The organism is Streptomyces sp. NPDC042346 (genome assembly GCF_055581845.1).
The window spans coordinates 56,522-114,192 of the sequence record NZ_JBVJEH010000009.1; the positions used below are offsets into that span (position 1 = coordinate 56,522).

General features: G+C 72.0%; 49 protein-coding genes (2 of these 49 running past the window's edge). 31 read left to right on the forward strand and 18 right to left on the reverse strand.

The genetic code is table 11. The annotated features are described in order from the left end of the window. On the forward strand, positions 1-200 hold the 3' portion of the coding sequence (locus tag ACZ6K0_RS30160; RefSeq protein ID WP_469228332.1) for a hypothetical protein. The gene continues 712 nt to the left of window position 1, outside the view; 200 of the gene's 912 nt are visible here — the last part of the coding sequence; its start codon lies beyond the left edge, outside the window; it ends in the stop codon at positions 198-200. 33 nt (positions 201-233) lie between these two features. On the opposite strand, the gene ACZ6K0_RS30165 is transcribed toward ACZ6K0_RS30160, so the two are convergent. The 5 genes from ACZ6K0_RS30165 to ACZ6K0_RS30185 form a co-directional block, all read right to left on the reverse strand. Next, positions 234-1,712: a phytoene desaturase family protein gene (locus tag ACZ6K0_RS30165; protein ID WP_469228330.1), complete on the reverse strand. Its 1,479-nt coding sequence runs from the start codon at positions 1,710-1,712 to the stop codon at positions 234-236. A 33-nt stretch (positions 1,713-1,745) separates the two neighbouring features. Then, the gene (locus ACZ6K0_RS30170; RefSeq protein ID WP_376395429.1) at positions 1,746-2,390 is read right to left on the reverse strand and encodes a DUF4126 domain-containing protein; all 645 of its coding nucleotides are present in this window, start codon (positions 2,388-2,390) and stop codon (positions 1,746-1,748) included. A 325-nt stretch (positions 2,391-2,715) separates the two neighbouring features. After that, positions 2,716-3,324 (reverse strand): TetR/AcrR family transcriptional regulator, encoded by a 609-nt coding sequence (locus tag ACZ6K0_RS30175; protein ID WP_189506061.1) that lies wholly within the window; start codon positions 3,322-3,324, stop codon positions 2,716-2,718. Between the two features lie 43 nt (positions 3,325-3,367). After that, positions 3,368-5,455, reverse strand: a complete 2,088-nt coding sequence (locus tag ACZ6K0_RS30180; RefSeq protein WP_376395425.1) for a YhgE/Pip family protein — start codon at positions 5,453-5,455, stop codon at positions 3,368-3,370. Further along, entirely contained in the window at positions 5,427-6,374 is a 948-nt protein-coding gene (locus ACZ6K0_RS30185; protein ID WP_469228327.1) for an ATP-binding cassette domain-containing protein, read from the reverse strand. Before ACZ6K0_RS30185 ends, ACZ6K0_RS30180 begins: the two co-directional genes overlap by 29 nt. A 163-nt stretch (positions 6,375-6,537) precedes the next feature. Here ACZ6K0_RS30185 and ACZ6K0_RS30190 point away from each other — a divergent pair, with 163 nt between their 5' ends. From ACZ6K0_RS30190 to ACZ6K0_RS30200, 3 genes are all read left to right on the forward strand, one after another. Next, a complete protein-coding gene (locus ACZ6K0_RS30190; protein ID WP_469228325.1) occupies positions 6,538-7,068 on the forward strand; it encodes an SAV_6107 family HEPN domain-containing protein in 531 nt (176 codons plus the stop codon). 67 nt (positions 7,069-7,135) lie between these two features. Next, positions 7,136-7,924, forward strand: a complete 789-nt coding sequence (locus tag ACZ6K0_RS30195; RefSeq protein WP_376395416.1) for a methyltransferase — start codon at positions 7,136-7,138, stop codon at positions 7,922-7,924. A 272-nt stretch (positions 7,925-8,196) separates the two neighbouring features. Further along, on the forward strand, positions 8,197-8,601 hold the full coding sequence (locus ACZ6K0_RS30200; protein WP_056645593.1) for a DUF3040 domain-containing protein: 405 nt from the start codon (positions 8,197-8,199) through the stop codon (positions 8,599-8,601). A 168-nt stretch (positions 8,602-8,769) separates the two neighbouring features. Here ACZ6K0_RS30200 and ACZ6K0_RS30205 read toward each other — a convergent pair whose 3' ends face one another. From ACZ6K0_RS30205 to ACZ6K0_RS30220, 4 genes are all read right to left on the reverse strand, one after another. Continuing rightward, the gene (locus ACZ6K0_RS30205) at positions 8,770-11,196 is read right to left on the reverse strand and encodes a transglutaminase TgpA family protein (protein ID WP_469228323.1); all 2,427 of its coding nucleotides are present in this window, start codon (positions 11,194-11,196) and stop codon (positions 8,770-8,772) included. Continuing rightward, positions 11,193-12,542 carry a DUF58 domain-containing protein gene (locus tag ACZ6K0_RS30210; RefSeq protein WP_376395409.1) on the reverse strand — a complete coding sequence of 450 codons (1,350 nt, stop codon included), beginning with the start codon at positions 12,540-12,542 and terminating at the stop codon, positions 11,193-11,195. The genes ACZ6K0_RS30205 and ACZ6K0_RS30210 overlap by 4 nt, the downstream gene beginning before the upstream one ends. Further along, the gene (locus ACZ6K0_RS30215; RefSeq protein WP_376395406.1) at positions 12,542-13,561 is read right to left on the reverse strand and encodes an AAA family ATPase; all 1,020 of its coding nucleotides are present in this window, start codon (positions 13,559-13,561) and stop codon (positions 12,542-12,544) included. Before ACZ6K0_RS30215 ends, ACZ6K0_RS30210 begins: the two co-directional genes overlap by 1 nt. Positions 13,562-13,763: 202 nt before the next feature. Continuing rightward, a complete protein-coding gene (locus ACZ6K0_RS30220; protein WP_376395404.1) occupies positions 13,764-14,303 on the reverse strand; it encodes a beta-class carbonic anhydrase in 540 nt (179 codons plus the stop codon). 373 nt (positions 14,304-14,676) lie between these two features. Here ACZ6K0_RS30220 and rsmH point away from each other — a divergent pair, with 373 nt between their 5' ends. The 16 genes from rsmH (at position 14,677) to ACZ6K0_RS30300 (ending at position 32,443) form a co-directional block, all read left to right on the forward strand. After that, complete coding sequence (gene rsmH, locus ACZ6K0_RS30225) at positions 14,677-15,633, forward strand: 16S rRNA (cytosine(1402)-N(4))-methyltransferase RsmH (protein ID WP_376395402.1); 957 nt, start codon at positions 14,677-14,679, stop codon at positions 15,631-15,633. Beyond that, positions 15,630-16,226, forward strand: coding sequence for a cell division protein FtsL (ftsL, locus tag ACZ6K0_RS30230; protein WP_469228321.1), 597 nt, complete (start codon positions 15,630-15,632; stop codon positions 16,224-16,226). The genes rsmH and ftsL overlap by 4 nt, the downstream gene beginning before the upstream one ends. Before the next feature lie 7 nt (positions 16,227-16,233). Continuing rightward, positions 16,234-18,225 (forward strand): peptidoglycan D,D-transpeptidase FtsI family protein, encoded by a 1,992-nt coding sequence (locus tag ACZ6K0_RS30235; protein WP_469228319.1) that lies wholly within the window; start codon positions 16,234-16,236, stop codon positions 18,223-18,225. A gap of 16 nt (positions 18,226-18,241) precedes the next feature. After that, the gene (locus ACZ6K0_RS30240; protein ID WP_469228317.1) at positions 18,242-19,939 is read left to right on the forward strand and encodes a UDP-N-acetylmuramoyl-L-alanyl-D-glutamate--2,6-diaminopimelate ligase; all 1,698 of its coding nucleotides are present in this window, start codon (positions 18,242-18,244) and stop codon (positions 19,937-19,939) included. Positions 19,940-19,943: 4 nt separating this feature from the next. After that, positions 19,944-21,368: a UDP-N-acetylmuramoyl-tripeptide--D-alanyl-D-alanine ligase gene (locus ACZ6K0_RS30245; RefSeq protein WP_376395391.1), complete on the forward strand. Its 1,425-nt coding sequence runs from the start codon at positions 19,944-19,946 to the stop codon at positions 21,366-21,368. Beyond that, positions 21,365-22,435: a phospho-N-acetylmuramoyl-pentapeptide-transferase gene (mraY, locus tag ACZ6K0_RS30250; RefSeq protein WP_376395388.1), complete on the forward strand. Its 1,071-nt coding sequence runs from the start codon at positions 21,365-21,367 to the stop codon at positions 22,433-22,435. Before ACZ6K0_RS30245 ends, mraY begins: the two co-directional genes overlap by 4 nt. Further along, positions 22,417-23,856, forward strand: a complete 1,440-nt coding sequence (gene murD / locus ACZ6K0_RS30255) for a UDP-N-acetylmuramoyl-L-alanine--D-glutamate ligase (protein WP_376395385.1) — start codon at positions 22,417-22,419, stop codon at positions 23,854-23,856. Before mraY ends, murD begins: the two co-directional genes overlap by 19 nt. A gap of 55 nt (positions 23,857-23,911) precedes the next feature. Further along, positions 23,912-25,252, forward strand: coding sequence for a putative lipid II flippase FtsW (gene ftsW / locus ACZ6K0_RS30260; protein ID WP_024757247.1), 1,341 nt, complete (start codon positions 23,912-23,914; stop codon positions 25,250-25,252). A 6-nt stretch (positions 25,253-25,258) separates the two neighbouring features. Further along, positions 25,259-26,353: an undecaprenyldiphospho-muramoylpentapeptide beta-N-acetylglucosaminyltransferase gene (gene murG, locus ACZ6K0_RS30265; protein ID WP_024757246.1), complete on the forward strand. Its 1,095-nt coding sequence runs from the start codon at positions 25,259-25,261 to the stop codon at positions 26,351-26,353. A gap of 20 nt (positions 26,354-26,373) precedes the next feature. Next, complete coding sequence (locus ACZ6K0_RS30270; RefSeq protein ID WP_469228314.1) at positions 26,374-27,177, forward strand: cell division protein FtsQ/DivIB; 804 nt, start codon at positions 26,374-26,376, stop codon at positions 27,175-27,177. 281 nt (positions 27,178-27,458) lie between these two features. Then, positions 27,459-28,673 (forward strand): cell division protein FtsZ, encoded by a 1,215-nt coding sequence (ftsZ, locus tag ACZ6K0_RS30275; RefSeq protein ID WP_376395378.1) that lies wholly within the window; start codon positions 27,459-27,461, stop codon positions 28,671-28,673. Further along, positions 28,670-29,410 carry a peptidoglycan editing factor PgeF gene (gene pgeF, locus ACZ6K0_RS30280; protein ID WP_469228312.1) on the forward strand — a complete coding sequence of 247 codons (741 nt, stop codon included), beginning with the start codon at positions 28,670-28,672 and terminating at the stop codon, positions 29,408-29,410. Before ftsZ ends, pgeF begins: the two co-directional genes overlap by 4 nt. Beyond that, positions 29,407-30,126 carry a YggS family pyridoxal phosphate-dependent enzyme gene (locus tag ACZ6K0_RS30285; protein WP_469228309.1) on the forward strand — a complete coding sequence of 240 codons (720 nt, stop codon included), beginning with the start codon at positions 29,407-29,409 and terminating at the stop codon, positions 30,124-30,126. The genes pgeF and ACZ6K0_RS30285 overlap by 4 nt, the downstream gene beginning before the upstream one ends. Before the next feature lie 139 nt (positions 30,127-30,265). Continuing rightward, complete coding sequence (locus tag ACZ6K0_RS30290) at positions 30,266-30,886, forward strand: cell division protein SepF (RefSeq protein WP_024757241.1); 621 nt, start codon at positions 30,266-30,268, stop codon at positions 30,884-30,886. 80 nt (positions 30,887-30,966) lie between these two features. Continuing rightward, on the forward strand, positions 30,967-31,257 hold the full coding sequence (locus ACZ6K0_RS30295; protein WP_190102598.1) for a YggT family protein: 291 nt from the start codon (positions 30,967-30,969) through the stop codon (positions 31,255-31,257). A gap of 67 nt (positions 31,258-31,324) precedes the next feature. Beyond that, positions 31,325-32,443, forward strand: coding sequence for a DivIVA domain-containing protein (locus ACZ6K0_RS30300; protein ID WP_469228307.1), 1,119 nt, complete (start codon positions 31,325-31,327; stop codon positions 32,441-32,443). Between the two features lie 573 nt (positions 32,444-33,016). Here ACZ6K0_RS30300 and ileS read toward each other — a convergent pair. Further along, positions 33,017-36,160, reverse strand: coding sequence for an isoleucine--tRNA ligase (gene ileS, locus ACZ6K0_RS30305; protein WP_376395367.1), 3,144 nt, complete (start codon positions 36,158-36,160; stop codon positions 33,017-33,019). Positions 36,161-36,713: 553 nt separating this feature from the next. On the opposite strand from ileS, the gene ACZ6K0_RS30310 reads away from it, so the two are divergent. The 6 genes from ACZ6K0_RS30310 to ACZ6K0_RS30335 all read left to right on the forward strand — a co-directional run bounded on the left by ACZ6K0_RS30310 (position 36,714) and on the right by ACZ6K0_RS30335 (position 42,041). After that, positions 36,714-37,568 (forward strand): TraR/DksA family transcriptional regulator, encoded by an 855-nt coding sequence (locus tag ACZ6K0_RS30310; RefSeq protein ID WP_469228305.1) that lies wholly within the window; start codon positions 36,714-36,716, stop codon positions 37,566-37,568. Positions 37,569-37,635: 67 nt separating this feature from the next. Then, on the forward strand, positions 37,636-38,223 hold the full coding sequence (lspA, locus tag ACZ6K0_RS30315; RefSeq protein WP_376395360.1) for a signal peptidase II: 588 nt from the start codon (positions 37,636-37,638) through the stop codon (positions 38,221-38,223). Positions 38,224-38,339: 116 nt separating this feature from the next. Next, complete coding sequence (locus ACZ6K0_RS30320; protein WP_329624007.1) at positions 38,340-39,281, forward strand: RluA family pseudouridine synthase; 942 nt, start codon at positions 38,340-38,342, stop codon at positions 39,279-39,281. Further along, the gene (locus ACZ6K0_RS30325; RefSeq protein ID WP_376395356.1) at positions 39,278-39,745 is read left to right on the forward strand and encodes a GNAT family N-acetyltransferase; all 468 of its coding nucleotides are present in this window, start codon (positions 39,278-39,280) and stop codon (positions 39,743-39,745) included. The genes ACZ6K0_RS30320 and ACZ6K0_RS30325 overlap by 4 nt, the downstream gene beginning before the upstream one ends. A 109-nt stretch (positions 39,746-39,854) precedes the next feature. Continuing rightward, positions 39,855-41,441, forward strand: coding sequence for a Na+/H+ antiporter (locus tag ACZ6K0_RS30330; RefSeq protein ID WP_376395353.1), 1,587 nt, complete (start codon positions 39,855-39,857; stop codon positions 41,439-41,441). 30 nt (positions 41,442-41,471) lie between these two features. After that, complete coding sequence (locus ACZ6K0_RS30335; protein ID WP_376395350.1) at positions 41,472-42,041, forward strand: dienelactone hydrolase family protein; 570 nt, start codon at positions 41,472-41,474, stop codon at positions 42,039-42,041. A gap of 108 nt (positions 42,042-42,149) precedes the next feature. On the opposite strand, the gene ACZ6K0_RS30340 is transcribed toward ACZ6K0_RS30335, so the two are convergent. The 5 genes from ACZ6K0_RS30340 to ACZ6K0_RS30360 all read right to left on the reverse strand — a co-directional run bounded on the left by ACZ6K0_RS30340 (position 42,150) and on the right by ACZ6K0_RS30360 (position 48,328). Continuing rightward, positions 42,150-43,094, reverse strand: a complete 945-nt coding sequence (locus ACZ6K0_RS30340; RefSeq protein ID WP_469228302.1) for a zinc metalloprotease — start codon at positions 43,092-43,094, stop codon at positions 42,150-42,152. Between the two features lie 355 nt (positions 43,095-43,449). Then, positions 43,450-45,099: an alkaline phosphatase D family protein gene (locus tag ACZ6K0_RS30345; RefSeq protein WP_469228300.1), complete on the reverse strand. Its 1,650-nt coding sequence runs from the start codon at positions 45,097-45,099 to the stop codon at positions 43,450-43,452. A gap of 212 nt (positions 45,100-45,311) precedes the next feature. After that, positions 45,312-46,127 (reverse strand): DsbA family protein, encoded by an 816-nt coding sequence (locus ACZ6K0_RS30350; protein WP_469228298.1) that lies wholly within the window; start codon positions 46,125-46,127, stop codon positions 45,312-45,314. A 59-nt stretch (positions 46,128-46,186) separates the two neighbouring features. Then, positions 46,187-46,873: a hypothetical protein gene (locus ACZ6K0_RS30355; protein ID WP_469228296.1), complete on the reverse strand. Its 687-nt coding sequence runs from the start codon at positions 46,871-46,873 to the stop codon at positions 46,187-46,189. Between the two features lie 105 nt (positions 46,874-46,978). After that, positions 46,979-48,328, reverse strand: a complete 1,350-nt coding sequence (locus ACZ6K0_RS30360) for a DUF2252 domain-containing protein (RefSeq protein WP_376395335.1) — start codon at positions 48,326-48,328, stop codon at positions 46,979-46,981. A 191-nt stretch (positions 48,329-48,519) separates the two neighbouring features. On the opposite strand from ACZ6K0_RS30360, the gene dnaE reads away from it, so the two are divergent. After that, positions 48,520-52,059 (forward strand): DNA polymerase III subunit alpha, encoded by a 3,540-nt coding sequence (dnaE, locus tag ACZ6K0_RS30365; protein ID WP_376395332.1) that lies wholly within the window; start codon positions 48,520-48,522, stop codon positions 52,057-52,059. Positions 52,060-52,133: 74 nt separating this feature from the next. Here the strand turns inward: dnaE and ACZ6K0_RS30370 are convergent, their stop codons facing one another. Then, the gene (locus ACZ6K0_RS30370) at positions 52,134-52,307 is read right to left on the reverse strand and encodes a hypothetical protein (RefSeq protein WP_376395329.1); all 174 of its coding nucleotides are present in this window, start codon (positions 52,305-52,307) and stop codon (positions 52,134-52,136) included. 250 nt (positions 52,308-52,557) lie between these two features. Here ACZ6K0_RS30370 and ACZ6K0_RS30375 point away from each other — a divergent pair, with 250 nt between their 5' ends. From ACZ6K0_RS30375 to ACZ6K0_RS30390, 4 genes are all read left to right on the forward strand, one after another. Beyond that, positions 52,558-53,844 (forward strand): NYN domain-containing protein, encoded by a 1,287-nt coding sequence (locus tag ACZ6K0_RS30375; protein WP_469228293.1) that lies wholly within the window; start codon positions 52,558-52,560, stop codon positions 53,842-53,844. Between the two features lie 20 nt (positions 53,845-53,864). After that, on the forward strand, positions 53,865-54,836 hold the full coding sequence (locus ACZ6K0_RS30380; RefSeq protein WP_469228827.1) for an ABC transporter ATP-binding protein: 972 nt from the start codon (positions 53,865-53,867) through the stop codon (positions 54,834-54,836). A gap of 178 nt (positions 54,837-55,014) precedes the next feature. Further along, positions 55,015-55,842, forward strand: coding sequence for an ABC transporter permease (locus ACZ6K0_RS30385; protein WP_469228291.1), 828 nt, complete (start codon positions 55,015-55,017; stop codon positions 55,840-55,842). Positions 55,843-55,876: 34 nt separating this feature from the next. Further along, complete coding sequence (locus ACZ6K0_RS30390; protein WP_376395320.1) at positions 55,877-56,512, forward strand: DUF2567 domain-containing protein; 636 nt, start codon at positions 55,877-55,879, stop codon at positions 56,510-56,512. 48 nt (positions 56,513-56,560) lie between these two features. On the opposite strand, the gene ybaK is transcribed toward ACZ6K0_RS30390, so the two are convergent. Together ybaK and ACZ6K0_RS30400 are read right to left on the reverse strand one after the other, a co-directional pair. Further along, positions 56,561-57,058 carry a Cys-tRNA(Pro) deacylase gene (ybaK, locus tag ACZ6K0_RS30395; RefSeq protein ID WP_469228289.1) on the reverse strand — a complete coding sequence of 166 codons (498 nt, stop codon included), beginning with the start codon at positions 57,056-57,058 and terminating at the stop codon, positions 56,561-56,563. Between the two features lie 33 nt (positions 57,059-57,091). After that, positions 57,092-57,671, reverse strand: the 3' portion of a protein-coding gene (locus tag ACZ6K0_RS30400; protein ID WP_376395314.1) for an LON peptidase substrate-binding domain-containing protein. Its footprint extends 158 nt past the window's final position; only the last 580 of its 738 coding nucleotides appear in the window; the start codon falls outside the window, past its right edge; its stop codon occupies positions 57,092-57,094.

The window sequence follows — 57,671 nt, forward strand, 5'->3', positions numbered from 1 at the left end:
CGGGCACGGACGGCCAGCAGTACGGCTCGTACTACGGCGACTCCTACGCCCCCTCGTACACCTACGACACCCCGCCCGGCGGCGTCTGGGTCCCGCAGCAGCGCGACACCGAACAGCCCCCGCAGCAGGCGGCGCCGCAGCCGCAGAGCCCGTACGGCTACGAGCAGTACCCGGACGAGCAGCAGCAGTACCGCTACTGAGCGGGGACGGGCGCGGACGGCCCCGCGGGGCCGCTACTGCGAGCCGCGGAAGTCCGCGCCCTCCACGATCAGCCCCGCCACCAGCGCGCCGGACATGCCCGCGTGGGCGAGCCCGCCGCCCGGGTGGGACCAGCCGCCCGCGAACCAGAGCCCCGGCAGCGGGGAGCGGTTCGCGGCCGGGAGCAGCCGCCCGCGCCCGCCGGCGAGCGCGGGCCCCGGAACCTCAACGGACCCGGTGTCCCGTCGTACGTCCTCCGGGGTGCGGACGTGCCGCCACAGCAGCCGCTCCCGCAGCCCCGGCACCGCCTCGGCGGCCGCCTCGACCATCCGGTCGGCGAAGGCCTCCCAGTCCCGCCCGTCGTGCCCGTCCTGACCGTCGTGCCCGTCCTGCCCGTCCCGCTCCGGGGACGTGCGGACGGTCGCCGTGACCGTCACCGACTCGTGCTCCGCGTCGGGCCGCAGCGCCGGGTCGTCCGGCCGCAGCACCGTCACGGTCGGCCGCTCGCCGGCCGCGTGCACGACCGTGCGGTGGACCGCCGCCGGCTCCCGGGGCCCGCGCAGGGCCAGACAGACCGTCACCCGGCTCGTCCAGGTCGTCTGGTAGTGCGGCCAGTCGTCGCCGTCGCCCCACTCCACGACGTGCTCGTGGTAGAGCGCGGGCACCGGGGCCCCGGAGACCACGTGGTCCGCCTCGACCGTCTCGCCCCCGGCCAGCCGGACGCCGACCGCCCGGCCGTCCTTCTCCAGGACGTCCTCGACGGGCGTGTCGAAGACGAACTCCACGCGCCGCTTCCGGCACCGCTCGTGGACCGCGTCGGCGAGCGCCCGCAGGCCCCCGCCCACGTACCAACTGCCGAAGGTCTGCTCCATGTACGGCAGGACGGCGGCCGCGGCCGGGGCGGTCGCCGGGTCGAAGCCGTACGACCACGCGTACGCGTCGAGGAGGGCGGCGAGCCGGGGATCGCCCAGCTCCCGCGCCCCGACCTGGGCGAGCGTCGTCGTCGGGCGCCGCAGCAGACCGGCCTTGAGCGCCGGGTACGGCTCCCGGGCCAGCGGCGCCGGATCGGTCGGCTGCGGCTCCTCCAGGAGCGGGCGCCGGGTCCGGTCCCAGGCCTCGCGGGCCCGCACCAGGAAGTCGCCCCAGCGTGCCCCCGCGCCCGCGCCGAGCGCCGCGTCCAGGGCGGCGACCGTGCCGGCCCGGGAGGCGTTCGGCAGGTCGACGCGCGTGCCGTCGGCGAAGACGTGACGGCTCGCCGGATCGACCTGGCTCAGCGCGACGCACTCCTCCAGGGGCTCCTTGCCCGTCTTCACGAACAGGTCGCGGTAGACGGCGGGCAGATGCAGCAGCCCCGGGCCGGTGTCGAAGGCGAAGCCCTCGCGCGCGAAGCGGCCGACCGCCCCGCCGTACGTCGCCGTCCGCTCGTACACCGTCACCCGGTGGCCCGCCACGGCCAGTCGGGCCGCCGTCGCCATGGCGCCGAGTCCCGCGCCGATCACCACAATCCGTGCCATGTCAGCGACCCTATCCGGCAGGTCGGACACCGCTCAGAAGTGGTCGGACTCGTCCGGTGGCGGCAGGGTCCTGGCCCGTCTCTCCGCGGTCGCGAGGTGGTTCTCCTCGCGGCGCTGGGACCTGCGGCGCAGGAAGCGCCGGATCCGCTGGGCGAGGAAGAACAGTATGGCCAGGCCGAGGGCGAGCAGCACGGCCGCGATGGTCGCCGCCGCTATGGGGTGGAAGACCGCGAAGGTGACGATCGCGGCCACCCCGAGGTCCTCCGCCAGGCTCAGCGCGACGTTGGAGAACGGTTCCGGCGTGGTGTTGACCGCCATCCTCGTCCCGGCCTTGACGAAGTGGCTCAGGAGGGCCGTCGTGCCGCCGACCGCGCCCGCCGCGAGCTCCGGGATCGAACCGTTCTGACCGGCCAGCAGGGCGCCGACCACGGCCCCCGCGATCGGCCGGATCACGGTGTGGACGGAGTCCCAGGCCGAGTCGACGTACGGAATCTTGTCCGCCACCGCCTCGCACAGGAACAGCACGCCCGCGACGACGAGGACATCGGTGCGCTGCAAGGACTCGGGCACCTCGTCGGTCAGCCCGGTCGCGCCGAAGATGCCGAACAGCAGGACCACCGCGTACGCGTTGATCCCGCTCGCCCAGCCGCTGGTGAACACCAGGGGAAGTACCGACACGCCCGCGATCGTAACCAGGACTGAGTATCCGTACCTAGAGGTCGAGATGAGTAGGTACGCGGATGGGATCCGACCCGCGCGGAAGGGAGAGTGGTGACCACGGAAGGGGCGCGGCTCCGGCACCGCCGGCACGGGGCTGCGGAACGGGGCCGCGCGCCTGCCGACTCCGGGGCACGGGGGATGTGCCACGGGGGTGCACGGGGGTGCACGCGAAGAGGAAGGCCGGTGCGGCGGGGCTCGGGGGGATCGAGCCTTGCCGCACCGGCCTTTTCGCGTGGTGGGGGAGAGCGGTTCGGGTGTATCGCGGGGCCGGGATCGTCCCGCGCTACCGGCCGCCGACCCGGCCGTGCAGCAGGCGTGAGAGCGCCGCGTGCACGTCGTCGAGCGAACGCTCGCTCTGGAAGGCCTGCCAGTCGAGCGCCGCCACGAGCACCATCCCGACCAGCGCCGCCGCCGTCAGCTGGACGTCGATGTCCTCGCTCAGCTCACCGGCCGCGACGCCCTCCCGCAGGACCCCCTCGACCACCGCGACGGCCTCCTGGCGGACCACCAGGAGCGTCGAGTTCCAGGCCCTGTTGGTGCGCCAGAGCTCGGCCACGTACAGCTGTGTGAAGGCCGGGTAGCGGTCGATGAAGACGAGCCCCGCCCGGATCATCGCGTCCAGCGCGTCGACCCGGCTCCCGCCGCGCTCGTCGGTCTCCTCCGCTGCCGCCCGCAGCGAGGCGGTGAGCAGGGAGACCCCGTGGCGCAGCAGCTCCTCGAAGAGCTCGGTCTTGCTCTTGAAGTTGTAGTAGACCGTGCCCTTGGCCACCCCGGCCCGCTCGGCGATCTCGTCCACCGTCGTCGCGGAGAAGCCCTGCTCCGCGATGAGGGTGACGGCCGCCTCGTAGAGCTTCGCGCGCGTGGCCTGGCGTCGGGTGCTGCTGCTGTCCATGGGGTCGATTCTCACAGGTGTCGCGGGTGTCACCGGCCCTGTCTCACAGGGTCAGCTCGGGGTGGAGCCGGTCGAGCGTCCAGACCTGCCGCTTGCGGGCGGAGACGGCGGTCAGGGCCAGGGCGCCCAGGGTGAACGCGGTCAGCACCGCGCAGGCCTGCCACACCGGTTCGATCCCGCCGCCCGTGATCAGCCGGCGCAGCGCCTCGACCACGTAGGTCATCGGCAGGAAGGGGTGGATCGCGTTGAAGAAGCCCGGGCTGGTCTGGACGGGATACGTACCGCCTGCCGAGGTCAGCTGGAGCATCAGCACCGCGAGCACGAGGATCCGGCCCGCCGCACCGAAGCGGGCGTTGAGCCACTGGATGATCGCGGCGAAGCAGCACGTGACCAGGGCGAGGAAGCCGACCGTGCCGGCGGCCCTGGTCATCTGGAGGCCGAGGCCCCAGTGCAGGACCGACATGAGGGCGCCGACCTGGAGGATGCCGATCGCCGCCACCGGCAGCCAGCCCGCCAGCGCGATCCGCCAGGCGGAGCCGCCGGCGGCGAGGGCGCGGCGGTTCAGCGGCTGGATGATCATGTACGCGACCATGGCGCCGACCCAGAGGGAGAGCGGGATGAAGTACGGGGCGAAGCCGGTGCCGTAGTTGGGCGCCTTGTGCAGCGACTGCGAGGCCAGCTGTACCGGGTCGGCCATGACCTCCGTACGCCGGTCGCGGTCCTTCTCGTCGTAGTCGGGGATCTGCTTGACGCCGTCGTGCAGACCGACCGCCAGCGTGCCGGAGCCGTCGGCCAGCTTGAACAGACCGCCGTCGAGCTCGCCCGCGCCCTTCTTGAGCTTGCCCACGCCGGTGTCGAGGTCGGCCGACCCGGTCTTGGCGCCGCTGATGCCGGTGTGCAGCCGGTCCGCGCCCTCGGCGACCTTCTTGGCGCCCGCGTTGAGGTCGTTGATCTTCTTGATGGCGCCCTCGACGTCCTCGTCGAGGTGCGGGGCGCGGACGGCCAGCTCGTCGGCCTGCGTCTTGAGCTTCGCGAGCCGCGCGTCCAGGGTCTTGAGGTCGCCGGTGCTGTCCTTGGTCAGGGTGTGCACGTCGTCGGCGATGGTGGCCACGTCGTTCGCGGAGACCGTGGCCTTCTTGAGCACCCCGCACACCCGGGCGTCGGGCTCCGGGTTCTTCTCGCACTCGTCACGGTGGAGGGCGGCGAGCCCGTCGTCGGCCGCGTGCGCGGCGGCCCGGACGACCGGGGCGCGCTTGACGAGGTCGTCGAGGTTGTTGCGGACGGCCACGATGGAGTCCGAGGCGAGGCGGGCGCTGTCGCGGATCGACCGGCCGTTGTTCGCCAGGTACGGGCGGACCTTGTCGGCGGTGCCGTTCACCTTGTCGGCGAGCTCCTGCGTGCCCTTCGCGACCTTGCGGGAGCCGCTCTCCAGGTCCTTGGCGCCCTTGTCGAGCTTCTTCAGGCCGGCGGCCAGGTCGCCGCTGCCCTCCTTGGCGTCCTTGAGCCCGTTGGCCAGGTCCTTGGAGCCCTTCTTCGCCTTGTCCACACCGTCCTTCAGGTCGTCCGCGCCCTTGGCGGCCTTCGCGGTCGCCTCGTGGATGTCGGAGAAGGAGATGAAGATCTTGTCGAGGAAGGTGCGCGAGGACTTGGTCGAGGCCGCCGTGCGGACCTCGGAGAAGACCGTGCGGGAGATCTGGCCGACGATGTAGTTGTTGGCGTCGTTCGTCCGGACCCGGAGGGCGCCGGTCGCGGGGGAGTCGCCCGAGCTGGAGGCGATCCGCGAGCTGAAGTCGCCGGGCATCGTCAGGGACAGGTAGTACGTCCCGTCCTCGACGCCCTTGCGCGCCTCGGCGTCGCTCACCCGGTGCCACGCGAAGGTGTTGCTCTCCAGGAGCCCCTCGGTGATGTCGTCGCCGGCGTTGATCGTCTTGCCGTCGGCGGTGGCGCCCCGGTCCTCGTTGACGAGGGCGACGGGGATCTTGTCGAGCCTGCTGTACGGGTCCCAGAACGAGTACAGGTACAGGGCGCCGTAGAGCAGGGGCAGCAGCAGGATCGCGACGAGCGCGGCGCGCGGCAGCTTGCCCCTGCCGAAGCGCTTCAGCTCAAGCGCGGCGAGTTTCGGCGAGCGCATCGGTCGCCCCCTCCTCGATGTCGTCCTGGGTGTCGCCGACGGCGACGGCGTCTTCGGTGGCGGGCTCGGCCGCCCCGGGCTCGGGCTCCGGCTCGGACCTGGACTCGGGGTCCGGCTCCGGCTTGGGCTCGGACTCGGGGGCCGGCTCCGGCTCGGGATTCGGCTCTGCGGTCTCGTCCGGCTCCGCGGTCTCGTCCCGCGTCGCGTCCCCGGAGACCGTCGTGATCCGCTGGGCGTCGGCCGGGGCCTCGGCACAGACGGCGAGGACGGTCGTCCCGGCCTCGGCCACCGAGCGCAGCAGCGCCCAGGCCTCGGCCCGGTCGGCGTCCGAGAGCTTGAGGTCCGTGTCGTCCAGGGCGAGCAGCCGGGGCCGGCCGATCAGGGCCAGGGCGACCGAGAGCCGCAGCGCTTCGAGCCGCTCCAGATCCCGTACGGAGGTCCGCTCGCCCTTCGGCAGGGCGGCGAGGTCGAGACCGGAGGCGGCGACGGCCTCGTCGATCCGGGCCCGGGCCTCGGCGGCCCGCTCGGCGGGGCGCCGCAGGAACGCCCGGACGGAACCGTCGAAGCGGCGCTGGAGCAGGGCCCGCTCGCGCAGGTGCTCGGCGACCGTGAAGGCCGGGTCCAGTTCGCTCACGCCGGGCACGTGGCCGAGCGCGCTGAACCGGCGCACCGCGCCCAGCTTGCGGGGGAGTCCCACCCCGCCGACCTCGGCGTGCCCCTCCGTGGCCTTCATGCGGCCGGTGAGGGCGAGCAGGAGGCACGTACGGCCGGAGCCGGACGGACCCTCGATCGCCACCAGCGCGCCCGGCTCGGCCCGGAAGGAGACCTCCCGGAAGGCCCAGCCGCGCGGCCCCTTCAGTCCGAAGCCGTCCGCGACGACGGCGGCGCCGTGCGGCTGCTCCTCTGTCTCCGCTCCCACGGGCCCACCCCCCATTTCCCCATTTTGAACTGACTGGTCAGTGCAAAAGTTACCCCTGGGTAGTGGATCAGGCAAAAGCCCAGGTCAGACGCATTGTCAGTGGGGCCCTTCACGATGGACACATACGGCCACAGCGCCGTCACGCGACGACAGGAGGCACGTCATGGCCAGCCCTTCCGCAGCAGCCGCGCCCCGCCCCCGCCCCGGTGGCCACGCCACCCCCGTGCAGTCCGGACCCGCTTCCGACGTCCACCCCGTCCCGCGCCGAGCCACCGCCCCGCCCGCCGCCCTCGATCTGCTCGCCAAGGCCCGCACCGGACTCGTCGAGGCCGCCGCGCTCGACCGGCCCCACGAGCGGTACGCCACGGCCCACCTCGCCGCCCTGCGGGCCGCCGCCGCCGTGCTCGCCGCCCGGGCCAGGCCCGAGACCGCCCCCCGCCACCGGCAGCGGATAAGGAGCGCCTGGGAGCTGCTTCCCCAGCTCGCGCCCGAGCTGACCGAGTGGAGCGCCCTCTTCGCCTCCGGCGCCCCGCGCCGGGCCCGCGCCGAGGCCGGCATCACGAGCGCGGCGAGCCGGCGCGAGGCCGACGACCTGCTCAGGGACGCCGCCCTCTTCCTGCGCCTGGTCGAGCGGCTGCTCGCCCTCCCGCCGGTGCTGCCCCGCCAGCCGGGGGCCGGACAGACCGACGGATGATCCGAAACGCAGGCCCGAGGCCATAGGGTGGGGAGCGTCCGTACCCGTCACCGAGGAGTCAACAGCCGTGCCGGACCCTTCCCCTGTCTTCGGTCGAGAGGCGTCGTCGCGACCGTCGCGCGCCTCCCTGCGTACCGCCGTCGTCTGGGATGTCCTCAAGGACGCCCTCGACCGCCGGGCCAAGGCCACCGGGAAGGACAGCCTCGACGTCCTCGACACGGGCGGCGGCTCCGGGAACTTCGCCGTACCGGTGGCCCGCCTCGGCCACCGCGTCACCGTCGTCGACCCCAGCCCCAACGCGCTCTTCGCGCTGGAGCGCCGGGCCGCCGAGGCCGGCGTCGCCGACCGGGTCACCGGTGTCCAGGGGGACGTCCGCGGCCTCTTCGACGTGGTCGAGCGCGAGGGGTACGACGTCGTGCTCTGCCACGGCGTCCTGGAGTACGTCGACGACCCCGCCGAAGGCGTGCGGAACGCGGTCGCCGCGCTCCGCCCCGGCGGCAGCCTCAGCCTGCTCGCCGCCGGGCTCGGCGGCGCCGTCCTGGCCCGCGCGCTCGCCGGCCACTTCACCGAGGCGCGGCACGCGCTCACCGACCCGGCCGGGCGCTGGGGCGCGGGCGACCCCGTGCCCCGGCGCTTCACCGCCGAGCAGCTCGCCGAGCTGACCTCGGAGGCCGGACTCGAGATCGGCGCCGTGCACGGCGTCCGGGTCTTCGCCGACCTGGTTCCGGGCGTCCTCGTGGACACCGAGCCGGGCGCCGCGGAGGCTCTGCTCAAGCTGGAGGCCGCGGCCGCGGAGCTGCCCTCCTTCCACGCCATCGCCACCCAGCTGCACGTTCTCGGCGAGAAGCGCGCCTGACGGCCACCGGCACCCGTTCGGCGGAGCGGGCAGCGGGCGCCGATGGAGTACGCCCCAGCCCGCCCGATGTGGGGTTCCGCCCCGTATGATCGGGGGACACCATCCGGCATGACGGAGATGGCACTGGGGAATCAACGCCTCAGCAACCGATCCGCATGGCGGCCCGGATTGGCTATTCGGCATTGTGGGCGGGTTTCACGGGGGCGATTCCCTGCCTATCCTGAAAGGGCCGCAAACCGGTCGCCCCCGCGACCGACGACTAGGAGGACTCCGTGCCGCTCTCGGAGCACGAGCAGCGAATGCTCGAGCAGATGGAGCGAGCGCTGTACGCCGAAGATCCCAAGTTCGCGACAGCGCTCGAGGGAAGCGGACTGCGTACGTACACCCGGCGACGGGTTTACCAGGCAGTCGCCGGCTTCCTTGTGGGTATCGCGCTCCTCATGGCCGGAATGGTCGCACAGCAGATCTGGATCAGCGTGGTGGGATTCCTCGTCATGCTGGGCTGCGCGGTCCTGGCGGTCACCGGATGGCGCAAGGCGCCCAAGCCGGGCGAGCAGCAGGCCAGGGGTGGGACGGCGGCCGGCGGCCGCCAGACCCGGCAGCGACGCTCCACCATGAATCGGATCGAAGAGCGGTGGCAGCGCCGCCGCGACGAACAGCAGGGCGGCGGCCACTGACGGCCCCCTGAGCGGCAGCCCCGCACCCTTACACGACCGAGCCCCGCAGGGGCCCGCGCCTCACAGCGCGACGCCCTGCGGGGCTCGGTCGTGTCCGTGTCCCCAACCCGTGTCGGGGGATACGGGCGGGGCGGGGCGGGGCCGCGGGTGGCGGCCCCGCCCCGCCCGTCAGCCCGCCTCGCGCGGGGTGCGGCGGAAGAGGGACGCCGTCCGGGAGACCAGCGCCTGCCGCCGGAGCGACCACGCCGTCGCCACGGCCGACCAGCGCGCCGAGGCCTCCCAGCGGAGGCGGACGGCCGAGCGCGGGGCCAGCTGGGCCCGCAGGCGCGCCCAGCGGTCGGCGTTCGCGTGGAAACCGGCCCTGATCCGGGTGGCCTCCTCGGCGAGACCCGCGGCCGGCGCGGGCCGGGGCGCGTAGAGCACTTCCTCCACCGCACGGGCCGCGCGGTGCACCGCGTCCGCGGGTTCGCCCGTCAGCTCACCCAGTCGGACCATGCGCGCCGCCGTCTTCCGCGGCGTCATCGACTCGTCCGGCTCGACCCCGTAGTCCCAGGCCGTGTCGGTGATCTCCTGCCAGACCGCGAGCGTCCGCGCCGCGAGCTCCTCCGGACCGCGACCGGCACCCGCACCGAGCCGCCGGGCCCGCACGCGGTTCCGCCAGAGCATCGGGCCGAACGGCAGGGCGAGCACCACGAGCGCTCCGAGGGACAGCAGCACCACCGTCAGCGGATCCGACCCGGAACCGTCCGAGACGTCGCCGCCCACGGCCGCGTCAGGACCGCAGTCGCCGAGCTTCTTCATCTGCGGCGTGCAGCTCTCCGAGGCGCTCGGCGCGGCCGACGGCTGCGCCGAGGAGCTCTGCTCGGGCTGCGCGGGACCCGTGGCCGCGCCCGAAGGCGAGTCCTGCCGGGTGTACGCCGGGGTGGAGCCCCGCGACGGAGTCGGCTCGAACCGCGTCCAGCCCGCCCCGTCGAAGTACAGCTCGGGCCAGGCGTGCGCGTCCCGGATGCCCACCGAGACGGAGCCGTCCGTCTGGGTCGTGCCCGGCATGAAGCCGACCGCCACCCGCGCGGGAATGCCGAGCGAGCGGGCCATCGCCGCCATGGAGAAGGAGAAGTGGACGCAGAAGCCCTCCTTGTCCTTCAGGAAGCGGGAGATCGCCTGCACCCCGGTGCCGGAGCTCACGTCGACGTCGTAGCGGAAGCCCCCCTTCTCGGCGAACCAGTCCTGGAGCTTCACCGCCTTCTCGTAGTCGTTGCGCGCGCCCTTGGTGACCTCCAGGGCCGTCGCCTTCACGTCGGCGGGCAGGGACGCGGGGACCTTCGTGTACTCGGCGCGCAGCTTCTCCGGGGCGGTCCCGGCCGCGGCCAGCTGCCCGGCCGTGGGCTGCACGTCCAGGCTGGAGACCTGGTAGCGGACGCCGCCGGTGGTCTGCTTCTCGTCGCCGACGAGCATCCGGCCGGCGGGTTCGAAGCGCCACTTCCCGCTGATGTCGACCCGGCCGGCCGGGTACGGCATGGGCAGCCAGCGCTGCTCGTACGCCTCGGAGGCGACGAAGTTGGTGGTCACCTCGGTGACCTTGACGTCCTGGCCGAGCCCCTCGGGCCACGGCAGCTGCTTCGGTACGTCCTCGATGGGGCGGACCGAGGACTTCCAGGAGGCCCCGTCGAACTGGTCGAGGGCGACGAGCCGCAGGTACAGGCCGCTCGTGTCGCGGGCGTTGGTCCGGTAGCGGAGGACCTCCCGGTCCTCGGGCTGGCGCAGGTTGTTCTGGAGGGAGACCAGCGGGTTCACGGCGGTGATGGTGCCGCCCTTGCCGGTGCCCGGGCCGCCCTCACCGCTGCCGCCGCCGAACAGGCCGCCGGAGAGACCCGGCAGCGCGAGCGGCACCACCATGGCGACGCCCATCGCGACGACGCCGATCCGGCGGCCGGTACGCGCCGGGGCGAAGGCGGGACCGCCGCTCGCGACCGACGAACCCGGCCGGCCGGAACGCTGGGCGCCGCCGAAGACCCGGCCCCACTGGGAGAGCCGGTCGCGGCCCTCCGCGAGGAGCAGCAGCAGATAGCCGGAGGCCGCCAGGAGGAACCAGAGCCAGCCCGCGCCGCCCCCGGAGAGCCCGGCGGCCACCGAGTACAGGGCGAGCAGCGGAAGACCGGCCGGGGCCGCCCTGCGGAAGGTGACCGCGAGGGCGTCCACGAGGAGCCCGATCGCGACGACCCCGCCGACGAGCATCAGCCGGATGCCCTCGGTGTCCGGCGCCGGGATCGCGTACCGGCCGACGTCCTCGGCGCCCGCCGAGAACAGGTCGGCGGCGTGCGTGAGGGCCTGCGGGCCGGGGATCAGCCAGAGGACCGCCTGCTCCCGGGCGAAGAACAGGGTCAGCGCGAGGACGCCGGCCGCCACCTGCGCGAGCAGGGTCAGCGGCCGGGCCAGCGGCACCCGCCGGGCCAGCGTGCCCACGCCGCTCACCAGGGCGAGGACGAAGGCCGCCGTGAAGATCCAGGTCGCCGGCTTCACCAGCGGGAGCAGCGCCCCGGCCGCCATCAGGGTGGCGCCCCAGGAGGCGAGGGTCAGCCGTGCGCGGCCGCTCATGACCAGCCTCCGTAGGTGTCGGACGCGGATTCCGTACGGGCGCCGGCCGCCTGCTGCCACAGGTCGGCGATCCGTGCCCCGGGCGGCACGGCCAGCGCCGTCCAGCCCGCCTCCCGCAGCTGCCGTACGCGGTTCTCGACCGCCCCGCCGATCGCGCCGCCGGTCAGCCAGGTGCCCGAGTCCAGGACGAAGGCGACGGCCGCGCCGGTCCGCCCGCGCATCCGGGCGGTGAGGGCGGCCTGCTCCTCGTCGAGGTCGCCGAGGAAGGCGATGAGGAGTCCTTCGTTGCCGCCGCGCAGCACGTCGGAGGCGCGGGAGAGCCCGCCGCCTTCGGAGTGGTCGACGATCGCGAGGGTGTCCATCAGCAGGCCGGCCGTGTCGGCCGAGTCCTGCGCCGAGCCGGCGAAGCCGTCGGAGCCCTCGCCGGGCACCGCGCTGCCGGTGTCGGTGAGCAGCCGGACCGCGTAGCCGCGCTCCAGCATGTGGGTCAGGGAGGAAGCGGCGCCGGAGACCGCCCACTCGAAGGCCGAGTCGGGGCCGGTGCCCTGGTAGGCGACCCGGCGGGTGTCGAGGAGCACCGTGCAGCGGGCCCGCTGCGGCTGCTCCTCGCGGCGGACCATCAGCTCGCCGTAGCGGGCGGTGGAGCGCCAGTGCACCCGACGCAGGTCGTCGCCGTGCCGGTACGTGCGCGGGATGACGTCGTCGTCGCCGGCGAGCGCGAGGGAGCGCTGCTGCCCGTCGCCGTACCCCGCGGACTCGCCGGCGAGCTTCACCGGGGGCAGTGCCTCCGTGCGCGGGATGACGGTGAGGGTGTCGTACGCGCTGAAGGAGCGGGTCAGCTCGCACATCCCGAAGGGGTCGTTGAGCCGGAGCTGGAGCGGGCCGAGCGGGAAGCGTCCGCGCAGGTCGGAGCGGACCCGGTAGGACACCTCGCGCCGCCCGCCCGCCTCGACCCGGTCGAGGACGAAGCGCGGGCGGGGGCCCAGCATGTACGGCACGTGGTCCTGGAGCATGAGCAGCCCGGTGGGGAGCTTGGAGACGTTCTCCATCCGGAGCTGGACCCGGGCCTCGGAGCCCGCCTCCACCCGCTGCGGGGTGAGGCGGCGGGAGGCGGCGACCCGGTAGCGCGTGCGGTGCAGCACGAGGACGCAGATCAGCGGCAGGGCGGCGAGGAGCAGCCCGACGCGCAGCAGATCGGCCTGGCCGAGGACGTACGCGCAGACGGCGGCGGCCACCCCGGCGGCGAGGAAGGACCGGCCGCGGGTGGTGAGACCGCCGAAGGCGGCCCGCAGTCCGCCCCGGTCGTCGTCGCCCCGCTGCCCGTCCGGTACGGCAGCGGCTCCCATCACAGCCGCCGGGCGCCGGGCTGCTGCTGGCCGTAGAGCGGTCCGGCGGGCGGGGCCGTGGCCGGGACGGGGGTGCGCTGCAGGATGTCCTGGACGACCTGCTCGGCGGTACGCCGGTTCAGCTGGGCCTGCGCCGTCGGCAGCAGCCGGTGGGCGAGGACGGGGGCGGCGAGCGCCTGGAGGTCGTCCGGCAGGACGTACTCGCGGCCGCTGAGCGCCGCGGAGGCCTTGGCGGCCCGCAGCAGGTGGAGCGTGGCCCGCGGGGAGGCGCCGAGCCGCAGGTCGGCGTGGGTGCGGGTGGCGGCGACGATGTCGACCGCGTACCGGCGGACGGCGTCGGCGACGTGGACCGCGCGCACCGCGTCGATCAGCTTCACGATGTCGTGGGCGTGGGCGACCGGCTGGAGGTCGTCCAGCGGGGACGCCGCACCGTGCACGTCGAGCATCTGGAGCTCGGCCTCGGCGCTCGGGTAGCCGATGGAGACGCGGGCCATGAAGCGGTCGCGCTGGGCCTCGGGCAGCGGGTAGGTGCCCTCCATCTCCACCGGGTTCTGGGTGGCGACGACCATGAACGGGCTGGGCAGCTCGTAGGTCTGGCCGTCGACGGTGACCTGCCGCTCCTCCATGGACTCCAGGAGCGCGGACTGGGTCTTCGGCGAGGCGCGGTTGATCTCGTCGCCGATCACGATCTGCGCGAAGATCGCGCCGGGCTTGAACTCGAACTCCCGGCGCTGCTGGTCGAAGATCGACACGCCCGTGATGTCCGAGGGCAGCAGGTCGGGGGTGAACTGGATGCGGCGCACCGAGCAGTCGATGGACCGCGCCAGCGTCTTGGCGAGCATGGTCTTGCCGACGCCGGGGACATCCTCGATGAGGAGGTGCCCCTCGGCGAGCAGCACGGTCAGAGAAAGCCGTACGACCTCGGGCTTGCCCTCGATCACACTCTCCACCGACCTGCGGACACGCTCCGCGGTCGTGGTCAGATCAGTGAGGCTCGCTCGATCGTCATAGGTCGTCACCCGGCCCTCCTCGGCCTTCCGGAACACGGACACCTGCCCCCGGGAAGATGTTTCGGGGGGTGTCACCCGAGCATTCTTGTTGGCGTGGCCGGGTCGTGTCACTCGCCGGTGGACAAGTGCGGAGGAAGTGCCGGGCTTTGACCCGGTATGCCGGGGCGTCGTCGGCCCGGCGCCCGGGCCGACCCGGCCCGTACGGAGCCGGCTAGGCCGGGTCGATCTCGCGCAGCAGGCCGGTCGTCACGTCGAAGACGAACCCCCGGATGTCGTCGGAGTGCAGCAGGAAGGGGGAGGTCCGCACCCGCTGCATCGACTGCCGGACGTCCTGGTCGACGTCGCGGAAGGCCTCGACGGCCCAGGCCGGACGCTGTCCGACCTCGTCCTCCAGCTCGTGCCGGAAGTCCTCGGTGAGCGACTCGAGACCGCAGTTCGTGTGGTGGACCAGCATGACGCTGCGCGTGCCGAGGGCGCGCTGGCTGATCGTGAGGGACCGGATCACGTCGTCGGTGACCACACCGCCCGCGTTGCGGATGGTGTGACAGTCGCCGAGTTCGAGACCCAGGGCGGCGTGCAGGTCGAGACGGGCGTCCATACAGGCGACGACGGCGACGCGCAGCACGGGCCGCGCGTCCATTCCCGGGTCGGTGAAGTCGGAGGCGTAGCGCTCGTTCGCCTCGACGAGACGGTCGGTGACCGTGCCGGCGGTGCGTATGGCGTCGGCAGAGGGGTGCGCGGATGTCGACATGGTTCCGACGTTAACGGGCACAGGGCCGCCGGTCCTGCTGTGAGAGCGGACAAAGAACGTCAATGAGCCTTGTTGTGAGCTAACCCACAGGTGGGGGAAGCGCGGCCCCGAACGGGTGAGCCGTCCGGAATGTCCCCCGGGTCCGCCGGCTCCGTGCGACGCGCCAGCCGGTTGATTGACCGGCGGGTCCCGTGGACTAAAGTGACGCGAAGTTCACGGAGACATCGAGCGATTTCCGCGGTTTCTCCCCCGTGTGTGCGGCGGTACCTACGGATCGACTCCCTCCCGCTCGCGCTCCTCCCGCTCGCGCGGCAGCCGGTGCGGAGCGAGAGCCCGGCGGTACGTACCACCGCGCCGGATCTGAGAGGGCGCATTGAGCAACGACCGACACGTCCCGGTGATGCTCCAGCGGTGCCTGGACATGTTGGCCCCCGCACTGGAACGCCCCGGCGCGGTCGTCGTCGACTGCACCCTGGGCCTCGGCGGCCACAGCGAGGCCCTGCTCCGGCGCTTCCCCGAGGTGCGGCTCGTCGCCCTCGACCGGGACAAGGAGGCCCTGCGCCTCTCCGGCGAGCGACTCGCCCCCTTCGGAGAGCGCGCCACGCTCGTCCACGCCGTGTACGACGAGCTGCCCGAGGTCCTCGACCGGCTCGGCATCCCCAAGGTGGACGGCGTCCTCTTCGACCTGGGCGTCTCCTCCATGCAGCTGGACGAGGCCGACCGCGGCTTCGCCTACGCGCAGGACGCTCCACTCGACATGCGCATGGACCAGACGACCGGCATCAGTGCGGCCGAGGTCCTCAACACCTACCCGCCCGGCGAGCTGGTCCGCATCCTGCGCGCCTACGGCGAGGAGAAGCAGGCCAAGCGGATCGTCTCCGCGGTCGTGCGCGAACGCGAGAAGGAACCCTTCTCCAACAGCGCCCGGCTCGTCGAACTCATCCGCGACGCCCTGCCCCAGGCGGCCAAGCGCACCGGCGGCAACCCGGCCAAGCGGACCTTCCAGGCCCTGCGCATCGAGGTCAACCGGGAGCTCGACAGCGTCGAGAAGGCGATCCCGGCGGCCGTGAAGGCCCTCGCCGTCGGCGGCCGCGTCGCCGTCCTCTCGTACCAGTCGCTGGAAGACCGCATCGTCAAGCAGGTCTTCGCCGCCGGCGCCACGACCACCGCGCCCCCCGGACTCCCCGTGGTCCCGGAGAAGTACCAGCCGCGCCTCCAGCTGCTCACCCGGGGCGCCGAGCTCCCCACCGAGGAAGAGGTCGCCGAGAACCGGCGCGCCGCGCCCGCCCGGCTCCGCGGCGCGCAGCGCATCCGGGAGGACGTGCTGTGAGCACGGCGAAGGGGCCCCTCAAAGGGCGGGCCGCGCGACTCGGACGGCTCATGCCGTCCGGGCCCAGCTCGGCCGCCCGCACCCCCTTCGTCCTGCTCGTCTTCGTGCTCCTCGGCGGCGGGCTCATCGCCCTCCTCCTGCTGAACTCGGCCCTCAACCAGGGCTCCTTCAAGCTGCGCGAGCTCAAGGACAGGACCACCGAGCTCACCGACGAGGAACAGGCGCTCCAGCGGGACGTGGACGACTACGCGGCCCCCGACGCCCTGGAGCGGCGGGCCCGCGAGCTCGGCATGGTCCCGGGCGGCAGCCCCGCCTTCCTCGGCCCGGACGGCAAGGTGCTCGGCGAGCCCACCGCCGCGGCCTCCCCGACGCCGACGCCCACCCCGAAGGCCCGGACGAAGACCGCGCCGCCCGCCTCCGCCGACTCCCCGAAGCCACCGGCGAACACCAGCACGAACGCGACCGGCACCAGCCCCACCGGCGCGGGTGCCACCGGCCCGGGCCCCACCGGCGGCGACCGGGCACGGACAGCGCCCGGACCCACGCCCTCGGCAACCGCAGCCACCCCCGTACAACCGACCTCCGGCAGGTGACCGAGCAGTGCCCTCCCAGGAGCCCCCCCGCCGCCGCGTGCCCGGACCCGCCAGGCCCGCCCGCCCCCGGCCCGCCTCCGCCGGAGCCCGCCCGTCCCGGCCCGCCTCGCGGCCCGCGCCGCGCCCCGCCGCGAAGCGCTCCGGCCCCCGGCCCCCGGCCCGGAAGCCCCGCGTCATCCGGCTCGGCAGCCCCCGGCCCCGGCTCCGGCTGATCTCCCTCGGCCTGACCCTCGTCATGCTGGTCTTCGTGGTCCGGCTGCTCCAGGTCCAGGCCGTCGACGCCAGCGCGTACGCCGCCAAGGCCGACAAGTACCGCTTCCAGGACTACACGCTCTCCGCCGAGCGGGGCGAGATCACCGACCGCAACGGCGTCGCGCTCGCCGCCAGCGTCGACGCGTACGACATCACCGCCGACCCCAAGCTCTTCACGCCCGAGGAGTCCAAGGTCCCCGACGCGCCCGAGCAGGCCGCGGCCCTCCTCGCCCCGATCCTGGACAAGGAGCCCGCCGAGCTCGCGAAGAAGCTCCGTACCCCCAAGTCCCGCTACACCCTGCTCGCCCGCAAGCAGACCCCGCAGGTCTGGAACCAGCTCAAGGACCTCAAGAAGGTCTACGGGGAGAAGTCGCGCGCCACCGGCGGCACCGGCGTCAATCTGCTCGGCGGCATCCTCAGCGAGCCCAGCACCAAGCGCGTGTACCCGAACGGCGAGCTCGCCGCCGGGATACTGGGGTACGTCAACGCCGAGGGCCGGGGCGCCGGCGGCGTGGAGTCCATGCTCGACCCGGAGCTCGCCGGCAAGGACGGCAAGATCCGCTTCACCGAGTCCGGCGGCCGCCAGGTGCCCACCGCCGGCTCCCAGGGCACCCCCGCCGTCCCCGGCTCCGACATCGAGCTCACCATCGACCGGGACATCCAGTGGGCCGCCCAGCAGGCCATCACCGAGCAGGTGAAGAAGTCCAAGGCCGACCGCGGGTACGTCGTCGTGCAGAACACGAGGACGGGCGAGGTCCTCGCCATGGCCAACGCCCCCGGCTTCGACCCCAACGACCTGTCCGCCGCCAACGCGGCCTCCATGGGCAACGCCGCCCTCCAGGACGCCTACGAGCCCGGCTCCACCAGCAAGGTCATGTCCATGGCCGCCGTCCTGGAGGAGGGCAAGGCGACCCCCGACACCCATGTCACCGTCCCCAACCGGCTCCACCGCGGCGACCGGCTCTTCAAGGACGACATCGACCACAAGACCTGGCACCTGACCCTCAACGGCGTCCTCGCCAAGTCCAGCAACATCGGCACGATCCTCGCCACCGGCCGGCTCGGCGACACCCAGGCCGAGTCCAACCGGGTCCTTCACACCTATCTGCGCAAGTTCGGGATGGGCAGTCCCACCGGTCTGGACTTCCCGGGCGAGACCCCCGGCATCCTCGCCAAGCCCGAGGACTGGTCCACCTCGCAGCAGTACACGATCCCCTTCGGCCAGGGCCTCTCCGTCAGCGCCATGCAGGCCGCCTCCGTGTACTCGACCATCGCCAACGGAGGCGTACGGATCGAACCGACCCTCGTACGCGGCACCAAGGGGCCAGACGGGCGCTTCGCCGCGGCCCCCGCGCCCCAGGAGTCCCGGGTCGTCAGCGAGAAGACCGCCAAGACCCTCGCCCAGATGCTGGAGTCCGTCGTCGACGACCGGGAGGGCACCGGCACCAGGGCCGCGATCCCCGGCTACCGCGTCGCGGGCAAGACCGGCACCGCCAACCGCGTCGACCCCGAACTCGGCCGCTACAAGGGGTACACCGCCTCCTTCGCCGGCTTCGCCCCCGCCGACAACCCTCAGATCACCGTCTACTGCGCCATCCAGAACCCCACCAAGGGCAGCTACTTCGGCGGCCAGATCTGCGGACCCATCTACAAGAAGGTCATGGAGTTCGCCCTCAAGACCCTCCACGTCGCCCCCACGGGCAGCGAGCCCGCCCGACTGCCGGTCTTCTCCGACCGCACCCCGTGACCCTCCGGGAGCACCAGTGACAACGATCACCCCCCATTCCGGGAACCGGAAATCGAACTCCGGCGACGCCCCGGGCTCTTTTGGCCCCGCACAGGGTGCGCCCGGTACGCTCACCGCCGTGCCACACGCTGATCAGTACCGAACCACCCCGCCCCGGCCGCAGCAGGCCCGCCCGACACCCCTGGGCGACCTGGCCGCACAGCTGGGCGTCGACACCCCCGGCGCCGGCCCCGTCTCCATCACGGGCATCACGCACGACTCCCGGGCCGTACGCCCCGGGGACGTGTACGCGGCCCTGCCCGGCGCCCGCGCCCACGGCGCCGACTTCGTCGCCCAGGCCGCCGGACTCGGAGCCGCCGCGGTCCTCACCGACCCGGCGGGCGCCGAGCGCGCCGCCGCGACCGGCCTGCCGGTCCTCGTCGTTGAGAACCCCCGCGGCCGGATGGGCGAGCTCGCCGCCGAGATCTACGGACGGCCCGGCGCCGACCTCCTCCAGATCGGCATCACCGGCACCTCCGGCAAGACCACCACGGCCTACCTCGTCGAGGGCGGCCTGCGCGGCGCCGGACGGAGCACCGGTCTCGTCGGCACCGTCGAGATGCGCATCGGCGACGAACGCATCAAGTCGGAGCGCACCACCCCCGAGGCCACCGACCTCCAGGCGCTCTTCGCCGTCATGCGCGAGCGGGGCGTCGAGGCGGTCGCCATGGAGGTCTCCAGCCACGCCCTCGTGCTCGGCCGGGTCGACGGCTGCGTCTTCGACGTCGCCGTCTTCAACAACCTCAGCCCGGAGCACATGGAGTTCCACTCCGACATGGAGGACTACTTCCGGGCCAAGGCCGCGCTCTTCACCCCCGAGCGCAGCAGGCTCGGCGTCGTGAACCTGGACGACGCGTACGGCCGCAGGCTCGCGAAGGAGGCGACCGTCCCGGTCGTCACCTTCTCCGCCGAGGGCCGCGCGGACGCCGACTGGCGCGCCGAGGACCTCGTCCTCGGCTCCCACGACTCGACGTTCACCGCCGTCGGCCCGCAGGGCGAGCGGATCTCCGCCACCGCCCCGCTGCCCGGCCCGTTCAACGTCGCCAACACCCTCGCCGCGATCGCCACGCTCGCCACCGCGGGCCTGGAGGCGAAGAGCGCCGCCGACGGCATCGCCGCCGTCCCCGGCGTCCCCGGCCGCCTGGAGCGGGTCGAGGCCGGCCAGCCGTACCTCGCGGTCGTCGACTACGCCCACAAGACGGACGCCGTCGAATCGGTCCTGCGCTCCCTGCGCGAGGTCACCGAGGGCAAGCTGCACGTGGTCATCGGCTGCGGCGGCGACCGGGACACCACCAAGCGCGGCCCGATGGGCGCCGCGACGGCCCGGCTCGCCGACACCGCCGTCCTGACCTCCGACAACCCCCGCTCCGAGGATCCGCTCGTGATCCTCTCCGCGATGCTCGCGGGCGCCGCGGAGGTCCCCGCGCAGGAGCGCGGCGAGGTCCTCGTCCTCGCCGACCGCGCCGCCGCCATCGCCGCCGCCGTGGCCCGCGCGCAGCCAGGGGACACCGTCCTCGTCGCGGGCAAGGGCCACGAGCAGGGCCAGGAGATCGCCGGGGTCGTACGCCCCTTCGACGACCGCCAGGTCCTCCGCGCGGCGATCCTCGAACAGCACGGCCGGGTCGCCCTGGGGGGCGGCAAGGACACAGACAGCCACCCGAACAGTCAGGGATGAAGCAGTGATCGCCCTCTCCCTCGCCGAGATCGCCGAAATCGTCGGCGGGCAGCCGCACGACATACCGGATCAGGCCGCCCGGGTCGCCGGGCCCGTCGTCATCGACTCCCGCGAGGTGCGGCCCGGCAGCCTCTTCGTCGCCTTCGCCGGTGAGCACGTCGACGGCCACGACTACGCGGAGCGCGCCGTCGAGGCGGGCGCGGCGGCCGTGCTCGCCGCCCGGCCCGTCGGCGTCCCCGCGATCGTCGTGGACGACGTGCAGACCGCGCTGGGGGCCCTCGCCCGCGCGGTCGTCGAACGGCTCGGCACCGACGTCGTCGCCCTCACCGGCTCCGCCGGCAAGACCTCCACGAAGGACCTGATCGCCCAGGTCCTCGACCGGCACGCGCCCACCGTGTGGACGCCGGGCTCCCTCAACAACGAGATCGGCCTGCCGCTCACCGCGCTCCGCGCGAGCGACGAGACCCGGCACCTCGTCCTGGAGATGGGCGCCCGCGGCATCGGGCACATCCGGTACCTCACCGGCCTCACCCCGCCCCGCATCGGCCTCGTCCTCAACGTGGGCACCGCCCACATCGGCGAGTTCGGCGGCCGTGAGCAGATCGCCGAGGCCAAGGGCGAGCTCGTCGAGGCCCTGCCGTCCGCCGAGGAGGGCGGGATCGCGGTCCTCAACGCCGACGATCCCCTCGTCCGCGCGATGGCGAGCCGCACCAAGGCCCGCGTGATCCTCTTCGGCGAAGCGGACGAAGCGGCCGTACGGGCCGAGAACGTCCTCCTCACAGAGAACGGACAGCCTTCTTTCAGGCTTCACACACCCACCGGGTGCAGCGACGTGACCTTGCGCCTGTACGGTGAGCACCACGTGTCGAACGCGCTCGCCGCGGCCGCCGTCGCGCACGAGCTGGGCATGCCTGTCGAAGAGATCGCCACCGCGCTCTCCGAGGCCGGCACCCTGTCGCGCTGGCGCATGGAGGTCACCGAGCGTCCGGACGGCGTGACGATCGTCAACGACGCCTACAACGCGAACCCCGAGTCCATGCGAGCCGCCCTGCGCGCGCTCGCGTCCATGGGGCGGGCCGCACAGGCCCGAGGGGCTCGTACGTGGGCGGTGCTCGGCAAGATGGCCGAGCTCGGTGACGCATCGCTCGTCGAGCACGACGCGGTCGGACGGCTCGCCGTCCGGCTCAACGTCAGCAAGCTCGTCGCGGTCGGGGACAGGGAAGCGTCCTGGCTGCAACTGGGCGCATATAACGAGGGTTCGTGGGGTGAGGAGTCGGTGCACGTGTCCGACGCGCAGGCGGCTGTCGACCTGTTGCGCAGTGAGCTGCGCCCGGGGGACGTCGTCCTTGTGAAGGCTTCCAGGTCGGTCGGTCTCGAACGGGTCGCGCTGGCCCTCCTCGACACCGAGGGCGAGGTCGCCGGACGATGAGGCAGATCCTCTTCGCGGGGGCCATCGGGCTCTTCCTGACCCTGATCGGTACCCCGCTGCTGATCAAGCTCCTTGCCCGCAAGGGGTACGGGCAGTTCATCCGGGACGACGGCCCGCGCGGCCACGCCGGGAAGAAGGGCACGCCCACCATGGGCGGCATCTCCTTCATCCTGGCCACGCTCATCGCGTACGCCCTGGCCAAGGTCATCACCGGCGAGGACCCGACGTACTCGGGCGTCCTGGTGCTGTTCCTCATGGCCGGCATGGGCCTGGTCGGCTTCCTCGACGACTACATCAAGATCGTCAAGCAGCGTTCGCTGGGCCTGCGGGCCAAGGCGAAGATGGCCGGCCAGCTGATCGTCGGCATCGCCTTCGCGGTGCTGTCGCTGCAGTTCGCGGATCTGCGCGGGCTCACGCCCGCCTCCACGAAGCTCTCCTTCATCACGGACTTCGGCTGGGCCCTCGGCCCGGTGCTGTTCGTGGTCTGGGCGCTCTTCATGATCCTGGCCATGTCCAACGGCGTGAACCTGACGGACGGTCTGGACGGCCTGGCCACCGGCGCCTCGGTGATGGTCTTCGGCGCGTACACCTTCATCGGGCTCTGGCAGTTCCAGGAGTCCTGTGCGAACGCGGTGACGCTGACCAACCCCAACGCCTGTTTCGAGGTGCGCGACCCGCTCGACCTCGCCGTCGTCGCGTCCGCCCTCATGGGCTCCTGCTTCGGCTTCCTGTGGTGGAACACCTCGCCCGCCAAGATCTTCATGGGCGACACCGGCTCGCTGGCCCTCGGCGGCGCGCTGGCCGGTCTCGCCATCTGCTCCCGTACGGAGCTCCTGCTGGCCCTGCTCGGCGGCCTGTTCGTGCTGATCACGATGTCCGTGGTCATCCAGGTCGGTTCGTTCAAGATGACCGGCAAGCGCGTCTTCCGGATGGCGCCACTCCAGCACCACTTCGAACTCAAGGGGTGGTCCGAGGTCCTGGTCGTCGTCCGGTTCTGGATCATCCAGGGCATGTGCGTGATCGTGGGCCTGGGCCTCTTCTACGCGGGATGGGCATCGGAGAAGTGACAGAACAGCTCGACTGGAACGGCAAGAAGGTCACCGTCGCGGGGCTCGGCGTCTCCGGGATTCCGGCCGCCCGGGTGCTGCACGGCCTGGGCGCGGTCGTGACCGTCGTCAACGACGGCGACGACGAGCGCTCCCGGGCGCAGGCCGCCGACCTGGAGGCGGAGGGCGTCACCGTCCGCCTCGGCGACGGGGCCACCCTGCCGACCGGCACCGAGCTGATCGTCACCACCCCCGGCTGGCGGCCCGACAAGCCGCTCTTCGCGGCCGCCGCCGAGGCGGGCGTCGAGGTCTGGGGCGACGTCGAACTGGCCTGGCGCCTGCGCGGCCCCGACGCCGCTCCGTGGCTCGCGGTCACCGGCACCAACGGCAAGACCACGACCGTGCGGATGCTCGCCTCGATCCTGGAGGCGGCCGGTCTGCGGACCGCCGCCGTCGGCAACATCGGGGTCTCGCTCCTCGACGCCGTCCTCGGCGAGGAGCCGTACGACGTGCTCGCTGTCGAGCTCTCCAGCTACCAGCTCCACTGGGCGCCGTCCGTCCGCGTCCACTCGGCCGCCGTCCTCAACCTGGCGCCGGACCACCTCGACTGGCACGGCTCGATGGAGGCGTACGCCGCCGACAAGGGCCGCGTCTACGAGGGCAACCAGGTCGCCTGCGTCTACAACGTCGCCGACAAGGCGACCGAGGACCTGGTCGTCGAGGCCGACGTCGAGGAGGGCTGCCGCGCCATCGGCTTCACCCTCGGCACCCCCGGCCCGTCCGAACTGGGCGTCGTCGAGGGCATCCTCGTCGACCGGGCCTTCGTCGAGAACCGGCAGAAGAACGCCCAGGAACTCGCCGAGGTCGCCGACGTCCAGCCGCCGGCCCCGCACAACATCGCCAACGCGCTCGCCGCGGCCGCCCTCGCCCGCGCCTTCGGCGTCTCCGCGACGGCCGTACGGGACGGGCTGAAGGCCTTCCGGCCGGACCCGCACCGCATCGAACTCGTCGAGGAGATCGAGGGCGTCACGTACGTCGACGACTCCAAGGCCACCAACACCCATGCCGCGGAAGCCTCGTTGGCGGCCTACGACCCGATCGTCTGGATCGCCGGCGGCCTCGCCAAGGGCGCGACCTTCGACGAGCTCGTCCAGAAGTCGGCGAAGCGCTTGCGCGGGGCCGTCCTGATCGGCGCCGACCGCGCGCTGATCCGCGAAGCCCTGGCGCGACACGCCCCGGAAGTACCCGTGGTGGACCTCGGCCGGACCGACACTGGGGCGATGTCCGAGGCGGTCCGGGAGGCGGCCCGGCTGGCCCGCCCGGGGGACACGGTGCTCCTCGCCCCGGCCTGCGCCTCGATGGACATGTTCACCAACTACAACAAGCGGGGCGAGGCCTTCGCGGACGCTGTCCGCGCCCTCGCCACCACCGGGGACGCCTGACCTGACCAGTGGGAGGGTCCGGCCGGACCGGGCACGACTGGAGGGGGCAGCGACCATGCCGAGCAAGATCGCCGGGACACGCCGGCCTTCCGCCGTACGCGGCGGAGGGCGGGCGCCAGCGACCCCGCGGCGACCGCGCGGCGGGGGCGTACGGCGGCTGTACGAGCGGGCGCTGAAGGCCTGGGACCGGCCCCTCACGGCGTACTACGTGATCATCGGTGCCGCCCTGCTCATCACCATGCTCGGCCTGGTGATGGTCTTCTCCGCCTCGATGATCACGGCCCTCCGCTACGACCTGGTGCCCTCCTACTTCTTCCGGAAGCAGTTCTTCGCCGCGCTCCTGGGCACCGGACTGCTCCTGGCCGCCTCCCGGATGCCGGTGAAACTGCACCGGGCGCTCGCCTACCCGATCCTGGTCGGCGCCGTCTTCCTGATGGTGCTCGTGCAGATCCCCGGGATAGGGCACTCGGTCAACGGCAACCAGAACTGGATCTCGCTCGGCGGCCCCTTCCAGCTCCAGCCCAGCGAGTTCGGCAAGCTGGCGCTGATCCTGTGGGGGGCCGACCTGCTCGCCCGCAAGCAGGACATGCGGCTGCTGTCCCAGTGGAAGCACATGCTCGTGCCGCTGGTCCCCGTGGCCTTCATGCTGCTCGGACTGATCATGCTCGGCGGCGACATGGGCACCTCGATCATCCTCGCCGCGATCCTCTTCGGTCTGCTGTGGACGGCCGGCGCCCCCACCCGGCTCTTCGTCGGAGTGCTCTCCGTCGCCGGCGCGATCGGTGTGCTGCTGATCAAGACGAGTGACAACCGGATGAAGCGCTTCGACTGCATCGGCGCGACCGACCCCGGTGGCGAGGGAGCCCCCTGTCTCCAGGCCGCGCACGGAATCTATGCTCTGGCCTCGGGCGGATGGTTCGGTTCCGGGCTCGGTGCCAGTGTGGAGAAATGGGGCCAACTCCCCGAAGCGCACACCGACTTCATCTTCGCGGTCACCGGTGAGGAACTGGGCCTCGCGGGGACGCTGTCGGTACTCGCCCTGTTCGCGGCTCTAGGCTATGCGGGTATCCGCGTGGCCGGACGCACGGAGGACCCCTTCGTGAGGTACGCCGCGGGAGGCGTGACCACCTGGATCACGGCGCAGGCCGTGATCAACATCGGTGCGGTGCTCGGCTTGCTGCCGATCGCCGGAGTCCCGCTCCCGCTGTTCTCGTACGGGGGGTCGGCCCTGCTGCCGACCATGTTCGCCGTCGGGCTCCTCATCGCCTTCGCGCGACAGGAACCCGCCGCGAAAGCGGCCCTGGCCATGCGCCGCCCCGGCTGGGGCAAGCGGGCCGGGGTGAGATGGAAGTCGATGCGACGGCGCGTCAAGAAGCGCCCGTCCGGAGAGCGGTGAATTTCGGTGCATGTCGTACTCGCCGGCGGGGGGACCGCCGGCCACATCGAGCCGGCGCTGGCCCTCGCGGACGCCCTGCGCAGGCAGGACCCCAGCGTGGGGATCACAGCGCTGGGCACGGAAAAGGGTCTGGAGACCCGGCTCGTGCCCGAGCGGGGCTACGAGTTGGCGCTCATCCCCGCCGTACCGCTGCCCCGTAAGCCCACCCCCGAGCTGATCACCGTTCCCGGGCGGCTCCGCGGCACCATCAAGGCCGCCGAGCAGATCCTGGAGCGGACGAAGGCGGACTGCGTGGTCGGCTTCGGCGGCTACGTGGCGCTGCCCGGCTATCTCGCGGCCAAGCGGCTCGGGGTGCCGATCGTGGTCCACGAGGCCAACGCCCGGCCAGGGCTCGCCAACAAGATCGGCTCGCGGTACGCGGCCGGGGTCGCCGTCGCCACCCCGGACAGCAAGCTCCGCAACGCCCGCTACATCGGCATCCCGCTGCGGCACACCATCGCGACCCTCGACCGGGCGCGCGTGCGTCCCGAGGCGCGCGCCGCCTTCGGGCTCGACCCGAACCTGCCGACGCTGCTCGTCTCGGGCGGCTCGCAGGGCGCCCGGCGGCTCAACGAGGTCGTCCAGCAGATCGCCCCGGTGCTCCAGCGCTCGGGCATCCAGATCCTGCACGCGGTGGGCCCGAAGAACGAAATGCCGCGCGTCGACAACATGCCCGGTATGCCGCCGTACGTGCCGGTACCGTACGTGGACCGGATGGATCTCGCGTACGCCGCTGCCGACATGATGCTCTGCCGCGCGGGCGCGATGACCGTCGCCGAGCTCTCCGCCGTCGGGCTGCCGGCCGCCTACGTCCCGCTGCCCATCGGCAACGGTGAACAGCGGCTCAACGCCCAGCCGGTGGTCAAGGCCGGCGGTGGACTCCTCGTCGACGACGCGGAGCTGACGCCGCAGTGGGTGCAGGGCAACGTCCTGCCCGTACTGGCCGATCCGCACCGGTTGTACGAGATGTCCCGTGCGGCCGCCGAGTTCGGCCGCCGGGACGCCGACGACCTGCTCGTCGGCATGGTGTACGAGGCGATCGCCGCCCGCCGACAGGCGTAGCGGCGGCGGAAGGCGGAAGCGTGGCAGCCGGATCGACGACCGCCGAGAAGAGCGGCGCGAAGAAGCCGAAGGGGTCGCCGGAGCGGCCGTCCCGCACGGGCGCCCGGAATCAGCGGTTCCGGGTGCCCGCCCCCCGTGTGCTCCTCGTCGCGCTCGGCGTCGTCGCCCTCACGGCCGGGGTGATCTGGGCGCTGTACGGATCGACCTGGTTCCGTGTAGAACGTGTGAAGACTTCCGGCACAAGGGTTCTGACCCCCGGTGAGGTCGAGAAGGTCGCCGCCGTTCCGACGGGGGCGCCGCTCGTCTCCGTCGACACCGAGGTGATCGAAGCGCGGCTCCGGCAGCAGCTCCCGCGCATCGAATCCGTCGACGTCGTGCGGTCCTGGCCGCACGGAATCGGTCTGAAAGTGACAGAACGGAAGCCCGTACTCCTGCTGGAAAAGGGCACGAAGTTCATCGAAGTGGACGCGACCGGCGTCCGGTTCGCCACCGTCGACACCGCCCCCCGGGGCGTCCCCCGGCTCGTCCTCGACGCCGCCTCCTCGCCCAGCCTGCGCCGCTTCGACGCGGACCGGCTGCTGGGCGAGGCGGTCCGCGTCAGGGGTGAACTCCCGGAGGAAATCGCCCGGAACACTCGTGTCGTCCGCGTCACCTCGTACGACTCCGTCACTCTGGAGCTGACCAAGGGGCGCACCGTCTTCTGGGGGAGCGCGGAACACGGTCCGGTGAAAGCCCGGGTGCTGACCGCTCTCATGAAGGCGACGCCCAAAGCGGGGCACTTCGATGTAAGTGCCCCCACGGCGCCCGCGTCGTCCGGGAGTTGACGGACATCGCCGCTGGCCAGCACCCTGGTTCGCCAGCGCTCCGGGTGATCACATAGGGTGAAAAGAAAAACGGGAGGTTCGGCGTGTTCGTTGAACGTGCGCCGCTTGTCGACTTAGTGTCCTGTTCGGAAGAGTCCAGCGAACAGCGACACTGGTAACCCTAAACTTCAACGTTAGGGTTTGGGTCGGCGTTCCGGACCGCCCCAATCGGCATCCGTCGTCGCAGCGCGACCAACCACCGCGTAGCGGCGACACGTAACTCGAGGCGAGAGGCCTTCGACGTGGCAGCACCGCAGAACTACCTCGCAGTCATCAAGGTCATCGGTGTCGGCGGCGGTGGTGTCAATGCCATCAACCGAATGATCGAGGTCGGCCTCAAGGGCGTCGAGTTCATCGCGATCAACACCGACGCGCAAGCGCTGTTGATGAGCGACGCCGACGTCAAGCTCGACGTCGGTCGTGAACTCACCCGGGGCCTTGGCGCCGGGGCCAACCCGGCCGTCGGTCGCAAGGCGGCAGAGGACCACCGTGAGGAGATCGAGGAGGTCCTCAAGGGGGCCGACATGGTCTTCGTCACCGCCGGCGAAGGCGGCGGCACCGGCACCGGCGGCGCACCCGTCGTCGCCAACATCGCGCGCTCGCTCGGCGCCCTGACGATCGGTGTGGTCACCCGACCCTTCACCTTCGAGGGCCGGCGCCGCGCCAACCAGGCGGAGGACGGCATCGCCGAGCTCCGCGAAGAGGTCGACACCCTCATCGTCATCCCGAACGACCGACTGCTGTCGATCTCGGACCGTCAGGTCTCCGTGCTCGATGCGTTCAAGTCGGCCGACCAGGTGCTGCTGAGCGGCGTCCAGGGCATCACCGACCTCATCACCACCCCGGGTCTGATCAACCTCGACTTCGCCGACGTCAAGTCGGTCATGTCCGAGGCCGGATCCGCCCTCATGGGCATCGGCTCCGCCCGTGGCGACGACCGCGCGGTGGCCGCCGCGGAGATGGCGATCTCCTCGCCGCTCCTGGAGGCCTCCATCGACGGCGCCCGCGGGGTGCTGCTCTCCATCTCCGGCGGCAGCGACCTCGGTCTCTTCGAGATCAACGAGGCCGCGCAGCTGGTCAGCGAGGCGGCGCACCCCGAGGCCAACATCATCTTCGGTGCGGTCATCGACGACGCCCTCGGTGACGAGGTCCGGGTCACGGTCATCGCGGCCGGCTTCGACGGCGGCCAGCCGCCGGCCCGCCGGGACAACATCATCGGCTCGGTCTCGGCCAAGCGCGAGGAGCCGGCTCCGGCGCCCCGCATCAGCGAGCCGTCCCGCCCGATGGGCGGACTCGGCACGGTGGCCCCCCGCGAGGAGCAGGTCTCCGTCCCGGTCGAGCCCGCCCCGGCCGTCAACGAGACCCCGCTGACGCCGGCCCCGCCGGTCGTCCCGCCGGCCCGTCCGTACGCGGACTCCCAGGCCGAAGAGCTGGACGTCCCGGACTTCCTGAAGTGATAGGGCAGTACTTCGACGCGAACGGCGCGCACTTCGCCTTCACCGACAGGTGGGGCGGGGTGAGCGCCGTTCCGTACGAGGAGCTCAACCTCGGCGGCGCGGTCGGGGACGACCCCGAGGCCGTCCGGACCAACCGGGCGCTGGCCGCCGGCGCCCTCGGGCTCGACCCGGCCCGCGTCGTCTGGATGAACCAGGTGCACGGCGCGGACGTGGCCGAGGTCGAGGGACCGTGGACCACCGGGGTCGTCCCCGCGGTCGACGGCCTGGTGACCGCGGCCCGCGGCCTCGCCCTCGCCGTCCTCACCGCGGACTGCGTCCCGGTCCTGCTCGCCGATCCCGTCGCCGGGATCGTCTCCGCCGCCCACGCCGGGCGGCCCGGAATGGTCGCGGGGATCGTCCCCGCAGCCGTCGAGGCCATGATCGGTCTCGGCGCCGACCCCGCCCGGATCGTCGCCCGCACCGGCCCCGCCGTCTGCGGGCGGTGCTACGAGGTGCCGGAGGCGATGCGCGCCGAGGTCGCGGAGACCGAACCCGCCGCCTGGGCCGAGACCGGCTGGGGCACTCCCGCCGTCGACGTCACCGCCGGGGTGCACGCCCAGCTCGAACGGCTCGGCGTCACGGACCGGCAGGCCAGTGCGGTCTGCACCCGGGAATCCGGTGACCACTACTCGTACCGCCGCGACCGCACCACCGGGCGACTCGCGGGATATGTCTGGTTGACCCAGGAAGAGACATGACGGACCGGAAGTCGCAACTCGCCGAGAATCTCTCCCGGGTGGAGGAGCGCATCGCCGCCGCCTGCGCCGCCGCCGGGCGCGCGCGGGAGGAGGTGACCCTCATCGTGGTCACCAAGACCTACCCCGCGAGCGATGTGCGCATGCTGCACGAACTGGGCGTGCGGCACGTCGCCGAGAACCGGGACCAGGACGCCGCCCCCAAGGCCGCCGCGTGTGCCGACCTTGATCTGACCTGGCACTTCGTGGGCCAGTTGCAGACCAACAAGGTCCGATCCGTGGTGGGTTATGCCGATGTGGTGCAATCCGTCGACCGCTTGAAGCTCGTTTCCTCTCTCTCCGCGGCCGCGGAGAAGGAGGGGCGCACGCTCGGCTGTCTGCTCCAGGTCGCGCTCGACGCCGAGTCCGGGGAGCGCGGCGCCCGTGGCGGCGTCTCTCCCGAGGGGGTCGAGGAGTTGGCGGCCGCGGTGGACGCCGCTCCCGGTCTGCGGTTCGACGGTCTGATGACCGTGGCGCCGCTCTCCGGTCCGTACGCGGGCAGACAACGCGCCGCCTTCGACCGGTTGATGGATTTGTCGACTGCCCTGCGCGCGACCCGTCCGGCTGCGAACATGGTGTCAGCAGGGATGAGTGCGGACCTTGAGGAGGCCGTCGCTGCCGGGGCGACACACGTACGCGTCGGTACGGCGGTACTCGGTGTCCGCCCGAAGCTCGGGTAACGTCGCGAAGCAAGTCGGACCACAGCAGAAAATATGGTCATTCCGCAGAACAGCGGGGTGGCCCGTGGATCGCGGGCACTCGGTGACGCTGCGACATCGGCCGGTATGGCGATCCACCACAGAGCGGAGGACTCAGAGAATGGCCGGCGCGATGCGCAAGATGGCGGTCTACCTCGGCCTCGTGGAGGACGATGGGTACGACGGCCGGGGCTTCGACCCCGACGACGACTTCGAACCCGAGCTGGAGCCGGAGCCCGAGCGCGAACGGCGCCACACGCCTCCGCGGCAGGTGGAGCGCGAGGAGCCGGTGCGCGTGGTGCAGCCTCCGGCACCCCGGGAACCGATTGCCCATTCTGTCCCGGTACTCGCCGAAAGTGGACGTCCGGCCCGAATTGCCCCCGTGGCATCCATCACACCCGAACGCCCGAGCCTGGAGAAGAACGCACCGGTGATCATGCCCAAGGTCGTGTCCGAGCGGGAGCCCTACCGCATCACCACGCTGCACCCCCGGACCTACAACGAGGCCCGTACCATCGGGGAACACTTCCGTGAGGGCACCCCGGTGATCATGAATCTCACGGAGATGGACGACACGGACGCGAAGCGACTTGTCGACTTTGCCGCCGGACTCGTCTTCGGGCTCCATGGCAGCATTGAGCGCGTGACGCAGAAGGTGTTCCTGTTGTCGCCTGCTAACGTCGATGTCACGGCGGAGGACAAGGCCCGGATCGCTGAGGGCGGATTCTTCAACCAGAGCTGAGAACAACGGAACCGGACGGACCGGTCGCGACGCGGCCGGGCAAGTGAGAGCACGTAAGCCAGGGGAGAGGGAAACGCGGGATGGGCGTCGCACTACAGGTGGTCTACATCGTGCTGATGTGCTTCCTCGTCCTCCTGATCGTCCGGCTGGTCATGGACTACGTCTTCCAGTTCGCGCGTTCATGGCAACCCGGTAAGGCGATGGTGGTCGTTCTGGAGGCCACCTACACTGTCACCGATCCACCGCTCAAGCTTCTGCGGCGACTCATCCCGCCGCTGCGTCTCGGGGGCGTGGCACTCGACCTGTCCTTCTTCGTTCTGATGATCATCGTTTACATCCTGATCTCCGTCGTGAGCAGCTTCGCGAGGTGATGGTGGAGAGAACTGTGGACGATACGGTCTTGCCGACTGCCGACGACTACGTAGAGGTGAAGAAGAGATGCCGCTGACCCCCGAGGACGTGCGGAACAAGCAGTTCACGACCGTCCGCCTTCGAGAAGGCTATGACGAGGACGAGGTCGATGCCTTCCTCGACGAGGTCGAGGCCGAGCTGACCCGCCTGCTCCGCGAGAACGAGGACCTGCGCGCCAAGCTGGCCGCCGCGACGCGTGCCGCCGCGCAGAACCAGCAGCAGCAGGGCATGCGGAAGCCCCCGGAGCCGCAGGATCGTCCCGTCGGTCCCGGCGCGCCTGTGCCCGCGGCCATATCCGGACCGCCGGTCCAGCAGCAGCCGCCGCAGATGGGCCCGCCGCAGCTGCCTTCCGGTGCCCCCGCGCTTCCCGCCGGCCCCATGCAGGGCGGCCCGATGCAGGGTGGCCCCATGGGCCCCGGCCCGATGCAGGGTGGCCCCATGCAGGGCGGCCCGATGGGTCCCGGCCCGATGCAGGGCGGCCCCATGGGTCACCCGCAGCAGCAGCAGATGCAGCAGCAGCAGATGCAGCAGCAGCCTCCGCAGGCCCCGGGTGGCGACAGTGCCGCGCGTGTCCTCTCGCTGGCCCAGCAGACCGCCGACCAGGCGATCGCCGAGGCCCGCTCCGAGGCCAACAAGATCGTCGGCGAGGCGCGCTCCCGCGCCGAGGGCCTGGAGCGGGACGCCCGCGCCAAGGCGGACGCTCTTGAGCGGGACGCCCAGGAGAAGCACCGCGTCGCGATGGGCTCCCTGGAGTCCGCTCGCGCGACGCTGGAGCGCAAGGTCGAGGACCTGCGCGGCTTCGAGCGCGAGTACCGCACGCGTCTGAAGTCGTACCTGGAGTCGCAGCTGCGTCAGCTGGAGACCCAGGCCGACGACTCGCTGGCGCCGCCGCGGACCCCGGCGACGGCCTCGCTGCCGCCGGCGCCCTCGATGGCCTCGGCCGGCGCGAGCGCCCCGTCCTACGGTGGCAACGGCGCGATGGGCGGTGCGCCGTCCATGGGTGGCGCCCCCTCCTACGGTGGCCAGCAGCAGATGTCCCCGGCGATGACCCAGCCGATGGCTCCGGTCCGGCCGCAGGCTCCCCAGCCGATGCAGCAGGCGCCGGCGCCGATGCGGGGCTTCCTGATCGACGAGGACGACAACTGACGGCGGGCGGTCGCGCGATGAGCGCGTAGCCGTCGGCAGGCTGCAAGGGCCGGGATCCGGGTAACACCGGGTCCCGGCCCTTCGCCGTACCCGGACCCCACCGGGACCCGCCCGGACCCGGCCCCCCCGGGGCGGGAGCGAGGGCCAGGGCCAGGGGGTGGTGCGGGTGGTCGCCGGTGGTGCGGGTGGGTGGTCGGGGGGCGCCTGCGGCGGGCCTTCCCCCACCCCGCCCCTTCCCGAAACCGGGGCTCCGCCCCGGACCCCGGGGAGGCCCCGGGGGCAGCGGCAGCTTCGCGCCGCCCCGGGCTCCCAGCGCCGCGGCGGCTTCGCGCCACCGCCCCGCGCTCCCGGCACTGTGGCAGCTTCGCGCCGCCGCCCCGCGCTCCCGGCACTGTGGCGGCTTCGCGCCGCAAGCCCCTGGCCTCAGCACCGCCGCGGCTTCGCCCCGCCGGCCCCCACCAGCCCCCGGCAGCCCGCGGCGGAGCCGCCAAGGGACGCTGCCGGGAAGGGGCGGGGTGGGGGAACGCGAAAGGCCCGGCACCCCCACCGGGGTGCCGGGCCTTTCCGCGGGGCTTACGCCTTGCGGAGGCGGAACGTCAGGGCGAGGGAGTCGTCCGTGAACGGGGTGCCGTAGGTGTCGTCCGCTTCGCCTTCGGCGTGGTCCGTCGCGAGGACCTCGTCCGAGATGAGCGCGGCGTGGGCCGTGAGGGCCTCCGTCGTCTCCGGGGACGTGGACGTCCAGCGCAGGGCGATCCGGTCCGCGACGTCCAGGCCGCTGTTCTTGCGGGCCTCCTGGATCAGGCGGATCGCGTCGCGGGCCAGGCCCGCCTTGCGGAGCTCCGGGGTGATCTCCAGGTCGAGGGCGACCGTGGCGCCGGAGTCGGAGGCGACCGACCAGCCCTCCCGCGGGGTCTCCGTGATGATGACCTCGTCGGGAGTGACCGTGATCTCCTCGCCGTTCACCGAGAGCGTCGCCTCGCCGGAGCGGAGGGCCAGGGAGAGGGCCGCCGCGTCGGCCGCGGCCACCGCCTTCGCCACGTCCTGGACGCCCTTGCCGAAGCGCTTGCCCAGGGCGCGGAAGTTCGCCTTGGCGGTGGTGTCGACGAGCGAGCCGCCGACCTCCGAGAGGGAGGCGAGGGAGGAGACGTTCAGCTCCTCCGTGATCTGGGCCTGGAGGGCGGGGGAGAGGGCGGCGAAGCCCGTCGCCGCCACCAGCGCGCGCGAGAGCGGCTGGCGGGTCTTCACGCCCGACTCGGCGCGCGTCGCCCGGCCCAGCTCCACCAGGCGGCGGACCAGGAGCATCTGCTCGGAGAGGGTCTTGTCGATCTGCGCGGTGTCCGCCTCCGGCCAGCCGGCGAGGTGGACCGACTCCGGGGCGTCCGGGGTCACCGGGACCACGAGGTCCTGCCAGACCCGCTCCGTGATGAACGGGGTCAGCGGGGCCATCAGGCGCGTGACCGTCTCGATCACGTCGTGGAGGGTGCGGAGCGCGGCGGCGTCGCCCTGCCAGAACCGGCGGCGCGAGCGGCGCACGTACCAGTTGGAGAGGTCGTCGACGAAGGACGAGATCAGCTTGCCGGTGCGCTGGGTGTCGTACGACTCCATCGCCTCGGTGACCTCGGCGACGAGCGTGTTCAGCTCGGACAGGAGCCAGCGGTCCAGGACCGTGCGGTCGGCCGGGGCCGGGTCCGCGGCGCTCGGCGCCCAGCCGGACGTCCGGGCGTACAGCGCCTGGAAGGCGACCGTGTTCCAGTAGGTGAGGAGGGTCTTGCGGACGACCTCCTGGATCGTGCCGTGGCCCACGCGGCGGGCCGCCCACGGCGAGCCGCCGGCCGCCATGAACCAGCGGACCGCGTCGGCGCCGTGCTGGTCCATCAGCGGGATCGGCTGGAGGATGTTCCCCAGGTGCTTGGACATCTTCCGGCCGTCCTCGGCGAGGATGTGGCCCAGGCAGACCACGTTCTCGTACGACGACTTGTCGAAGACCAGGGTGCCGACGGCCATCAGCGTGTAGAACCAGCCCCGCGTCTGGTCGATGGCCTCGGAGATGAACTGCGCCGGGTAGCGGGACTCGAAGAGTTCCTTGTTCTCGTACGGGTAGCCGTACTGCGCGAACGGCATCGAGCCCGAGTCGTACCAGGCGTCGATGACCTCCGGCACGCGGGTCGACGTCTTCCCGCAGCCCTCGGTCGGGCAGGAGAACGTGACCGCGTCGATGTACGGGCGGTGCGGGTCGAGCTCCGACTGGTCGGTGCCCGTCAGCTCGGTGAGCTCGGCGCGGGAGCCGACGCAGGTGAGGTGGTCGTCCTCGCAGCGCCAGATCGGCAGCGGCGTGCCCCAGTAACGGTTCCGGGACAGCGCCCAGTCGACGTTGTTGGTCAGCCAGTCGCCGAAGCGGCCGTGCTTGACCGAGTCCGGGAACCAGTTGGTCTTCTCGTTCTCTTCGAGCATGCGGTCCTTGACCGCGGTCGTACGGATGTACCAGGACGGCTGCGCGTAGTAGAGCAGGGCCGTGTGGCAGCGCCAGCAGTGCGGGTAGCTGTGCTCGTACGGGATGTGGCGGAAGAGCAGGCCGCGCGCGTCCAGATCGGCGGTGAGCGCCTCGTCGGCCTTCTTGAAGAAGACGCCGCCGACCAGCGGGACGTCCTCCTCGAAGGTGCCGTCGGGGCGGACCGGGTTCACGACCGGCAGGCCGTAGGCCTTGCAGACCTTGAGGTCGTCCTCACCGAAGGCGGGGGACTGGTGGACCAGACCCGTACCGTCCTCGGTCGTCACGTAGTCGGCGTTGACGACGTAGTGCGCCGGGGCGTCGAAGGCGACCAGCTCGAAGGGGCGCTGGTAGGTCCAGCGCTCCATCTCGGCGCCCGTGAAGGACTCGCCGGTGGTCACCCAGCCCTCGCCGAGCGCCTTGTCGAGCAGCGGCTCGGCGACGACGACCCGCTCGTCGCCGTCGGTCGCGACGACGTACGTGACCTCGGGGTGCGCGGCGACCGCCGTGTTGGACACCAGGGTCCACGGGGTCGTCGTCCAGACGAGGAGCGCCGCCTTGCCCGCCAGCGGGCCGGAGGTCAGCGGGAAGCGGACGTAGACGGACGGGTCGACGACCGTCTCGTAGCCCTGCGCCAGCTCGTGGTCGGAGAGGCCGGTGCCGCAGCGCGGGCACCAGGGGGCGACCCGGTGGTCCTGGACCAGCAGGTCCTTCTCGAAGATCTGCTTCAGCGACCACCAGACCGACTCGATGTACGCGGGGTCCATGGTCCGGTACGCGTCGTCGAGGTCGACCCAGTAGCCCATGCGGGTCGTCAGCTCGGCGAAGGCGTCGGTGTGCCGGGTCACGGACTCGCGGCACTTGGCGTTGAACTCGGCGATGCCGTACGCCTCGATGTCCTTCTTGCCGGAGAAGCCGAGCTCCTTCTCGACGGCGAGCTCGACCGGCAGGCCGTGGCAGTCCCAGCCGGCCTTGCGGGCCACGTGGTAGCCGCGCATGGTCCGGAAGCGGGGGAAGACGTCCTTGAAGACGCGGGCCTCGATGTGGTGCGCGCCGGGCATGCCGTTCGCGGTGGGCGGGCCCTCGTAGAACACCCACTCGGGGCGTCCCTCGGACTGCTCAAGGGTCTTCGCGAAGACCTTGCTGTCACGCCAGAAACCGAGCACGTCGTGCTCCAGCGCGGGCAGGTCGACCTGGGCGGGTACCTGGCGGTACTGCGGCGGTGTCATCGAGTTCCTCCGGCGGACTGTCGTCATTCCGTCGGAGGGACGAGAGCGCTGCTCCCGCGGTACCACCCTCCTTGGCCCCGGGCACGTACGCCCTGAGCCCCCTCATTGGGGTCGCGACGCCGGGTCTAGTCACCGCGCTCTCGTGCGGCTTTCTTCCGACGGCTCCGGGGTGATGCTTCACATCGGGCGGGCCCCCGGGCTCTCACCGTCCCCGGGTCGCTCATGGCTGCGTACGACGCTACTCGTCCCCATCCAAGCCTTTCGCTCCGCCCAGTGTACGGGGCGGAGCGGGGGGTGGCCGACCCGATTTCCGGAGCCCCGGAGGGCCACCCGAATGGCCATACGAAGCGGGGTGGAGTTCCGTTGCGGCCATGTGGGGGAGAGGCGGGGCGGATAACCCGGTGGGGAGCTGGGCACAACGGAGGCAGGCCCGCCCCGTGGGGAGCGGGGGCGGGTGGGAACGGCGGCGTGCCCCGTTGCCGCGGGCCCTGGGCCGATTTATCGTCCCAGCACGATTCGCGAGCAAGATCACAAAATGTGAAGGGGCCGCGACATGGTGGCGAAGAAGACCGCCGCGAAGAAGTCCTCGACCGCCGATTCCACCGGTGCGGCGGCCCTGGACGGCAAGGACGTGGCCGGGAAGAAGTCGGCGGTCGCGAAGAAGCCGGCGGTCGCGAAGAAGGCGGTCGGCAAGGAGGCGGTCGGCGGGAAGACGGTCGCCAGGAAGACGGTTGCCAAGAAGGCCGCGGCGAAGAAGGCGGGTACGGCGGCCCCTGCCCGCAAGACAGCCGGCACGGCTGCCGATACCGCCGATACCGCCGAGGTCGCGGAGACCCCAGACGGGACCCCCGCCGCGCACGCCCCGGCCAAGAAGGCCGCGGCGAAGAAGACGGCCGCCAGGAAGGCGACCGCCGCGAAGAAGCAGACAGGAGCCAGGACGGTGGCAGCGAAGAAGACCGCGGGTGGCGTGACGACAGCGGAGGACGAGGCCGCGGTGCCCCCGGCCCGTACCGGCGAGCTCGCGGTGCGCCCCGGCGAGGACCCGTGGACGCCGGAGGAGGTCGACGAGGCCCGCAGCTCGCTCCAGGCGGAGGTCCTGCGGCTGCGCAGTGAGCTCGTCCACTCGCAGGAGGAGCTCACCGGCCTCATGCGGGACTCGGGCGACGGCGCGGGCGACGACCAGGCCGACACCGGCACCAAGAACATCACCCGCGAGCACGAGCTCGCCCTCGCCGCCAACGCCCGGGAGATGCTGGAGCAGACCGAGCACGCCCTGGAGCGGCTCGACGCGGGCACGTACGGCCTCTGCGAGGTGTGCGGCAAGCCGATCGGCAAGGCGCGGATGCAGGCCTTCCCCCGGGCCACGCTCTGCGTCGAGGACAAGCAGCGACAGGAGCGGCGCGGCTGACGGTCTCGTACGCCTGTGCCGTACCCTCGGGGCACGGTCAGGCATCGAGGTCGAGGGACTCACTCACGTGGCAGAGGCGGAGCGCATCATCGGTACGCCGGATTCAGCAGGGGCCGAGGAGTCGGCCGCCTCCGACGACGGCACGGCCGCTCCCGAGGAGCGGCCCAAGGGCAGGCGCAGGATCATCGCGCTGCTCGTGGTGGCCGTGCTGGCCTACCTGCTCGACCTGGGCAGCAAGATGCTGGTGGTCGCCAAGCTGGAGGGCCGCGAGGCGATCCCGCTGATCGGCGATCTGCTGCGCCTCGACGCCATCCGGAACCCGGGCGCCGCCTTCGGCATGGGCGAGGCCTTCACGATCGTCTTCACCTGCATCGCGGCGGCCGTGATCGTCGTGATCTTCCGGCTGGCGCGGAAGCTCTACAGCCTGCCCTGGGCCATCGCCCTCGGTCTGCTGCTGGGCGGTGCGCTCGGCAACCTCACGGACCGGATCTTCCGCTCGCCCGGCGTCTTCGAGGGCGCGGTCGTGGACTTCATCGCCCCCGCGCACTTCGCCGTCTTCAACCTCGCCGACTCGGCGATCGTCTGCGGCGGCATCCTCATCGTGTTCCTGTCGTTCCGGGGCATCGACCCCGACGGCACCGTCCACAAGGACTGAGCGGGGGCGGGGCGAGGACGGGGCGAGGGCCCGGCGGGACCGGGCGGGGAGTGGGCAAGGGCCCCGCGGGAACCGGGCCGGGGCGGATCACCTCCCGCGCAAGGCATACTCGACGGGTGAGTACGAGTCCCGAGATCCGCACGCTGCCCGTTCCCGATGGCCTGGAGGGCGAGCGCGTCGACGCCGCCATCGCCCGTATGTTCGGGTTCTCCCGTACGAAGGCGGCCGAGCTGGCCGCCGCAGGGAAGGTCCAGGTCGACGGCTCCGTCGTCGGCAAGTCCGAGCGGGTGAGCGGCGGCGCGTGGCTCGAGGTCGAGATGCCCGGGGCGCCCGCGCCCGTGCAGATCGTCGCCGAGCCCGTCGAGGGCATGGAGATCATCCATGACGACGACGACATCGTCGTGATCATGAAGCCGGTCGGCGTCGCCGCGCACCCCAGCCCCGGCTGGACCGGCACCACCGTCATCGGCGGCCTCGCCGCCGCCGGGTACCGCATCTCCACCTCCGGCGCCGCCGAGCGCCAGGGCATCGTGCACCGCCTCGACGTCGGCACCTCCGGTCTGATGGTGGTCGCCAAGTCCGAGTACGCGTACACCTCGCTCAAGCGCCAGTTCAAGGAGCGCGTGGTCGACAAGCGCTACAACGCGCTCGTCCAGGGCCACCCCGACCCGATGAGCGGCACCATCGACGCGCCGATCGGCCGGCACCCGAACCACGACTACAAGTGGGCGATCACCGCCGAGGGCAAGCCCTCCGTCACGCACTACGACCTCATCGAGGCGTACCGGTCGGCCTCGCTGCTCGACATCAAGCTGGAGACGGGCCGCACCCACCAGATCCGCGTGCACATGTCCGCCCACCGCCACCCCTGCGTCGGCGACCTCACCTACGGCGCCGACCCGACGCTCGCCAAGCGCCTCGGCCTGACGCGGCAGTGGCTGCACGCCGTCCGCCTCGGCTTCGAGCACCCGGGCGACGGCTCGTGGGTCGAGTTCGCCAGCACCTACCCCGAGGACCTCCAGAAGGCCCTTGACCGGATCGCGTCGGAGAGCCAGTGACCGCCGAGTACACCGTCCGCGAGGCGATCGGCCCCGACGACCGGGAGGCCTGCTTCGCGGTGCGCCGCGAGGTCTTCGTCGAGGAGCAGGGCGTCCCGCAGGAGCTGGAGTACGACCCGTACGACACGACCGCCGTCCACGTCCTCGCCGTGCGCGCGGACGGGCTGCCGCTGGGCACCGGACGGCTCCTGCACGGGGCGGACGCCCTCGACAGGACCGGTGGCGACGCCTCGGTGGGCTCGCTCGGCCGGCTCGCGGTCGGCAAGGCGGCCCGTGGCCTCGGCATCGGCGCGGCGGTCGTGCGGGCCATCGAGGACGCGGCGCGCGAGCGCGGTCTCGCCGCCGTCGACCTCCACGCGCAGACCCACGCGCTGGGCTTCTACGAGCGGCTCGGCTACGAGGCGTACGGGCCGGAGTTCGCGGACGCCGGCATGCCGCACCGGGCCATGCGAAGGGCCCTGTAGGCGGACCCCCGGCGGAGTCCCCGGCAGGGGACCGGCCGGGCATATTTCCTGTCTGCCGCCCTGAGGGGGGCATCGCGGTCAAAGCGGACGTTCGTGGCAGGGTGGGCCCGTGGATCAATTGGCCCTGCTCTTCCTGCTGCTCCTCGGCGCCCTGCTCACCGTCCCCCTCGGTGAGCGGCTCGGACTGCCCGCGCCCGTCCTGATGACCCTCGTCGGGATCGTGCTGGCCGTCCTGCCGTTCATCCCGAACGTCGACATCCCGCCGGAGCTGATCCTCCCGCTGGTGCTGCCGCCCCTCCTGTACGCCTCCGTGCAGCGGACGTCCTGGCGGCAGTTCTGGGCCAACAAGCGGCCCATCTTCCTGCTCGCCGTCGCCCTCGTCTTCGTGACCACGGCCGCCGTCGGAGCCGTCGCCGACGCGCTCGTGCCCGGCATCCCGCTGGCCGCCGCCCTCGCGCTCGGCGCGCTCGTCGCCCCGCCCGACCCGGTCGCGGCCACCGCCGTCGCCGGGTCGCTCGGCCTGCCCCGCCGCCTGGTCTCGATCCTGGAGGGCGAGGGGCTGTTCAACGACGTCACCGCCATCGTGCTCTACCACGTGGCCATCAGCGCCGTCGTCAGCGGCTCCTTCTCCTGGCCCGAGGCGATCGGCGAGCTCGTGCTCTCGGCCGTGGTCGCCGTCGCCGTCGGCATGGGGCTCGGCTGGCTCTCCAACAAGCTGATCGGCTTCCTCGGGGACGTCACGCTCCAGACCGGGCTGACCCTCCTCGTACCGTTCGTGAGCTACGTCCTCGCCGAGGAACTGCACGGCTCCGGCGTCCTCTCCGTCCTCATCACCGCGCTCTTCCTCGCCGAACACGCCGTCGACGCCGACGACGTGATGGGCCGGCTGGCCGGGCAGACCTTCTGGCAGATCGTCGACACCCTCGTCACCGGCATCGCCTTCGGCCTCATCGGCCTGGAGCTCATTCACGTGTTCGGCGTGGCCGAGGGGCACGGCTGGGAGATGCTCGGCTGGGGGGCCGCCGTGGTCGGGGTGGTCGTCGGGGTCCGGCTGCTGTGGCTGCTGCCCGCCACCTGGCTGGCGAAGCGCATGCACACGCGCCGGGACGTCGACGAGGAGATCCCGACGAGCTGGCGCGAGACCATCGTCATGTGGTGGTCCGGCATGCGCGGGGTGGCCTCGGTGGCCCTCGCCCTCGCCATCCCGCTGCGTACCGACGACGGTTCGCCCTTCCCCGGCCGCGACGAACTCGTCTTCATCGCCTTCTGCGTGATCATGGCCACCCTCGTCCTCCAGGGGCTGACCCTGCCGTGGCTGGTCAAACGGCTCGGCGTACAGGCCGACACGGACGCCGAGCGGGTGCTTGAGCGCGACCTCGCGATCCGGGCGGCGAAGGCCGCCCGGCGCAGGCTGAAGGAGATCGAGGAGGTCGAGGAGCTGCCCGAGGACGTCCAGGAGCGGCTGCTGCGCGGCGCGTACGACATCGGCGCCCGGATCAGTCCGGACATGGTCGACGAGGAGCGGCGGGCCGCCTTCGCCGCGCGGACGGACCGGCTCAAGGCGGTGCAGCGGATCCAGCGGGAGCTGATGTCCGCCGCCCGGCACGAGGTCCTGGCGGCGCGCAGCGAGCCGGGGGCCGACCCGGAGGTGGTGGACCGGGTGCTGCGGCAGCTGGACGTGCGCAGCATGCGGTGACTGTCGGTGGCGGGTGGCAGGATGGCCCGCATGGACATCATGCTTTTCCACTCGGTCCACGGACTGCGCCCGGCCGTCGAGGACGCGGCCGAGCGGCTGCGGGCCGCCGGCCACCGGGTGTGGGTGCCGGACCTCTTCGACGGCTGGACCACCGAGTCGGTGGAGGAGGGCATGGCGAAGCGGGACGAGATCGGCAAGGACGAGCTGCTGAAGCGCGCGATCCTCGCCGCCGCCCCGTACTCCGAACGCGGTCTGGTCTACGCGGGCTTCTCCTTCGGCGCCTCGGTCGCCCAGACCCTGGCCCTCGGCGACGAGAAGGCGCGCGGGCTGCTGCTGCTCCACGGCACCTCGGACCTCGCGCCCAACGTGTCGGTGGACGAGCTCCCCGTACAGCTGCACGTGGCGGAGCCCGACCCCTTCGAGACGGACGACTGGCTGTCCGCCTGGTACCTCCAGATGCGCAAGGCCGGGGCGGACGTGGAGATCTACCGCTACCGGGGCGCGGGGCACGTGTACACGGACCCGGAGCTGCCCGACTGGGACGCGGAGGCGGCCGAGCGGACCTGGTCGGTGGCGCTGTCCTTCCTCGACAGCCTGTAGCGGTCAGCGGTCAGCGGTCAGCGCGGTCGTAGCGGTCGCCGGTACGCACGCCCGAGGGCGCGACGGGAGTCTCCTCCTGTCGCGCCCTCGGTCTGTCTGCGGGGTGGGTCAGCCCGCGCGGTACGAGGTCCAGAACTGGCCCATGCGGGTCACCTGGCCGGAAGTGAACTGGTACATGCACGCGTCGTACGTGTAGTCCATGAAGTTGTGGATCGGGTCCACGCCGGCCTTGGAGGCGCAGGAGTCACGGCCGGTCGGGCACTCGTAGGCCGGGGACTTCTCGGCCGGGGTGTCGGCCACGGAGTCGCCGGCGCCGGTGCAGCCGCCCTGGAAGGTGTGGTAGAGGCCCATCCAGTGGCCGACCTCGTGGGTCGCGGTGTCGCCCTCGTTGTAGTTGGCCGCGGAGCCGCCCGGGAGGGAGGCGTCGAGGACGACGACACCGTCCATGGACGGGTTCGAGGCGTACGAGGACGGGAAGGTCGCCCAGCCGAGGAGGCCGCCGCCCAGGTTGGCGGTGTAGAAGTTCAGCGCGCCGGCGCCGCCCTTGCGGAGGGTCTGCTTCATCTGCTTCTCGGCGGTGGAGCCGGAGGTCAGGTTGTACCAGGTGGCGTTGTCCGTGTAGTCGGTACCGGCCAGCGTGAACTGGAAGTTGGTGTTCACATTGCCGGTGCCCTGGCCCGCGTAGGCCGCGTTCAGGACGTTCATCTGGTCGTTGATGGCGGTGGCGGAGAGCTTGCCCGTCGTGCCGCTGTGGACGACGTGGAAGTAGACGGGGATGTTGACCACGGCGGCGGCGCCCGCGGTGGCGCTGAGGCGCCCCGCGGCGCCGGCCGCGGCCAGCTTCTTCTTCAGGTCGTCGTCCATGGCCTTCGCCTTGGCGGCCGTGACCTCGTTGGGCTCGGCGGCGTGGCTGTCGGCACCGCGCGCCTTGCGGGCGCTGGAGACGCCGGCGTCGTCCGCACACTCCTCGGCGGAGGAACCGGCCAGGGTGGCAGTGGACGCACCGGTGGCGACGGGGGCGGAAAGCGGAGCCAGAGCCAAGGTTCCGGCCATGACGGCGGTACCGAGAATACGACGTGACATACGGGGCGATATACGGGCAAGAGCACGCACGGTGACTCCTCGTGGGGGGTGGTGGGGGAGGAACTTCCTCGCCACGGCCCGGAGATTACGCGTCCATGTCAGACACTGTTGAGGAGTGATCAAGCCCAATCATTCATGGGGCAATTCGGTCCATCGGGAAGAAAATCTTGCGCCGATTCCGGAGTTTGAGACCTCGACGTAATGGATGAGGTGACGGAGGCGGGTGGTGTGTCCGGATTCGATCTCTAAAACTCGCCACCCGCCGTAGCGATGTGATCTCCCGTTAACAGAAGAGATCATGGCTGAAAATCGCTGTTACGACCCGTCAGCGAACCGGCTGGTACACCCGCTCGACACGCTGGGTTCCGTTCTTCGTCCGGTACGAGCGCGCCCAGGCGGTCGTCGCGGCCGGGTCCGTCTTGTCGGAGACCGTGTAGTAGTCCATCTGCGAGTGCTCGGAGGTCACGTCGAGCACGCCGTAGCCGTGGTGGTCCATGTCCACCCACTTCACATGGCGGTTGGCGGCCTTCACGGCGCCGGCGGCGACGACCGAGACGGTCCCCGGGGCCACGTGCAGCAGGTCGTCGAGGTTGTCCGAGGTCACCGAGGTGACGACGAACTCGGTGGCCGCCGAGGCCGACAGCGGGTACGTCGCGGCCTTCACCGGCACGTCGTTGGCCCAGGCCATGTGGATGTCGCCGGTCAGGAAGACCGTGTTCCGGATCGCCCGCGAGGTCAGGTGCGCGATCAGTTCCCTGCGGTCGTCGGTGAAGCCGTCCCACTGGTCGACGTTGACCGCGAGCCCCTCCTTCGGCAGGCCCATCAGCTCGGCGAGCGGCTCCAGGAGGTGGGCGGGCAGGGCGCCGAACGCGACCGGCGAGATCATCACCGACGTCCCGACCAGCTGCCAGGTCGCGTCCGAGCCGGCGAGACCCGCCTTGAGCCAGTCCAGTTGGGCGCGGCCGGTGATCGACCGCTCCGGGTCGTCGACCGTGCCGCTGCCCGTCTTCGCCGGGGCGGAGCGGAAGGTGCGCAGGTCGAGCAGGTGGAGATCGGCCAGCCTGCCGAAGCGCAGCCGCCGGAAGACCGTGCCCTCGGTGGAGGCGCGGACCGGCATCCACTCGAAGTACGCCTGCTTCGCGGCGGCCACGCGGGCCGCCCACTCGCCCTCGGCGCCGGGGGTGTGGTTCTCGGCCCCGCCCGCCCAGGCGTCGTTGGCGAACTCGTGGTCGTCCCAGATCGCGATCACCGGGTGGGCGGCGTGCAGCGCCTGGAGGTCGGGGTCCGTCTTGTACTTCCCGTGCCGGGTGCGGTAGTCGGCGAGCGAGACGATCTCGTGGCGCGGCTCGTGCTGCCGGACGACGTACTTCGCCTCCGGGTAGGCCCCGCTGGCGTACTCGTAGACGTAGTCGCCGAGATGGAGGACGGCGTCCAGGTCGGCGCGGCCGGCGAGGTGGCGGTACGCGGAGAAGTGGCCGGACTCCCAGTTCGCGCAGGAGACCACGCCGAAGCGCACCCCGGGGGCGGCGGCGTCGGCGGCCGGCGCGGTCCGGGTGCGGGCGGCCGGCGAGACGGCGTCGCCCGCCGTGAAGCGGAACCAGTAGGCGGTCGCCGGGCGGAGGCCCCGCACGTCGGCCTTCACCGTGTGGTCGGCGGAGGCGCTCGCCGTGGTCGAACCGGCGGCGGCGATCCGGCTGAAGCCGCGGTCCTCGGCGAGTTCCCAGCCGACCGTGACGTCCGGGCCGAGCCCGGATCCGGGCACGGCCTCGGGGGAAGGGGTGACGCGCGTCCAGAGGAGGACGCCGTCGGGCAGCGGGTCGCCGGAGGCGACGCCGTGGAGGAAGGCGGGGGCCCCGGAGTGCGCGAGGGCGGGGGAGGCGGCGCCCAGGAGGGCGGGCGCGGCGACGGCGGTGGCGGCGGCGGCCTTGACGACCGTGCGGCGGCTGGGGGCAGGAGATATGAACTGACTGGTCACGGCCAGTCAGATTACTGACGGGTAGGGCCGTTGGGCAGGCGAATCCCGGAAGTTCGTCGACTTGTCGCCCGTACGTCGCCCGGCCCCGTACACCGCTCGCCTACGTACGTCGCCCGGCCCCGCGCATCGCTCGCCCCCGTACGCCGCCCGGCCCCGGACCTCAGGGGTCCGGGGCCGGGCGGCGGGGCGGCAGGGGAGCCGCGTGAAGGGCGTCAGCCCTTGAGGGCCGCGTCGATCGCCGTGTTGAACTGATCGGCCGTCATCGGCGGGGTATCGGCGCCCGCCGCCGTGACCGGCTTGCCGTCCATCTTCAGCGTCGGCGTACCCGTCACGCCGCTCTTGTCGAAGGCCTCGGACATCTTCATCGCCCAGGCGTCGAAGGTGCCGCTCTCGACGTTCTTCTTGAACTCGGCGTTGCTCTTGAGGGCCGGGACCGAGTCCGCGACCTCCAGGAGGTACGAGTCCTTGGCGAACTTGTCCTGGGTCTCCTCCGGGTGGAAGTCCGTCGAGTAGAGCGCCGACTTGAACTTCAGGAAGGCCTCGGGGCTCACGTTCAGCGCCGCGCCCAGGGCCGAGAGGGCGTTCTTCGAACCCTCGCCCGGGACGCCGTCGTCGATGAAGGTGGCGCCGACGTACTTGATCTTGTACTTGCCGGACTCGACGTCCTTCTCGATCCGGGAGCCCACGCCCTGCTCGAAGGTCGCGCAGACCGGGCAGCGCGAGTCCTCGTACAGCTCCAGGGTCTTCTTCGCGGTCGGCTTGCCGATGACGACCGTCGTGCCGTTCGTGCCCGAGGTGTTCTTCGGGGCCGTCACGGTCGTCGCCTTCGCCGCCGCCTCCCACTGGGTGGGCTTGTTGGACTGCACGACCGCGTAGCCGATGCCGCCGGCGGCGGCCAGGACGGCCACGGCCGAGACGCCGACGACGAGCTGCCGGCGCGCCCGGTCCTTCTTCGCCTGGCGCTCGCGCTCGACGCGCAGCCGCTCGCGGGCGGCGGCCTTGTTGTTCTGGCTGTTGCGTGCACTCATGATCGTGATCTCCGTGACGGTGAGAGGAAGACAAGGGGGAACCGCTGTACCGGCGTCGCTCAGACGAAAGCGAAGCCCGGCACCGGCGGCCCCCGCCGCCCTACGGAGTGCACGAGAAGACGGATACGGGAGGACCGGGGCCGGCTGGTGGGCCGGGCGGCCCGCCGCGGGGCCGTACCGCCGCCGCGGAAGAAGGCCGCCACGAGCAGCAGCGGCCGGAACGCGAAGGCCGTCACCGCGCCGAGGACCCGGGCGAGCGCCCGCTCCCCGCCGCGCAGCCAGCACGCCGCCGCGAGCCCGACGCCGACATGCGCCAGGAGCAGCAGCCACGGCAGCGCCGGGTCGGGGGAGTCGAGCAGGGCGGCCGCGGTCCCGCTCTCGGGGGCGGCCACGCCCGGCAGCGGCGCGCCCACCGCGCCGCCGCAGAAGACCTCCACACCGACCGCGCGCAGCGAGCCCGCGACGGGGCCCCCGGCAGCGCCGTAACAGACCACCTGACCGCTGGTGAAGAGGGTGTCGGCCGCCAGCTCCAGCGGGACGAGGAGCCCGGCGATCGGGCCGAAGCCGCGCTCGCGGCCGGCCAGCGCGTACGCCACGGCGAAGACGGCGGCCGCGACCGGGACGACCGTCCCCAGCGGCAGCGGCACGCCGGAGAGCAGCACGTGGGACGCCACGGACAGCGTCACGACCAGAGCCGTGAAGAACGCCGCCCGCAGCGTCCTCAGCTGCGCCCCTGCCATGTCCATCGTCGTGGAGTGTCCCATGTCGGGCCGTAAGAGGTCCCTAAAGGCAGTCTGTGAACCGTCCCACCGGCCCCTCCTGGCCACCGACTCCTGGCCACCGCCTCCCGGCTACAGCCCGGGGATCCGGCCGTTGCGGAAGAGGTCCACGAAGATCTGGTGGTCGGCACGGGCGCGGGCCCCGTACGCGTGCGCGAAGTCCACCAGGAGATCGGCGAAGCCCTCCTCGTCGGCGGCGATCGCCGCGTCGATGGCCCGCTCCGTCGAGAACGACACCAGCGACTGCCCGCTCGTGTCGTCCGCCGCCGCGTGCATGGTCGCCGTCGCCCGGCCCAGGTCCGCGACGGTCGCCGCGATCTCGTCGAGGTCGTCGATGTCCGACCAGTCGAGGTCCACCGCGTACGGCGAGACCTCGGCGACCAGCTGCCCGGCGCCGTCGAGCTCCGCCCAGCCCAGCCACGGGTCCGCGTGCGCCTGGAGGGCCCGCTGCGAGATCACGGTGCGGTGGCCCTCGTGCCGGAAGTACTCCCGTACCGCCGGGTCCGTGACGTGGCGGGAGACCGCCGGGGTCTGGGCCTGCTTCATGTAGATGACGACGTCGTTCTCCAGGGCGTCGCTGTGGCCCTCCAGGAGGATGTTGTACGAGGGGAGGCCGGCCGAGCCGATGCCGATCCCGCGCCGCCCGACGACGTCCTTGACCCGGTACGAGTCGGGGCGGACCAGGCTCGCCTCCGGCAGGGTCTCCAGATAGCCGTCGAAGGCGGCCAGGACCTTGTACCGGGTGGCCGCGTCCAGGTCGATCGCGCCCCCGCCGGCCGCGAAGCGGCGCTCGAAGTCGCGGATCTCCGTCATCGAGTCGAGCAGCCCGAAACGGGTCTGCGCCCGGGCGTCGCGCAGGGCGCCGAGCAGCGCGCCGTCGGCCGTCTCCAGGGTGAAGGGCGGCACCTCGTCCTCGCCGGCGCCGGTCGCGAGGGCGTGGATCCGCTCGCGGTAGGCGGCGGCGCAGATCCGGACGCCCTTGGTGATCTGCTCGTCGCTGAGCGCCTTGGCGTAGCCGATCAGGGCGAGCGAGGCGGCGAGGCGCTTCAGGTCCCAGGTGAAGGGCCCCACGTACGCCTCGTCGAAGTCGTTGACGTTGAAGACCAGCCGGCCGTTGGCGTCCATGTACGTGCCGAAGTTCTCGGCGTGCAGATCGCCGTGGATCCAGACCCGGCCGGTGCGCTCGTCCAGGTAGGGGCCGACACCTACGCTCCCGCCCGCCCGCCCGGTGGACTCCTTCTCCAGGTCCGCGTAGAAGAGGCAGGCCGTCCCCCGGTAGAAGGCGAAGGCGGAGCCGGCCATCTTCCGGAACTTGACGCGGAAGGCCGCGGGGTCGGCGGCGAGGAGCTCGCCGAAGGCGGTGTCGAAGACGGCGAGAATGTGCTCACCGCGCTCGGCGACGGTGGGCTGGGGGACCGACATTCGAGGTGCCTCCTGGTACCGGACGTGCTGCGAGACTGGTCATGACAAAAGGGACAGGTGTTCTGTGTCTCTCAACGGGCGACCCTAGCCCCGAGTGCCCGCCGTCTGTCAGTCGGCCGACGTAGACTTCCACGCTGTCCCCCCAGACTGTCCGCAGCCTGTTTCTCAGCGTTCTCCGGAGGCCTTCCGCCGTGACCAAGCCGCCCTTCACGCACCTCCACGTCCACACCCAGTACTCGCTGCTGGACGGTGCCGCGCGGCTCAAGGACATGTTCAACGCGTGCAACGAGATGGGCATGACCCATATCGCCATGTCCGACCACGGCAACCTCCACGGGGCGTACGACTTCTTCCACACGGCGAAGAAGGCCGGGGTGACCCCGATCATCGGCATCGAGGCGTACGTCGCCCCCGAGTCCCGGCGCAACAAGCGCAAGATCCAGTGGGGCCAGCCGCACCAGAAGCGGGACGACGTCTCCGGTTCCGGCGGTTACACCCACAAGACGATCTGGGCGGCCAACGCCACCGGACTGCACAACCTCTTCAAGCTCTCCTCCGACGCGTACGCCGAGGGCTGGCTGCAGAAGTGGCCCCGGATGGACAAGGAGACCATCTCCAAGTGGTCGGAGGGGCTCATCGCCTCCACCGGCTGCCCCTCCGGCGAACTGCAGACCCGGCTCCGCCTCGGCCAGTTCGACGAGGCCCTGAAGGCCGCCTCCGAGTACCAGGACATCTTCGGCAAGGACCGGTACTTCCTGGAGCTGATGGACCACGGCATCGAGATCGAGCGCCGGGTCCGCGACGGACTCCTGGAGATCGGCAAGAAGCTCGGCATCCCGCCGCTCGTCACCAACGACTCGCACTACACGTACGCGCACGAGTCGACCGCGCACGACGCCCTGCTGTGCATCCAGACCGGCAAGAACCTCTCCGACCCGGACCGCTTCCGCTTCGACGGCACCGGCTACTACCTCAAGTCCACGGACGAGATGTACGCCATCGACTCGTCGGACGCCTGGCAGGAGGGCTGCCGCAACACCCTCCTGGTCGCGGAGCAGATCAACACCGACGGCATGTTCGTCGAGAAGAACCTCATGCCGAAGTTCGACATCCCGGAGGGGTACACCGACACGACCTGGTTCCGCGAGGAGACCATGCGGGGCATGCACCGCCGCTTCCCCGGGGGCATCCCCGAGGACCGCATGAAGCAGGTCGAGTACGAGATGGACACCATCATCTCGATGGGCTTCCCCGGCTACTTCCTCGTCGTCGCCGACTTCATCATGTGGGCGAAGAAGCAGGGCATCGCCGTGGGCCCCGGCCGAGGCTCCGCGGCCGGCTCGATCGTCGCGTACGCCATGGGCATCACCGACCTCGACCCGATCCCGCACGGACTGATCTTCGAGCGCTTCCTCAACCCCGAGCGCGTCTCGATGCCCGATGTCGACATCGACTTCGACGAGCGTCGGCGCGTCGAGGTGATCCGGTACGTGACGGAGAAGTACGGCTCCGACAAGGTCGCCATGATCGGCACGTACGGCAAGATCAAGGCGAAGAACGCCATCAAGGACTCCGCGCGCGTCCTCGGCTACCCCTACGCCATGGGCGACCGGCTCACCAAGGCCATGCCCGCCGACGTCCTCGGCAAGGGCATCGACCTCAACGGCATCACCGACCCCTCGCACCCGCGCTACAGCGAGGCCGGCGAGATCCGCGCGATGTACGAGAACGAGCCGGACGTCAAGAAGGTCATCGACACCGCCCGCGGCGTCGAGGGCCTGGTCCGCCAGATGGGCGTGCACGCGGCCGGCGTCATCATGTCCAGCGAGCCGATCGTCGACCACGCGCCGATCTGGGTGCGGCACACGGACGGCGTGACCATCACGCAGTGGGACTACCCCCAGTGCGAGTCGCTCGGCCTGATCAAGATGGACTTCCTGGGCCTCAGGAACCTCACGATCATGGACGACGCCGTCAAGATGGTGAAGGCCAACAAGGGCGTCGAGCTCGACCTGCTGGCCCTCCCGCTGGACGACCCCAAGACGTACGAACTGCTCTGCCGTGGTGACACGCTCGGCGTCTTCCAGTTCGACGGCGGCCCCATGCGCTCGCTGCTGCGGCTGATGAAGCCCGACAACTTCGAAGACATCTCCGCCGTCTCGGCCCTGTACCGGCCGGGCCCGATGGGCATGAACTCGCACACGAACTACGCCCTGCGCAAGAACAAGCAGCAGGAGATCACCCCGATCCACCCCGAGCTGGAGAAGCCGCTCGAAGAGGTGCTCGCGGTCACGTACGGCCTGATCGTGTACCAGGAGCAGGTGCAGAAGGCCGCCCAGATCATCGCCGGGTACTCGCTCGGCGAGGCCGACATCCTGCGCCGCGTGATGGGCAAGAAGAAGCCCGAGGAGCTGGCGAAGAACTTCGTCATCTTCCAGGAGGGCGCGAAGAAGAACGGCTACAGCGACCAGGCGATCCAGGCGCTCTGGGACGTCCTGGTCCCCTTCGCCGGCTACGCCTTCAACAAGGCGCACTCCGCCGCGTACGGCCTCGTCTCCTACTGGACCGCGTACCTCAAGGCGAACTACCCCGCCGAGTACATGGCCGGTCTGCTCACCTCGGTCAAGGACGACAAGGACAAGTCCGCCGTCTATCTGAACGAGTGCCGCCGCATGGGCATCAAGGTGCTCCCGCCGAACGTGAACGAGTCCGAGTCGAACTTCGCCGCCCAAGGCGACGACGTGATCCTCTTCGGCCTCTCCGCCGTGCGGAACGTCGGTACCAACGTCGTCGAGTCGATCATCAAGTCGCGCAAGGCCAAGGGGAAGTACGCCACCTTCCCCGACTTCCTCGACAAGGTCGAGGCCGTCGTCTGCAACAAGCGGACCATCGAGTCGCTGATCAAGGCCGGCGCCTTCGACGAGATGGGCCACACCCGCAAGGGCATGGTCGCCCACCACGAACCGATGATCGACAACGTGGTGGCGGTCAAGCGCAAGGAGGCCGAGGGACAGTTCGACCTCTTCGGCGGCATGGGCGAGGAGACGAGCGACGAGCCCGGCTTCGGCCTGGACGTCGAGTTCTCCGACATCGAGTGGGAGAAGTCGTACCTGCTCGCCCAGGAGCGCGAGATGCTCGGCCTCTACGTCTCCGACCACCCGCTCTTCGGCATCGAGCACGTCCTGTCCGACAAGACGGACGCGGCGATCTCGCAGCTCACCGGCGGCGAGCACAGCGACGGCGCGGTCGTCACCATCGGCGGCATCATCTCGGGCCTCCAGCGCAAGATGACCAAGCAGGGCAACGCCTGGGCGATCGCCACCGTCGAGGACCTCGCCGGCTCCATCGAGTGCATGTTCTTCCCGGCCACCTACCAGCTGGTCTCCACCCAGCTCGTCGAGGACACGGTCGTCTTCGTCAAGGGACGGCTCGACAAGCGCGAGGACATCCCCCGGCTCGTCGCCATGGAGCTGATGGTCCCCGACCTGTCGAACGCCGGGACCAACGCGCCGGTGATCCTCACCATCCCGACGGTCAAGGTGACCCCGCCGATGGTCACCAGGCTCGGCGAGATCCTCAAGCACCACAAGGGCAACACCGAGGTGCGGATCAAGCTCCAGGGCCCCCGGACCACGACCGTGCTCCGGCTCGACCGGCACCGGGTGACGGCCGACCCGGCGCTCTTCGGCGACCTGAAGGTCCTGCTCGGCCCGTCCTGCCTGGCCGGCTGAGGCCTGCCCTGTAGCTCCACGCACCGGAAGGGGCGCGCCCGTCGTCACGGGCGCGCCCCTTCCGGTGTCTACGGTCAGTTGTGACCGAAGCGCTTCTGCCGACCCTTGCGGGCCATGTCACCCGGGGTCACCTGGGTGGAGCGCTGCTCGGCCTGCGATTCCATCGAGGACTGCTGCGCCTGCTGGGCGCCGCGTTCCGCTGCCGACGCCTTCTGCTGCATGCGGTCCTGCTTGCGGTTCTTGGCCATGGGGATGATGCCTCCTCAAAGGGACCTAGGGGCCAGGGCCGCTGTCAGATTCACACACGGTCGAATCGGCCGCATTTTGGATCATTACGGAACGTAAGGGCCGGGCGGACGTGATATCCGCCACGCCGATGATCCAGTTCCGACCGTCAAGCTCCCGGCCGTCGGGCAGACTCGAAGAGAACGAAGAAGATACGGAGCACCTTCCGACCCCCGAGTCCGACCCCGAGGTTCCCGAAAGAGGGTGGAACACGTGGACCGCTGCGTCGTCCTGGTGGACGCCGGCTACCTGCTGGGCGCCGCCGCCAGTCTCCTCGCCGGGGAACCGGCCCGCTCCAGGATCGCCGTCGACCACGCCGCACTCATCCAGCAGCTGCGTGAGCGCGCCGAGGCCGAGACCGCGCTGCCGCTCCTCCGGATCTACTGGTTCGACGGCGCACCCGACCGGGTGCCCCAGCCCGAGCACCGCAGACTGCGCGTGATGCCCCGGGTCACCGTCCGGCTGGGCGCCCTGACCAGGAGCGACGGACGCTGGGCGCAGAAGGGCGTCGACGCGGCCATGCACACCGAGCTGACCGAGCTCGCCCGGAACAGGGCCTGCTCCGACATCGTGCTCGTCACCGGCGACGGCGATCTGCTGCCCGGCCTCATGTCCGCCAAGGAGCACGGCGTCGCCGTCCACCTGTGGGCCGTCCAGGCCGCCGACGGCGACTACAACCAGTCCGAGGACCTCGTGGCCGAGGCCGACGAGCGGCGGGTCCTCGACCGGACCTGGATCACCCGGGCCGTCCGCGCCAGGGACCTCACCGGCATGTGCGCGCCCCCGCCCGCCCCGCGCCCCGAGATCGCCGCGATCCTCTCGGCGCCGCTGCCCGAGGCCGCCCTCGCGGCCTCCGCCGAACGGGCCGCCGAGGCCGCCGCGGCCGCGGCGCGGAACGGGGGAGCGGACCCGGCGGAGGCGCCCGCCGCCTCCAACGGGCACGCCCACGGCGTCCCGGCCCCCGCCGGGGGCAAGGGCGTCCCCACCCCCAAGGACCTGGCGGGGCTGCGCGCCCCCAGCGGATCGGGCGGGCCGCTCGCCCCGGTGCCGCAGGGCGCGAGCGCGCTCCGCTGGTCCTCCGACCGGGGCTGGATCGACCGCCCGGCCACCTCCCTCGGCGAACCGGCGGAGACCGCCTCGCTGCCCACCCTCGCCCTGCTCACCAGCGCCGAGCAGCGCTGGGCGGACCGCGAGGAGGACATCACGACCGTCGGCGGCGACCCGTTCGAGGTCGGACAGGTGTTCGCCCGCCGCTGGATGGAGCGGCTCCCCGAACAGACCCACGTCCAGAAGCTCTCCACCCTCTACCCGCGCATCCCGCACCGCATCGACGGCGAACTCCTCCGCTACGCGGCACGGTTCGGTCTGCTCGCCCACAAGGACGACCAGATCGACGAGCACGACCGCTACGCCATCCGGGCCGGCTTCTGGCGCGAGATCGACGTGCGGGCCGCCGCCGAACACGCCCCCGCGCCCGGAGCCGGCCCGGCGACCCCGTAGGCTCTTCCCCCGTGAGTACGGTGTGCGTGGTGCGGGATCTGGTCAAGACGTACCCCGCCACGCGCGGCAGGCGCGGTGCGCCGGCGACTCCCGAGGTGCGCGCCACCGACGGGATCAGCCTCGACGTGCGCGGCGGCGAGATCTTCGGCCTGCTCGGACCCAACGGAGCGGGCAAGTCCACCCTCGTGCGCCAGCTCACCGGGCTCATGCGCCCCGACTCCGGCACCGTCGAGCTCCTCGGCCACGACCTCGTACGCCACCCCGAGCGCGCGTCCCGGCTCCTCGCCTACCTCGGCCAGGAGTCCACCGCCCTCGACGAGCTGACCGTCGCCCTCGCCGCCGAGACCACCGGTCGGCTGCGCGGGCTCGGGCTCCACGACGCGCGCGCCGAGCGCGACGCCGTCCTGGAGGAGCTCGGCCTCACCGCGCTCGCCGGCCGGCCCCTCAAGAAGCTCTCCGGCGGTCAGCGGCGGCTCGCCTGCCTCGCCGCCGCGCTCGTCGGCCGGCGGCCCGTCCTCGTCCTCGACGAACCCACCACCGGCATGGACCCCGTCGCCCGCCGGGCCGTCTGGGCCGCCGTCGACCGGCGGCGCGCCGAGCACGGCACCACCGTGCTGCTCGTCACCCACAACGTCATCGAGGCCGAGACCGTCCTCGACCGCGTCGCCGTCCTCGACCGCGGCCGGGTCATCGCCTGCGACACTCCGGCCGGACTCAAGGAGCGCGTCGCGGGCGAGGTCCGCGTCGAGCTGGTGTGGCGCGAGGCGCCCCCGCTCCAGCTGCCCGAGATCGCCGCGCTGCGCGGACTCGCCCAGGAGACCGGACGCCGCTGGATCCTCCGGCTCGCCCCCGACGCCGCCCGCTCGGCCGTCGCCACCGTCACCGGCGGGGCCGCCTTCGCCGCGCTCGACGACTTCACCCTGGCCACGCCCAGCCTGGAGGACGTGTACCTCGCGCTGGGCGGCGCGACCGAGGGGCTGGTGAAGGCGTGAGCCCCTTGCCTCCTTCGCCGGGACCTCGCGGCCTCCTCGTATCCTGTGGCCCCCTCGCATCCCGCGGCCTCCTCGCATCCTGTGGCCCCCGAGCCCCCTTCGTGGCCCGTGGTCCCCACGGTCCTCTCGTATCCCGTGGTCCCCGCGTTCCGTACGTGACCGTCAGGAGCTGTACGCAGTGAGCACCGTGCCCGCCGAGGTCCTGCCGACCGGCGCGCTCCCCGTCGGGTCGCACGACGCCGAGGACGGCGCGGCGCCCCTCGCCCCCCGCGCCCGGCTGCTGCCCTCCCTGGCCGCCGTCTACCGCGCGCAGCTCTCGCGCGCCCGCGTGGCCCGCATCCCGCTGCTCTTCGTGGCCACCTTCCAGTCCATCGGGATCATGGTCCTGATGCGCGGGGTCGTCGACGGCGGATCCGAGGCCCGGGCCGTCGTGGCCGGCTCGACCGTCCTCGTCGTCGCCTTCGTCGCGCTCAACCTGCTCGCCCAGTACTTCGGGCAGCTGCGGGCGAGCGGCGGCCTCGACCACTACGCCACCCTGCCCGTGCCGCCGGCGGCCGTCGTGCTCGGCGCGGCCGGCGCGTACGCCTCCTTCACCGTGCCCGGGACCGTCGTCACCGCCGTCGCCGGTTCCGTGCTCTTCGGCCTGCCCCTCGGCCAGCTGTGGATCCTCATCGCCGTGGTCCCGCTCGCCGGGGCGGCCCTCGCCGGACTCGGCGCCGCCCTCGGCCTCCTCGCCCCCCGGCAGGAGCTGGCCACGCTCCTCGGCCAGCTCGGCATGTCGGCGGCGCTGCTCCTCGGCGTGCTCCCGGCCGAGCGGCTGCCGGAGCCGATCGGCTGGGCGCGGGACCTGCTGCCCTCCACGTACGGCGTGGAGGCCCTGGCCCGCACCTTCGACCCGCACCCGGACTGGGCGGCCGTCGGCCTCGACCTCGCCGTCTGCGGGGCGGTCGGCGTGGTGTCCCTGGCGGTCGCCACCTGGGCGTACCGGCGGGCGGCCGTCCGCTGAGGCGGGCCACAGACACACCTGGCACGATGGCGGGGTGACCGCACCCCTGACTCCGCCTCACCAGCCTCCGCACGATCCCGACTGGCCGCCGTCGCCTCCGTCGCCGTACGGCCCCGCCGGGGACCCGATCACGGCGGCCGAGGTCGTGCGGGGAGGCGTCGTGGCCCTCGTCTCGACGGTCGCGGGTGCGCTGCTCGGACTGCTGTGGCTGTGGCTGGCGCCGCGTGTCCAGCTGATCTCGGACGGCAAGGGCGTCTTCCTCCGCGACTCCGAGGGCGAGTCGGCGATCGGCGCGGACGGGACGTTCGTCCTCCTCGCCCTGGCGTTCGGGGCGGTCGCCGCGCTCGTCGTCTTCCTGCTGCGCCGCGAGGGCGGCGTGCCGCTGGTCCTCGGCCTGGCGCTCGGCGGCGTCCTCGGATCGCTGCTCGCCTGGGGCGTGGGGACGTACTTCGGCCCGGCGCGGGACGTGGTCGCCCACGCGAAGGCGGTCGGCCCCAACGTCGTCTTCGAGGCACCGCTCGAACTGAACATGGCGGCCGCGGCGATGCTGGCCTGGCCGCTCGCCGCGATGATCGTCCACCTGGCGCTCACGGCCCTCTTCGGTCCCCGCGACCCGGAACCGGAGTACTGGGGACCGCAGCAGGCACCGCCCGGGCAGAAGTCGCTCTGAGCACCGGGCGCGCGACCGCGGCGACGGCCGTCGTGCCCGTCCGGGGCGTCAGCCGCGGCCGATCGGCGCCACTACCGCCGAGGTGAGGGCGGCCAGGTCCGCGGGGGAGAGCTCGACCTCCAGGCCGCGGCGGCCCGCCGAGATGCAGATCGTCGCGTGGTCCGAGGCCGAGGCGTCGAGGACCGTACGCAGCCGCTTGCGCTGGCCCAGAGGCGAGATGCCGCCCCTGACGTACCCCGTCGTGCGCTCCGCGGCGGCCGGGTCCGCCATCGCCGCCCGCTTCCCGCCGACCGCCGATGCCAGGGCCTTCAGGTCCAGCTGCCCCGCGACCGGGACCACCGCGACCGTCAGCTCGCCGTCGACGTCCGCCACCAGCGTCTTGAAGACCCGGTCGGGGGAGACGCCGAGCGCCTCCGCCGCCTCCTCGCCGTACGAGGGCGAGGCCGGGTCGTGCTCGTACGCGTGCAGGGTGAACGGGGTCCCGGCCGCGGTCAGCGCGACCGTCGCCGGGGTGCCCCCGCTGTTCTTCTTCTGCTTCTTCGCCACGTGCTCTTCCTGGGGTCGTGACCGGGGTTCGGCTCAGTTCGGGTACGTCGGACCCTGCGTCAGGTCGACCGCCGGCAGCGAGGGCAGGTGCCGCAGCACCGCCGTCTCCGCGCGCAGCAGCGCCAGCTCCTCGCGCAGCCGGGTCGCCGTGTCCGGCGCCTGGAGCAGCCGCTGCTTCGCCGGGGTGTCGAGCACCGCCGCCGCGGCGACGAGGTACGACACCACCGACGGGTCGTCCGGCAGTTCGCTCGTCGTCAGCGACCGCTCCCGCGCCCCCGCGAGCCGCTTCTGGTAGTTCCGGAAGGCCCGCAGCACCCCCTCGGAGAGGGTGCCCGCGTCCTCGCCCCGTTCCTCCGGGATCTCCTCGACCTCGGCGACCAGGAACGGCCCGCTCGCGTCGACGGAGAGGAGCTTCACCCTGGTCGTCCCGGTGGCCATGATCTCGAAGCTGCCGTTGGCGCGCTCCCGGATGCTCGCCGCGTCGGCGATACAGCCGACCCGGTGGAAGGCCTGGATCGGGTCGGCGCCGAAGCCGGCCGCGGGGCCCTTCTCCGGCAGCGCCGTCGGGTCCGGCATCCCGGGAGCGGTGGGCGCGACCTCGCGCCCGTCGCGG

What these genes read in the sequence shown, in the direction of transcription:
- ACZ6K0_RS30370 (WP_376395329.1), bottom strand. Translation starts at nt 52,307, where the DNA reads ATGGCCAAGAACCGCAAGCAGGACCGCATGCAGCAGAAGGCGTCGGCA.
- ACZ6K0_RS30300 (WP_469228307.1), top strand. Translation starts at nt 31,325, where the DNA reads ATGCCGCTGACCCCCGAGGACGTGCGGAACAAGCAGTTCACGACCGTC.
- ACZ6K0_RS30190 (WP_469228325.1), top strand. Translation starts at nt 6,538, where the DNA reads ATGGCCAGCCCTTCCGCAGCAGCCGCGCCCCGCCCCCGCCCCGGTGGC.
- ACZ6K0_RS30295 (WP_190102598.1), top strand. Translation starts at nt 30,967, where the DNA reads ATGGGCGTCGCACTACAGGTGGTCTACATCGTGCTGATGTGCTTCCTC.
- ACZ6K0_RS30340 (WP_469228302.1), bottom strand. Translation starts at nt 43,094, where the DNA reads ATGGCCGGAACCTTGGCTCTGGCTCCGCTTTCCGCCCCCGTCGCCACC.
- mraY (WP_376395388.1), top strand. Translation starts at nt 21,365, where the DNA reads ATGAGGCAGATCCTCTTCGCGGGGGCCATCGGGCTCTTCCTGACCCTG.
- ACZ6K0_RS30350 (WP_469228298.1), bottom strand. Translation starts at nt 46,127, where the DNA reads ATGAGTGCACGCAACAGCCAGAACAACAAGGCCGCCGCCCGCGAGCGG.
- ACZ6K0_RS30180 (WP_376395425.1), bottom strand. Translation starts at nt 5,455, where the DNA reads ATGCGCTCGCCGAAACTCGCCGCGCTTGAGCTGAAGCGCTTCGGCAGG.
- ACZ6K0_RS30285 (WP_469228309.1), top strand. Translation starts at nt 29,407, where the DNA reads ATGACGGACCGGAAGTCGCAACTCGCCGAGAATCTCTCCCGGGTGGAG.
- ACZ6K0_RS30360 (WP_376395335.1), bottom strand. Translation starts at nt 48,328, where the DNA reads ATGTCGGTCCCCCAGCCCACCGTCGCCGAGCGCGGTGAGCACATTCTC.
- ACZ6K0_RS30175 (WP_189506061.1), bottom strand. Translation starts at nt 3,324, where the DNA reads ATGGACAGCAGCAGCACCCGACGCCAGGCCACGCGCGCGAAGCTCTAC.
- ACZ6K0_RS30310 (WP_469228305.1), top strand. Translation starts at nt 36,714, where the DNA reads ATGGTGGCGAAGAAGACCGCCGCGAAGAAGTCCTCGACCGCCGATTCC.
- ileS (WP_376395367.1), bottom strand. Translation starts at nt 36,160, where the DNA reads ATGACACCGCCGCAGTACCGCCAGGTACCCGCCCAGGTCGACCTGCCC.
- ACZ6K0_RS30205 (WP_469228323.1), bottom strand. Translation starts at nt 11,196, where the DNA reads ATGAGCGGCCGCGCACGGCTGACCCTCGCCTCCTGGGGCGCCACCCTG.
- ACZ6K0_RS30210 (WP_376395409.1), bottom strand. Translation starts at nt 12,542, where the DNA reads ATGGGAGCCGCTGCCGTACCGGACGGGCAGCGGGGCGACGACGACCGG.
- ACZ6K0_RS30220 (WP_376395404.1), bottom strand. Translation starts at nt 14,303, where the DNA reads ATGTCGACATCCGCGCACCCCTCTGCCGACGCCATACGCACCGCCGGC.
- ACZ6K0_RS30355 (WP_469228296.1), bottom strand. Translation starts at nt 46,873, where the DNA reads ATGGACATGGCAGGGGCGCAGCTGAGGACGCTGCGGGCGGCGTTCTTC.
- ACZ6K0_RS30165 (WP_469228330.1), bottom strand. Translation starts at nt 1,712, where the DNA reads ATGGCACGGATTGTGGTGATCGGCGCGGGACTCGGCGCCATGGCGACG.
- ftsW (WP_024757247.1), top strand. Translation starts at nt 23,912, where the DNA reads ATGCCGAGCAAGATCGCCGGGACACGCCGGCCTTCCGCCGTACGCGGC.
- ACZ6K0_RS30335 (WP_376395350.1), top strand. Translation starts at nt 41,472, where the DNA reads ATGGACATCATGCTTTTCCACTCGGTCCACGGACTGCGCCCGGCCGTC.
- ACZ6K0_RS30290 (WP_024757241.1), top strand. Translation starts at nt 30,266, where the DNA reads ATGGCCGGCGCGATGCGCAAGATGGCGGTCTACCTCGGCCTCGTGGAG.
- murD (WP_376395385.1), top strand. Translation starts at nt 22,417, where the DNA reads ATGGGCATCGGAGAAGTGACAGAACAGCTCGACTGGAACGGCAAGAAG.